Annotated in this window: 42 protein-coding genes and 1 pseudogene (1 of these 43 only partly in view); 28 read left to right on the top strand and 15 right to left on the bottom strand. The window is 63.6% G+C overall.

The genetic code is table 11. The annotated features are described in order from the left end of the window. Nucleotides 1-184 precede the first annotated feature (184 nt). Nucleotides 185-370, top strand: a complete 186-nt coding sequence (locus IT350_08095; GenBank protein ID MCC6158000.1) for a hypothetical protein — start codon at nt 185-187, stop codon at nt 368-370. A 24-nt stretch (nt 371-394) separates the two neighbouring features. Here the strand turns inward: IT350_08095 and IT350_08090 are convergent, their stop codons facing one another. After that, nucleotides 395-604: a hypothetical protein gene (locus IT350_08090; GenBank protein MCC6157999.1), complete on the bottom strand. Its 210-nt coding sequence runs from the start codon at nt 602-604 to the stop codon at nt 395-397. Nucleotides 605-671: 67 nt separating this feature from the next. After that, a complete protein-coding gene (locus IT350_08085) occupies nt 672-2,126 on the bottom strand; it encodes a hypothetical protein (protein MCC6157998.1) in 1,455 nt (484 codons plus the stop codon). A gap of 326 nt (nt 2,127-2,452) precedes the next feature. Here IT350_08085 and IT350_08080 point away from each other — a divergent pair, with 326 nt between their 5' ends. Together IT350_08080 and ispH are read left to right on the top strand one after the other, a co-directional pair. Beyond that, nucleotides 2,453-3,295 carry a prolipoprotein diacylglyceryl transferase gene (locus IT350_08080; protein ID MCC6157997.1) on the top strand — a complete coding sequence of 281 codons (843 nt, stop codon included), beginning with the start codon at nt 2,453-2,455 and terminating at the stop codon, nt 3,293-3,295. Nucleotides 3,296-3,313: 18 nt separating this feature from the next. Then, nucleotides 3,314-5,059: a 4-hydroxy-3-methylbut-2-enyl diphosphate reductase gene (gene ispH, locus IT350_08075; GenBank protein MCC6157996.1), complete on the top strand. Its 1,746-nt coding sequence runs from the start codon at nt 3,314-3,316 to the stop codon at nt 5,057-5,059. A gap of 12 nt (nt 5,060-5,071) precedes the next feature. Here the strand turns inward: ispH and IT350_08070 are convergent. After that, nucleotides 5,072-5,851 (bottom strand): annotated as a pseudogene (locus IT350_08070) (MBL fold metallo-hydrolase). Nucleotides 5,852-6,123: 272 nt separating this feature from the next. Here IT350_08070 and IT350_08065 point away from each other — a divergent pair. Then, nucleotides 6,124-6,936 carry a flagellin FliC gene (locus IT350_08065; protein MCC6157995.1) on the top strand — a complete coding sequence of 271 codons (813 nt, stop codon included), beginning with the start codon at nt 6,124-6,126 and terminating at the stop codon, nt 6,934-6,936. A gap of 66 nt (nt 6,937-7,002) precedes the next feature. Here the strand turns inward: IT350_08065 and IT350_08060 are convergent, their stop codons facing one another. The 5 genes from IT350_08060 to IT350_08040 form a co-directional block, all read right to left on the bottom strand. Then, complete coding sequence (locus IT350_08060) at nt 7,003-8,310, bottom strand: CCA tRNA nucleotidyltransferase (protein MCC6157994.1); 1,308 nt, start codon at nt 8,308-8,310, stop codon at nt 7,003-7,005. A gap of 2 nt (nt 8,311-8,312) precedes the next feature. Continuing rightward, entirely contained in the window at nt 8,313-9,209 is an 897-nt protein-coding gene (xerD, locus tag IT350_08055; GenBank protein ID MCC6157993.1) for a site-specific tyrosine recombinase XerD, read from the bottom strand. Then, a complete protein-coding gene (locus IT350_08050; GenBank protein ID MCC6157992.1) occupies nt 9,206-10,960 on the bottom strand; it encodes an N-acetylmuramoyl-L-alanine amidase in 1,755 nt (584 codons plus the stop codon). Before IT350_08050 ends, xerD begins: the two co-directional genes overlap by 4 nt. Next, complete coding sequence (gene mutS / locus IT350_08045) at nt 10,957-13,590, bottom strand: DNA mismatch repair protein MutS (GenBank protein MCC6157991.1); 2,634 nt, start codon at nt 13,588-13,590, stop codon at nt 10,957-10,959. The genes IT350_08050 and mutS overlap by 4 nt, the downstream gene beginning before the upstream one ends. Before the next feature lie 102 nt (nt 13,591-13,692). Then, nucleotides 13,693-14,958 (bottom strand): ribonuclease H-like domain-containing protein, encoded by a 1,266-nt coding sequence (locus IT350_08040; protein ID MCC6157990.1) that lies wholly within the window; start codon nt 14,956-14,958, stop codon nt 13,693-13,695. Between the two features lie 128 nt (nt 14,959-15,086). Between IT350_08040 and IT350_08035 the strand changes: the two genes are divergently transcribed. Genes IT350_08035 through IT350_08020 form a run of 4 tightly spaced genes read left to right on the top strand, consistent with a single transcriptional unit; the run spans nt 15,087 to nt 19,351 of the window. Then, the gene (locus IT350_08035) at nt 15,087-16,394 is read left to right on the top strand and encodes a thymidine phosphorylase (GenBank protein MCC6157989.1); all 1,308 of its coding nucleotides are present in this window, start codon (nt 15,087-15,089) and stop codon (nt 16,392-16,394) included. After that, nucleotides 16,387-17,334: a bifunctional riboflavin kinase/FAD synthetase gene (locus IT350_08030; protein ID MCC6157988.1), complete on the top strand. Its 948-nt coding sequence runs from the start codon at nt 16,387-16,389 to the stop codon at nt 17,332-17,334. Before IT350_08035 ends, IT350_08030 begins: the two co-directional genes overlap by 8 nt. Beyond that, nucleotides 17,331-18,350: a flippase-like domain-containing protein gene (locus tag IT350_08025; GenBank protein MCC6157987.1), complete on the top strand. Its 1,020-nt coding sequence runs from the start codon at nt 17,331-17,333 to the stop codon at nt 18,348-18,350. Before IT350_08030 ends, IT350_08025 begins: the two co-directional genes overlap by 4 nt. Continuing rightward, complete coding sequence (locus IT350_08020) at nt 18,350-19,351, top strand: hypothetical protein (GenBank protein ID MCC6157986.1); 1,002 nt, start codon at nt 18,350-18,352, stop codon at nt 19,349-19,351. Before IT350_08025 ends, IT350_08020 begins: the two co-directional genes overlap by 1 nt. Here the strand turns inward: IT350_08020 and lptG are convergent. Both lptG and lptF read right to left on the bottom strand, forming a co-directional pair. Further along, nucleotides 19,335-20,420, bottom strand: a complete 1,086-nt coding sequence (gene lptG, locus IT350_08015) for an LPS export ABC transporter permease LptG (protein ID MCC6157985.1) — start codon at nt 20,418-20,420, stop codon at nt 19,335-19,337. The genes IT350_08020 and lptG overlap by 17 nt on opposite strands. Beyond that, nucleotides 20,417-21,664, bottom strand: a complete 1,248-nt coding sequence (lptF, locus tag IT350_08010) for an LPS export ABC transporter permease LptF (protein ID MCC6157984.1) — start codon at nt 21,662-21,664, stop codon at nt 20,417-20,419. Before lptF ends, lptG begins: the two co-directional genes overlap by 4 nt. 151 nt (nt 21,665-21,815) lie before the next feature. Between lptF and msrP the strand changes: the two genes are divergently transcribed. Continuing rightward, nucleotides 21,816-22,769 carry a protein-methionine-sulfoxide reductase catalytic subunit MsrP gene (gene msrP, locus IT350_08005; protein MCC6157983.1) on the top strand — a complete coding sequence of 318 codons (954 nt, stop codon included), beginning with the start codon at nt 21,816-21,818 and terminating at the stop codon, nt 22,767-22,769. Nucleotides 22,770-22,796: 27 nt separating this feature from the next. Here msrP and IT350_08000 read toward each other — a convergent pair whose 3' ends face one another. Continuing rightward, nucleotides 22,797-23,282 (bottom strand): hypothetical protein, encoded by a 486-nt coding sequence (locus IT350_08000; protein ID MCC6157982.1) that lies wholly within the window; start codon nt 23,280-23,282, stop codon nt 22,797-22,799. Between the two features lie 204 nt (nt 23,283-23,486). Between IT350_08000 and IT350_07995 the strand changes: the two genes are divergently transcribed. The 15 genes from IT350_07995 (at nt 23,487) to IT350_07925 (ending at nt 46,662) form a co-directional block, all read left to right on the top strand. Next, the gene (locus IT350_07995; GenBank protein MCC6157981.1) at nt 23,487-25,613 is read left to right on the top strand and encodes a DUF4091 domain-containing protein; all 2,127 of its coding nucleotides are present in this window, start codon (nt 23,487-23,489) and stop codon (nt 25,611-25,613) included. Between the two features lie 2 nt (nt 25,614-25,615). Continuing rightward, the gene (locus tag IT350_07990; GenBank protein MCC6157980.1) at nt 25,616-26,953 is read left to right on the top strand and encodes a hypothetical protein; all 1,338 of its coding nucleotides are present in this window, start codon (nt 25,616-25,618) and stop codon (nt 26,951-26,953) included. Nucleotides 26,954-26,981: 28 nt separating this feature from the next. Continuing rightward, entirely contained in the window at nt 26,982-27,740 is a 759-nt protein-coding gene (locus tag IT350_07985; protein MCC6157979.1) for a hypothetical protein, read from the top strand. Nucleotides 27,741-27,746: 6 nt separating this feature from the next. Continuing rightward, entirely contained in the window at nt 27,747-29,798 is a 2,052-nt protein-coding gene (locus tag IT350_07980; GenBank protein MCC6157978.1) for a hypothetical protein, read from the top strand. Nucleotides 29,799-29,981: 183 nt separating this feature from the next. Continuing rightward, on the top strand, nt 29,982-30,899 hold the full coding sequence (locus IT350_07975; GenBank protein MCC6157977.1) for a phosphatase PAP2 family protein: 918 nt from the start codon (nt 29,982-29,984) through the stop codon (nt 30,897-30,899). Nucleotides 30,900-31,154: 255 nt separating this feature from the next. Then, nucleotides 31,155-31,676, top strand: a complete 522-nt coding sequence (locus IT350_07970) for a hypothetical protein (protein ID MCC6157976.1) — start codon at nt 31,155-31,157, stop codon at nt 31,674-31,676. Next, nucleotides 31,673-33,175 (top strand): hypothetical protein, encoded by a 1,503-nt coding sequence (locus IT350_07965; protein MCC6157975.1) that lies wholly within the window; start codon nt 31,673-31,675, stop codon nt 33,173-33,175. The genes IT350_07970 and IT350_07965 overlap by 4 nt, the downstream gene beginning before the upstream one ends. 23 nt (nt 33,176-33,198) lie before the next feature. Next, a complete protein-coding gene (locus tag IT350_07960) occupies nt 33,199-36,489 on the top strand; it encodes a hypothetical protein (GenBank protein MCC6157974.1) in 3,291 nt (1,096 codons plus the stop codon). Further along, the gene (locus IT350_07955; protein MCC6157973.1) at nt 36,486-37,286 is read left to right on the top strand and encodes a hypothetical protein; all 801 of its coding nucleotides are present in this window, start codon (nt 36,486-36,488) and stop codon (nt 37,284-37,286) included. The genes IT350_07960 and IT350_07955 overlap by 4 nt, the downstream gene beginning before the upstream one ends. Nucleotides 37,287-37,335: 49 nt before the next feature. Then, on the top strand, nt 37,336-38,721 hold the full coding sequence (locus IT350_07950; GenBank protein ID MCC6157972.1) for a hypothetical protein: 1,386 nt from the start codon (nt 37,336-37,338) through the stop codon (nt 38,719-38,721). 12 nt (nt 38,722-38,733) lie between these two features. After that, nucleotides 38,734-39,285 (top strand): hypothetical protein, encoded by a 552-nt coding sequence (locus tag IT350_07945; GenBank protein MCC6157971.1) that lies wholly within the window; start codon nt 38,734-38,736, stop codon nt 39,283-39,285. Nucleotides 39,286-39,301: 16 nt separating this feature from the next. Further along, nucleotides 39,302-40,291 carry a hypothetical protein gene (locus IT350_07940; GenBank protein MCC6157970.1) on the top strand — a complete coding sequence of 330 codons (990 nt, stop codon included), beginning with the start codon at nt 39,302-39,304 and terminating at the stop codon, nt 40,289-40,291. Continuing rightward, complete coding sequence (locus IT350_07935) at nt 40,273-43,614, top strand: hypothetical protein (protein MCC6157969.1); 3,342 nt, start codon at nt 40,273-40,275, stop codon at nt 43,612-43,614. The genes IT350_07940 and IT350_07935 overlap by 19 nt, the downstream gene beginning before the upstream one ends. A gap of 59 nt (nt 43,615-43,673) precedes the next feature. Beyond that, complete coding sequence (locus tag IT350_07930; protein ID MCC6157968.1) at nt 43,674-44,858, top strand: hypothetical protein; 1,185 nt, start codon at nt 43,674-43,676, stop codon at nt 44,856-44,858. Nucleotides 44,859-44,901: 43 nt separating this feature from the next. After that, complete coding sequence (locus IT350_07925) at nt 44,902-46,662, top strand: hypothetical protein (protein MCC6157967.1); 1,761 nt, start codon at nt 44,902-44,904, stop codon at nt 46,660-46,662. Nucleotides 46,663-46,670: 8 nt separating this feature from the next. On the opposite strand, the gene ispG is transcribed toward IT350_07925, so the two are convergent. Both ispG and IT350_07915 read right to left on the bottom strand, forming a co-directional pair. Further along, the gene (ispG, locus tag IT350_07920) at nt 46,671-47,762 is read right to left on the bottom strand and encodes a flavodoxin-dependent (E)-4-hydroxy-3-methylbut-2-enyl-diphosphate synthase (GenBank protein MCC6157966.1); all 1,092 of its coding nucleotides are present in this window, start codon (nt 47,760-47,762) and stop codon (nt 46,671-46,673) included. Between the two features lie 116 nt (nt 47,763-47,878). After that, on the bottom strand, nt 47,879-48,568 hold the full coding sequence (locus IT350_07915; protein ID MCC6157965.1) for a TVP38/TMEM64 family protein: 690 nt from the start codon (nt 48,566-48,568) through the stop codon (nt 47,879-47,881). Nucleotides 48,569-48,789: 221 nt separating this feature from the next. Between IT350_07915 and IT350_07910 the strand changes: the two genes are divergently transcribed. Together IT350_07910 and IT350_07905 are read left to right on the top strand one after the other, a co-directional pair. Beyond that, nucleotides 48,790-51,069: a hypothetical protein gene (locus IT350_07910; GenBank protein ID MCC6157964.1), complete on the top strand. Its 2,280-nt coding sequence runs from the start codon at nt 48,790-48,792 to the stop codon at nt 51,067-51,069. A gap of 191 nt (nt 51,070-51,260) precedes the next feature. After that, nucleotides 51,261-53,657 carry a HEAT repeat domain-containing protein gene (locus IT350_07905; protein MCC6157963.1) on the top strand — a complete coding sequence of 799 codons (2,397 nt, stop codon included), beginning with the start codon at nt 51,261-51,263 and terminating at the stop codon, nt 53,655-53,657. 27 nt (nt 53,658-53,684) lie between these two features. Here the strand turns inward: IT350_07905 and IT350_07900 are convergent, their stop codons facing one another. Then, nucleotides 53,685-55,133 carry an SUMF1/EgtB/PvdO family nonheme iron enzyme gene (locus IT350_07900; GenBank protein MCC6157962.1) on the bottom strand — a complete coding sequence of 483 codons (1,449 nt, stop codon included), beginning with the start codon at nt 55,131-55,133 and terminating at the stop codon, nt 53,685-53,687. Between the two features lie 160 nt (nt 55,134-55,293). On the opposite strand from IT350_07900, the gene IT350_07895 reads away from it, so the two are divergent. After that, entirely contained in the window at nt 55,294-55,707 is a 414-nt protein-coding gene (locus IT350_07895) for a hypothetical protein (GenBank protein MCC6157961.1), read from the top strand. A gap of 37 nt (nt 55,708-55,744) precedes the next feature. Continuing rightward, nucleotides 55,745-57,355: an FHA domain-containing protein gene (locus tag IT350_07890; GenBank protein ID MCC6157960.1), complete on the top strand. Its 1,611-nt coding sequence runs from the start codon at nt 55,745-55,747 to the stop codon at nt 57,353-57,355. Nucleotides 57,356-57,367: 12 nt separating this feature from the next. Here the strand turns inward: IT350_07890 and IT350_07885 are convergent, their stop codons facing one another. Continuing rightward, a protein-coding gene (locus IT350_07885; protein ID MCC6157959.1) for a response regulator crosses the window boundary here: on the bottom strand, nt 57,368-57,671 show its 3' portion. Its footprint extends 86 nt past the window's final position; 304 of the gene's 390 nt are visible here — the last part of the coding sequence; its start codon lies beyond the right edge, outside the window; the stop codon is at nt 57,368-57,370.

The raw sequence follows: 57,671 nt of genomic DNA, 5'->3' as shown, positions 1-57,671 counted from the left end.
AGACCCGGCGGGACGCGCGAAACTGACCGAATTGTGATCTCGGTCACGCCCCATGACGGATTTCCCTTGGCATCTCTCGAAGCTGTGCTATACTACCGATAGTGCGATTATGATGATGAATGCGGCATGTCATACCGGATGTTGACGAGGCGGGGGCCGTAAAAGTCGAGGAAGGAGGCCGAAGATGTCGGCAAGCGACCGTTTGGAACGTGACGCGGCATTGTTGTCCCCGACGCTCACGGAGGAAGAGATCGCCCGGATGGTTCGGCGCAACCTGCGCCGGCATCACCACGAGGTCGATCGCAGGCGCAAGTCGTCCGAACGCAAGGTTCTGGTGAACGCCGAGCAGTCCGACCGCGTCAGCCGTTAGACGCGGGACGAAGACGCCTCGGATTCACCTTCGCGCGAGCCTCAGAAGGCTTTCGTCGGTCAGTCCTTTCGCCGCGAGCGTCACGGCGCAGTCCGCGCGATACGTCTGTTTGTCCTCCACGAAGTCGAGGACCCACCACTGGCATTCGGCCCCCCGGCATCGTTCGCGGATCATCGGGCAGAATTTCAGCTCGGTGTCCATCGACCGGTCGTGCGTTTCGTAGAGCCCGTCCACCGTTGACCTCCGAAAAGAGAAAGGGCGCGATCGCTCGCGCCCTTCCGAGAGTCCGTCAAATTGCCTTTCAGGGGATCACGCCGAGGAAGTTGTCGAACCAGACGTCTCCGCCCAAATCCACGTCGCCCCAGTCGATGACCTGGATGTAGCCGAACGGAGTCCCGTCGCCCCAATACATGCCGATGTCCGTGCAATCCGTGGCGGTTTCATCGATCAGCACCGAGTAGGTGCCTCCGGCGAAATCGTGGTGGACCTTGACGTTGTGCCAGGCGCCGGACAACAGATCGCCGCACTCGACCAGCACCGCCCCCGTGAAGTCCTGGGCACTGAGGGTCTCGTTCTCCACTTCGATCTGAGTTTCGGGTGCGGGGTACCCCAGATAATTCTGGTAGGTCCGGAATCCGAAGTCGGCGTTGGAATCGACGAGCATGACGTCGAAGCTGATGTCGAGGTCATCGGAAACGTCGGTAAATTGGTAGGTAGAGAGGACGTAATCCGCCGGCGTCGTGTCGACTCCGTCGATCTCCAGCACCTTGCCCGCGCCGTCGCCGGCCACGAGGCTGACGATGTCCGCCGTTCCGCCGCCGCCATATGAGGTGAACCACGGCGTGGTCAGCGGTCCGACGCTGTAAGATTCGAAGTCGACCGAGAACAACGTAGCGGGCGTGGTGTCTTCGCCCAAGATGTTGTCAATCTGGAAGTCGCCGACGTATCCCTGGTCGCTCCAGTCGATGAACTGGACGAAGCCCAGCGGCGTGCCGTCGGCGTAAATCATCGCGAAGTCTTCGCAATCGGTCGGCGTACCGTCGATCTCCACCGAGTAGGTGCCGCCCGCGAAGTCGAACACCAGCGCCACGTTGGTCCAGTCCGCCCCTGCCACCGAAGCGGCGCAGTCGGTGGTCGTGAAGGTCGTCGCGTCAAAAGCCTTGACCGCGCCGTCCTCGATGACAAGCTGCGACTCGGTGAGAGCCAAATCTTCGTAATTCTGCAGAACGCGGAAGCCCCAGTCGGCATTGTTGTCGACCGGTTTCACGTCGAACGAGATCGTGCAGTCCTCGTCGATATCGGGAAATTGGTATTCAACGAGCGCGTAGCCGTCGATCTGCTCCGCAACGCCGCCGTCCTGGAACAGCGCTTTACCGGAGCCGTCTTTGACCAGGGCCGCGACTTCATGGGTCGAGGCGCCGCTGACCAACACGTCCCAAGGGGCGCCGAGGTCGCCGACCGCGTAATCCTCGAAGTCGATCAAAAAGACTTCGTCGTCGTCGGTGTCGTCGTCGGTGGTATCGTCGTCGGTCGTGTCGTCGTCGGTGGTGTCGTCGTCGTCGGTGGTGTCGTCGTCGGTGGTGTCGTCATCGGTGGTGTCGTCATCGGTGGTGTCGTCATCGGTGGTGTCGTCGTCCGTCATGGTGTCGTCGTCGTCGCCGCCATCGTCGTCGTCATCGCCGCCGCCGCAAGCGGTCACGGAAAGGCTCGCCGCCAGCATCACGACGAGCGCCAAGGTCCATTGCCAACGAAGCATGATAAAAACCCTCCTGAGGTAGGTGCCGAAACCAGCGCGGATTCTAGTGGTCGAACTCCAGAGTGTCAAATTCTTTTTTCCCGCCCGACACACAGGGATGCAAGATAACTATATGAAAAAACTATGTAAATTCAGTTTTTTTGAGATTTTTTCCGTCGCGAATACCGTCATTTCCTGTGCCGAAATGGCCGTTTGGATGACAAGGCGACAAGGTCGAGATCCGCCCGAATTCCCGGCCATCGCGACGCCTTTGACGGATCGAGGTGATTGCGTTAAGCAGCGTGCGCGCCTTTCACGGGCGCATTTCACCGGGAGCACACAGGCGCATGCACCCCATTCTCCTGACCATCGGCGGAAAAGAGATCCACTTCTACCAAGTCTTCTATCCGCTCTCGCTGCTTCTCGGGATCTTCCTCACGGTCCGGCGGGCAAAAAAGGAGGGATTTTCCGAGGAGATCGCACTCAAGGCGTTCATCTGGACGCTTTTCGGTGTGCTCGTCGGATCGCGCCTGCTGGACGTGATCGTCAACACCGGCTGGTACATCGAGGATCCCAAGCGCATTTTCATCGCCAACACCGGCGTCGTGCTTTACGGCGGTTACCTCGGGGCCGTCGCGGGAAGTTGGGGATACCTCGCCTACAAACGACACCCCATCCTGCCGATGCAGGACATCGCCTCGACCTATTTCGGACTGGGTCTGCTCGTCCACCGGTCGCTGGCATGTTTCATGGCGGGGTGCTGCTACGGCGCGCCGACGGACATGCCTTGGGGTGTGGTCTATCCCGTCGGCGCACGAGCCCATAAAGCTTTCGGCGAGGTGCCGGTCCACCCGACGCAGCTCTACGAGGCGTTTTGGGGGTTGCTGATGTTCGGCGTGATGGTCGCGTATCGCGACCGAAAGAAGAATCGGTTTTACGGTGAGCTCTTCGCGCTGCAACTCATGTTTTACGGGGTCGGTCGGTTCCTGATCGAGCTCGTGCGCGGCGACGCCGCCCGGGGACGATACGGGTTTCTCACCACAAGCCAGTGGATCAGCGTCGCCCTCGTGACCGCCGCTATGATCCTCGCCATAATCGTCCGCCGGAGAAAAGCCCTAGTATCCGCCGGAAAGCTGAAGCGCGCGGACGTATGCGAACCGCCGCCGCTGAAGGCATTTTCGAAGCGCTGACCGCGCGGGAGCGGCGAGATGGAATTCGTTCTGGCCAAAACGGCCGGATTCTGCTGGGGCGTCAGGCGAGCCCTGAATAAGACCCTCGAGGTGGACGTTCCGCCCGGAACGAAGGTCACCACGCTCGGTCCACTCGTCCACAATCCGCAGGTCATCGACCTGCTCAAGCACCGCGATATCGGTGTCGCGAAGACCGTCGAGGAGATCAGCGGCGGTGTCGCCATCATTCGCACGCACGGCGTTTCGCCCCAGGTCCGCGCCGAACTCGAGACCCGCGCCGAGAAGATCTTCGATCAGACTTGCCCCGTGGTGGTGAAGGTCCAGAAGCTCGTCGATGTCTACAAGCGCAAGGGCCACTTCGTCGTGATTTACGGCGAGCCCCACCACCCCGAGGTGCAGGGCCTCATCGGGTTCGCGGGCGAAGGCAACTCGATCATCATCGACAAGGCGGAGGATCTTTACCGCGTGAAAGAAATGGGGCACGAGCGGATCATCCTCGTCACGCAGACGACGACCAACGTCGCCGAGTGGAACCGGACGATGGCGCTCGCCCGTCAGGAGTTTCCCGAGGTCATCGTGAAGGACACGATGTGCGACGCGACGATCGAGCGGCAGGACGACATTCTGGAACTGTGCCGCGAGGTCGAGGCGATGATCGTCATCGGCGGAAAGAACTCGGGCAACACGACGCGCCTCGCGCAGATCGCCGCCGAGGAGTTCCGCCTGCCGACGTGGCACGTCGAGAGCGAGGACGAGCTCATGGGCGTGGACTTCACGCCTTACGCGAAGATCGGCGTCACCGCCGGCGCGTCCACGCCCGCGTGGAGCATCGACCGCGTCATGGCGTACCTCAAGACGCTCGAGGACCGCAGCAAGAATCCGGTACTCTCCAAGATCAAATTCGCGTTGACCACGATGGTCGTCACCAACGTGTTCACGAGCCTTGCGGCGGGCGCGTTGTGTTATGTGGGCGCGGCGCTTCAGGGCGTGCCGTTTTCGTCGCCGTTCTTCTGGTTGGCGTTCTTCTACGTGCTGTCGATGCACGTGCTCAACCGGTTCACGGAACGCAATCTCGACCAGTTCCGCGACGACCCGGCCCGCGTTCGGTTCTACGAAAAGCACGGCAAGCTGATGCGGGTGATCGGCGTCGGTTCGGGTGCGATCGCCCTCGCCATCAGCGTGTGGATGGGCGTGTTGCCGTTCCTGCTGATTCTCGGCGCGAGCGTGATCGGCGTGCTCTACTCCGTAAAAATCGTTCCCAAACGATTCATGAAAACCGTTGGCTTCCGCCGGCTCAAGGACATCGCCGCCAGCAAAAACTTCTTCGTCGCCTCGGCCTGGGCGATGGTGTCCATTTTTCCGATCTTCTTCCTCTCCGCAGATCCCGATTTCGTGCGAACGATTCTCGCGTTCGTATTCCTCTTCGTCGTCACCGCGATGCGTTCGGTGGTCGTGGATCTGACCGATATGAACGCGGACCGGCTCGTCGGTCGTGAGACGCTGCCGCTCGTGCTCGGCGAGAAAAAAACGGCCCGGTACCTGCTACACGCGGCCGGGGGACTCGGCGTCGGACTCATGGGCTTTGCGGCGGTGGGGTTGTTCCCGCTATCCGCGTGGGCGCTCGGGGCCTGGGCGCTCGGGGAACTCGTCTACCTGATCTCCCATCCGCCGACCTTTGAGCGGGGGGTCGTCATGCGCGATCTCGTCGTCGATTCGCACTTTCTCGCCGCCGCACTGCTGATGTTCCTGCTCGGCGGAATCTGACCGCGATCCGGACTAACATTCGACGGCCGTTCGCTGCGCGTGCGGCAGCCAAAGCAATCGGTCGGCGAGCCCCGCGACCGCGAAGGCTCGTTCCACGTCCTTTCGACCCTCGGAAAAATGCGTGAATCCATCGAAGTGGACCGGCACGATGCGCGCGGCGCCGATGGCGTGCGTCGCCTGAATCGCGTCGCGGGTGTTCATCGTGTAGCGGATCGGACCCGTGGAAGAAAACGCCGCCCGGCCGAGGTGCAAAATGGCGGTTCCGACCCTTCGCCTGACGAAAAACGACGCCAGCGCGCCGTACCACACCGTGTCCCCGGAGATCCACAACCCGCCGTCCCGCTGCCCGTCCCATTCGAGAAAAAATCCAATCACCGGTCCGACGAACGGCAGGGAAAACGGCGGTCCATGCCGGGCCGGCGCGGCGGTGACGCGGACCCGAAAGCCGTCGGAACCCGTGACGAAGATTTGTTGCCCAGCCTGCAATCACTGTGCGTTCCCCCGTAGCCGGGCGGCCCCTGAGTGCGTCGTCAGGACGGTGCGGGCGCCGGGCAGCAGGGTGCGCCCGGCGTCGTCGAGATTGTCGGCATGGTGATCGTGGGAGAGCAGTACCGCGTCAATCGGGCCGATTTCATTCGGCTTTATTGGCGGATTCGTCAGTTTTCGCGAACGGGTCCCGAAACCGAAGTGGGACTCGGTTCCGACCGGATCGAACACCGGGTCGGTCACCAGACGCACGGACCCAATCTCGACAATCATCGTCGCGGCATCGAGTCGCGTGACGTGGAGCATGGCGGTTGGACCCCCAACGACGACATCATGGAGGCGCCGGCGAACGGCTGCAAGACCGCGAAATCCCAAAAAAAGAACTTAAGCCCGGGTGCGGCGGGGCCGATAAAAAGACTGCGAACACGGAATTGGGGGGTCGGCCAGGTCAACACCGCCAAAATCAACGCCTTGACCGGGCGCAAAGTTGGGGATCCACGAAGGACACCCAACTCTAAAAATCGAAATGGATAACAAAGGATTGTTACCCACACGGACGCGAATCAAGGAGGATTCTCATGGGTCTCGTTATCACCAATAACGTCTCGTCTCTGAACGCTCAGCGCAACATCAACAAGTCGCAGGGCGGCTTGTCGAAAAGCCTCGAGCGCCTGTCTTCCGGTCTCCGCATCAACCGCGCCGGCGACGACGCCGCGGGTCTCGCGATTTCCGAGAAATTGCGTTCCAACGTCCGCGCCCTCAGCCAGGCCGGCCGCAACGCCTCGGACGCGATTTCGTTGATCCAGACCGCTGAAGGATCGATGAACGAAATCAGCAGCTCGCTGATCCGCATGAAGGAACTGGCCGAGCAGGCCGCGACCGGCACGGTCGGCACGCAGGAGCGAGGGTTCCTGAATCAGGAATTCCAGGCGCTGCGCACGGAAATCACGCGAATCGCGGACAACACGCGGTTCAACGACACCTCGCTGCTCGACGGCTCCCTCGACACGACGATCCAGATCGGCGTCACCTCGACCGAGACGATCAGCATTTCGGTTTCGGACGTCGACTCCGCCGCCCTGACCCTGACCACCTCGATCAGCACCGTCACGAACGCGCAGAGCGCTCTGTCGTCGGTCACGACGGCCATCGGCACCGTGTCGAGCCGCCGTTCCGCCCTCGGCGCCTTGCAGAACCGGTTCGAGTCGATCGTGGCGAACATCGAAAACCAGGTGGAAAACCTGACGGGCGCCGAATCCCGTATCCGCGACGTCGATATCGCGGCCGAGACGGCGAACCTGACCAAGTTCAGCATCCTGCAGCAGGCCGGTGTGTCGGTTCTGTCCCAGGCGAACCAGTCGCCGACCGTCGCCCTCTCGCTGCTCGGCTAAACCGAGTTTCCATCGACGACATGAACGACCGGGGGTCCGCCCCCGGTCGTTCTTTCCGGATCGGCATCAACGCTGGGATAGTTTTTTCAAGCTCTCTTCCATCCAGCGGTGTTGCGTCTCGCGATCAGCGCCCGCATCGCCGCGCCAGACCGCCCGTCGCAGCTCCGCCAACGCCCGTCCGATCCCCGGCCCGGGCCGAATTCCCATCGCCTGCAGGTCGTCGCCGGTCAATTGGACTTTCTTCAGGGGTCGAATCTCCCAATACCGCGCCACGCAATGGCGAACGACTTCGTTCGACAAGAACGCCACGACCGCGAGCGCCTCGTCGCGCATACCGTCGAAAGCCAACAACCGCTCGTCTCTTCGCTGTCGCGGAAATGCGAGCAGCTCGCGCACGACCTCAGGAGCGCGAGCGGCATCGGCCGCAAGTCGTTGCGCCGCGGAGGACGGAACGCCGAGCGCGATGAGCCATTCGACGGCAGCCGCCTCCGGCCAGTCCCAGGCCAGCGCGACCGCGCGCATCGTTACGAAGTCGAGAAGCGGTGCGTGATCCAAGCGCCTCACAAAGGCGTCCGTGCAGGCCAATCGACGCAGCGGCTTCGTATCACGGTCCAGATTCGGGAAAACGAAACGCTCGGCGCGAAACTGCTGCACGAGCCATAGCGCCGGAACGGGGTGCGCCTCCGAGAGGATCAGCCGCATCTCGCGGGCCAGCCGCGCCGCGCTCACGCTTGCCGGAGCGAAGGCCGCGACGGCCGAGAGAATCCGTCGGGCCGTTTTCGTCTCGACGCGAAAATTCAATCGACCGGCGAATCGGGCCGCGCGGTAGATGCGCGTGGGATCGTCGAGAAACGACGCCCGGTGCAGCATCCGAACCCATCGTCGTGCGAGATCGGACCGACCGTCAAAGGGATCGAGCAGGCGCTCGAATCCATCGCCGCGAACGACGAGGGCCATCGCGTTGATCGTAAAATCGCGTCGCCGCAGGTCGTCGTCGAGCGATGCCGGCTCGACGTCGGGCAGTGCGCCGGGCTGCGCGTAGGTCTCCGTGCGGGTACGCGCGAGGTCGATCTTCGAACCGTCTTCGAAGAGCAGCGTCGCCGTCTCGAACGCGTCGTAATAGCGAGCTTCGCAGCCCCACTCGCGTTCGGCGCGACGGACGAGGGCGCGAACGTCCGTCTCGACGGCGAGGTCGATGTCGATGTTCGGCGCACCCAACAGCAGATCGCGCACGGGTCCGCCCACCAGGGCGCAGCGCGCTGCGTCTTCGCGCGTCCACGTCGCGATCGCGCGCACGCGGCGCAGGATTGCGGCCGGGACGGACGTCCGAAATCTCGCGGCGAGGTCTTCCAGCGTGTCGTCGGAAGTTTTCACGATCACCCCCTCGGATGCGCCGATTTGTGCACGCGCTTGAGTCGCTCGCGTTCGACGTGCGTGTAGATCGAGGTCGTCGAAATGTCCGAGTGACCGAGCAAAGTCTGCACGACGCGCAGGTCCGCGCCGTGCTCCAGCAAGTGTGTCGCGAAGCTGTGGCGCAGCGTGTGCGGGTGGATCTTTTTTCGGATTCCCGCCCTCGACGCGAGCTTGCCGACCAGCGTCCAGAAGTTCTGCCGCGTCATCGGGCCGCCTCGATTCGTCACGAAAAGCGCCTCGCTCATTCGGCCCTTGAGCAGCGCGCCGCGTCCCAGTTCGAGGTAGTCGCGCAACGCGCGCTCGGCCCCGTCGCCGAAAGGCACCAGTCTCTCCTTCGCGCCCTTGCCGAAGGTGCGTACGAACCCAGCATCGAAGTGGACCTGCGTCGTCGCCAGGCCGATCAACTCCGAGACGCGAAGGCCGGTCGCGTACAACAGTTCCAGCATGGCCGCATCGCGCAGTCCGGCGGGCGTCTTTCGGTCGGGCGCGGCGATGAGCGCGTCGACTTCGTCCACGGTGAGCACGTCGGGCAGGTCGGTGCGCGCGCGCGGCAGGGCGACGAGTTCGGACGGATCGGTCTTCACGCCGCCCTCGATTTCCAGAAAACGCAGAAATCCGCGCACGGCGATCAGGTTTCGCGCGGCCGTTCGCGCGCTGCGCCCCGCCTCGCGGCGCTCGCCGGTGAACTGCATCAGGTGGGCGCGGTCGACGCGGTCCGGCCGGTCGATGCCCTCGCGCTCGCAGTAGTCGACGAAGAGGGCGAGGTCGCGGGCGTAGGCGTCGAGCGTGTTGTCCGCGAGCCCCTTCTCGGCCCGAAGGTACACGAAGTAGCGGTCGATCCATCCGTCCAGTTCGCTCATTGATAGCCCGACAGGTATTCGCGGATGCCGTCCGCGATGCCCTTCGCCAGCGCGTCCTGATAGGCGTCGCTCTTGAGCCGCGCGAGTTCGGTCTTGTTCGTGATGAACCCGCACTCCACCAGAATCGCCGGCATCTTCGCGCCCAGCAGAACATAAAACGGCGCGCTGCGCACGGGCCTGGAGACGACATTGGAGTGCATTCGCCGCGTGTGCGTCAGCATGTTCTTCTGCACCAGCGCGGCGAGGTGGTTGCTTTCGACCTTTTTGTACGACAGCGACAGCGCGGCGAGCACGGCGTTCATCTGCTCCACGCGCTCCTCGGCCGTGGCGTTTTCCGCGGCGACGAGCGCCCAGTCCTCTCGGTTCGCCTTGGGCGAGAAGTGGAACGTCTCGATGCCGGATGCGCCGACGTTGCGCGCGGCGTTGATGTGCACCGAGACGAACAGGTCGGCGTTCGCCTTGTTCGCGATCGCGGGCCGCTGCGGCAGCGTGATGAAGTGATCCGTCGGGCGCGAGAGCAGCGTGCGGATGTGGGCATCTTTTTTCAGTTCTTTTTCCACGCGTTTCACGATGGAAAGCGTGAGAAGCGATTCGCGGTCGCCGCCTCGGCTCATCGCGCCGGTGTCTTTGCCGCCGTGCCCCGCGTCGAGCACGACGAGAAACGTCTTTTTCGGCTTGGGCTGGTCCGGCGGCGGCGTGGGCGTCGCGGCGGTCTTGGTTCGCCCCTGTACGTCGATGACGATGCGAAACGGTTCGAGCATCGGGAAGATCTGATAGTTTTCGATGCTCTCGATGTCGAGCACGACGCGCGCGGTTTTTTCGTCGAATTGCCCGACGCGGACGCGCTGCAACAGGCCGTCGGCGAGCGGCATCTCCTTGGCCACCGCGGACGCGATGCCGCAGTCGCGAAAGTCGATGTACAGACGGCGCGGCAGGTTCTGGCCGGGCTGCTGTTCCAGCAGGTTCGTGGTGTACGGCGTTTCGTCGGAGAGTTCGATGACGATGCGCGTGTAGTCGGGGTTCGTCCAGTTCTGCACGCCCACGATCGTCGGCGCGGTGAAGATCTCGAGCGGGATTGTGTCCCCGTCGGCGAACGCTTCCGCGACCGGTGTCGCGGCCGCCGGCTCGCCCGGCTGCGCCACGGGGCTGTCAGGCGCGGGCGTGCCGACCGGTCCGGGAGACGGCGACGGCGACGGCGCCGCGGCGGGCGGCTTCGTCTCCGCGATGTTCGTCGGCGGCGGTTTCGCCGCGTGCTTGGCCAGGCGCTTTGCGCCCTCGCGGGCCTTCAAGGTCAGGTCGCCTTTGGGATAACTCTTCACGCATCGCGCGTAATGCTCTTGCGCCTCGGCGGGGCGATTCAGCTTTTCGAGCGCCGCGCCGCTTTTCACCAGCGCGTCGTCGGCGAAGGGGCTCTTGGGATAGCCCTTCAACAGTTGATCGTAGATCGTCACGGCCTGCTTCGCGTCGGCCGCTTGGCCGCTCCACGCGTGGAGTTCCAGATACGCGCTCGCCGCCAGAAACAAGGCGTCGTCGGCGTACGCGGCTTTGGGCGCGGCCTTGTGCAAGCGCCGGAACTGATCGATGTGACGCACCCAGTTGTGACGATAGACCTTCTTGCCGTCCTCCTTGAGGAAGGCGAGGTAGGCGGCCTTGGCCTTGGCGAACTGCGTTTGGCCGTCCGCCGCTGCGGCGACGCTCCCTGCTGCCGCGAGAGCCACCAGAACCAGCGCGGCCGCGAGGAGGCGTTTCATGCGCGCTCGATCCGGGCCTTGAGTTCGCAGAGGAATTGCAGGGCCTGCAGCGGGGTCAGCCCGTTCGTGTCGAGCGCGCGAAGCTCGTCCTCCATCGGCGATCGCGCCGGCGTCGCCGCGAAGAGCTGGAGCTGCCCCCGGCGGCCGTTGCCGTCCTCCGCGGCGTGGTGGGCGAGCCTAGCGCGGCCGATCTCGTCGAGCTCGCCCTTCTCCAGATTCGCGAGAATCTCTTTCGCGCGGGAGACGACGGGATCGGGCAGGCCGGCGAGCCGCGCGACCTGGATGCCGTAGCTGCGGTTCGTGCCGCCGGGCAGGATGCGGTGAAGGAAAATCAGCCGGTCATCGCGCTCGATGATGCCGATGTTGTAGTTGCGAACGCGCTTGCGCTCGCGGCCGATATCGACGAGCTCGTGGAAGTGCGTGGCGAACAGCGTCTTCGCGCGGCGCTCGGGCACGTCGTGCAGGTACTCCGTCACGGCCCAAGCGATGGACAGGCCGTCGAAGGTGCTGGTGCCGCGACCGATCTCATCGAGGATGACGAGGCTCTTCGCCGTCGCCTCGCGCAGGATGTGCGCCGTTTCCATCATCTCGACCATGAACGTGGACTGGCCGCGCGCGAGGTTGTCGGACGCGCCGACGCGCGTGAAGATGCGATCGACGACGCCGATGCGCGCCTCGCGGGCCGGCACGAACGAGCCGATCTGCGCCATCAGCACGACGAGCGCGACCTGGCGGATGTATGTCGATTTGCCCGCCATGTTGGGCCCGGTGATGACGAGGATCTGGTCGCCCTCGGGATCGAGGATTGTGTCGTTGGGGACGAAACGCTCGCCCGGGTTCGTGCGCTCGACGACCGGGTGTCGCCCCTCGGAGATGTCGATGCGGTCCGACTCGTCGATCGCGGGCTTGACGTACGCGTTCGCCTCGGCGAGCTCGGCAAAGGTCGCGAGCACGTCGAGCGTCGCGAGCCGCGCGGCGGTCGCCTGGATGCGCGTGACCTCGGCCGCGACGCGCTCGCGCACCGCGCCGAACAGCGTGTACTCGAGATCAACGATCCGGTCGCGCGCCGTGAGGACCTTTTCCTCGTAAATCTTGAGTTCCTCGGTGATGTAACGTTCGGCGTTCACGAGCGTCTGCTTGCGCGTGTAGTCGATGGGGATGCGGTCTTTGTGCGCGTTGCTGATTTCGATGTAGTAGCCGAAGACCGAATTGTAACGGATCTTCAGGCTCCCGATGCCCGAGCGTTCGCGCTCGCGCGCCTCCATCTCCGACAGGTACGATTTGCCGTCGCGTTCGATCGCGCGCAGGTCGTCCAGCTCGGCGTTCCAGCCCGCTTTGATGAGACCGCCGTCGCGCAGCGTGATCGGCGGTTCGTCGTCGATCGCCGCGTCCACCAGTTCGCGCACGTCGTGCAGGTCGTCGAGCTGCCGCGCCATCTCGGTGAGTAGCGGCGCGTCGAAATCGGCGAGTCGACCGCGCACTTGCGGCAGCATCTCCAGACTCGTGCGAAGCGAAACGAGGTCGCGCGCGTTGCACGCGGCAAGACTGATGCGCCCGGCGAGGCGCTCGAGGTCGGCGATGCGCGAGAGCAGTTCGCGCAGGGCGCGGCGCGACACCGGCGCGCGAAAAAGGCTCTCGACCGCGTCGTGGCGCCGAGCGATCTCCTTCACGGAGAGCAGCGGATAGAGAATCCACTGGCGCAACAGCCGCGCGCCCATGGCCGTCACGGTTTCGTCGAGCAGGCCGAGCAGGCTGCCGCGCCGCCCGCCTTCGCGCATGCTCGACACGAGTTCCAGATTGCGCTTGGTCGTCTCGTCGACGACCATGAACTGCTCGTCGGTAAAGACGCGCAGCCGGTTGATGTGCCCCAGTTCGCGAAGCTGCGTCTCGAGCAGATACGAGAGCACGCCGCCGGCTGTGCGCAGGGCGGGGCCGAGTTTGTCCGCGTCCATGTCGCGGATCTTGTCTTCGGGAAATTGCACGTCGAGCGAGGCGAGGGCGGTTTCGAGCGCGAACGCGTCGTCGCGAAGCCACGACACCATGCCCACGCCCGCGGCTTTGATGACGGCGGTGAGCGCCGCGTCTTCACGCAGCGACTCGGGCGCGACGATCTCGGCGGGCTCGCGACGCACGATCTCGGCGACGAGTTTTTGATCGTCCACGAAGTGGCCCATCAGGAATTCGCCGGTGGTCAGTTCCGCGATGGTGAAGCCCCACCGGTCGCGGTCGCGCACGATCCCCATCAGGTAGTTGTTCGCGCGCTCGTCGAGGGTCTCGGATTCGAGCGCCACGCCGGGCGTGACGACGCGCGTCACTTCGCGCTTGATGAGGCCCTTGGCGGCCTTCGGGTCCTCGACCTGCTCGCAGATCGCGACCTTCACGCCGGCGCGCACGAGCTTGGAAAGGTAGCCGTTCAGCGCGTGAAAGGGCACGCCCGCGAGGGGGATCGGCTGATCGGCTTCCTTGGCGCGCGAGGTGAGGGCGATATCGAGCAGCTTCGAGGCGCGCTCGGCGTCCTCGTAAAAGGTCTCGTAGAAATCGCCCATGCGAAACAGCACGAGGTGGTCGGGGTAACGCTGCTTCACCTCGTACCACTGGCGCATCGCGGGCGTCAGTTGCATTTTGCTCATCGGAGCGGCGGTCCTGATGGTCGTGACGGACGCGCGACACATTAATGGACCGAACCGGTCAAATCAACGTCGATTCGACCGATTCGGTCCGGGGCGACGCCGTTACTGGCGGATGGTCCGCTTGCCCGCGAGCCGCCACCGAAGCCGCATGGTGCGCTTCGCCAGATCCTCGCGCCAGTGCTTTTTTTCCGTGGGGCAGCGCGACTCGGCGCGCGCCGCCACGTCGAGTGCCGCCTGATACTGCCCTTCCCAATGCTCCCGATACTTCGCCAGCTCGATGTAGGGATGAGGGTCGAACTCGCCCTCCGCCTCCTGCCGGTCGATCATGCCCTGCCAAAGCGCCACGGCCTCGTCCATACGGCGCGTGGTCTTATAGATCTTCACGAGATCCTCGGCGGCGCGCCGACCGATCTTTCCGCGCGCGTTGCGTCCATGATCCAGAAATACGGTGGCCGCGTCGATTTCGCCGCGCGCGAGTCGGTCGCGCCCAATCGCAGCCGATTCCGCGGGGGAAAGGTCCTCGGCGTCCGGGCTCGACGCCGCCGCGCAGCGCGCCATTCGAAGCGCCAGCGCTGGCATGGCGGCGACATCCCATATGTTGTGGTCGAAAACCGCGCGGATGCGCCGCACATCCTTGTGCGTCAGATAGTCTTCGTAGATCGACGGAATGAGGACGCCGGGAACGTCGCCGACGCGGGCATGTCCGACGACTTCGTGCTCCAGCGTCGCGAGGCGGCAGTTGTCGAATGCGCCGCGCCACAGCCGCCGCGAGTACGGCAGCAGATCGAGGTGCGGCCGGTCCATCACCGTGGGATCGAGACGCATGCGGCGCATGCGACCGGCGAGCACCGGCACATCGAAACCGATCCCATTGAAGCTCACGAGCGCCGCGTATTTCGCGACGATCTCCGCGACGGCGTGCATGCACGCGGCTTCGTCGTCCGGGTCCTCGGCGAAGACCTGCCGCACCACGAAGGCGCGGTCCTCGAAGCCGCCGAGTCCCGTGAGAAAGGCGAACATTGCCGGGTTTCCCGGTGCGCCCGCCGTTTCGATATCGAAGAAGAGCAGGTCGCGGGCACGAAGGTCCGCGAGCCAGTGTTGGCCCGACCAACGGGCGAGATCGCCGAGCGGCGCGTCGACGAAATCCGACAAACGACACAGGCCGAAAATGTCGCCCGGTTCGAAGCGGGTTTCGGTAACGAACGCCGACCCGTGCGGCGTCACCGCGTTCGATCCGGCAAACCACACCCGCGCACCCTCAGGCTCCACGCAGGGCGTGTCGGGCGGAATTTCCTCACGCCCGATGATCGCCTTCGTCCGCTCGCGCAGCTCGCGCAGGACGCGGTCTTTTTCGGACTCGCCATTCATCGCCGCGCACCATAACGCACGGCCCGGCGCGGGGCCAGTCGCGCAGCGCGCCGTCGCGCCGCGTCGATTGACAAAGCGCGGCGCGGCGGGATTGATATAGGCGCTTTTTTTGGGCTTCGGGGCGATTCTTGCGCATTGTGGATCTCATTCGGGCCAAGCGCGGCGGCGAACCGCTGTCGGCGGAGGACATTCGTGCGTTCGCGCTTGGCGCGGCGCGCGGCGAGATTCCCGACTACCAGGTCACGGCGTTCCTGATGGCGGTGTTTTTTCGCGGGATGAGCGCGGCGGAAACCTCGGCCATGACCCTCGCGATGCGCGATTCGGGCGACCGCGTCGTTTTCGATTCAGCGACCCCCACCGTCGACAAGCACAGCACCGGCGGCGTGGGCGACAAGGTCTCCATCTCGCTCGCGCCGATCGTCGCGGCATGTGGCGGATATGTGCCGATGATCGCGGGACGCGGCCTCGGGCACACGGGCGGCACGATCGACAAGCTGGAGGCGATTCCCGGTTTTCGCACGGCCCTCGACCTCGACGAATTTCGGCGGATCGTCACCACGGTCGGCTGCGCGATCGGCGGCCAGACCGAGCGCCTGTGCCCGGCGGACCGGCGGCTCTACGCGCTTCGCGATGTGACCGCGACGGTGGAGTGCGTGCCCTTGATCGTCAGTTCGATTCTGTCGAAAAAATCCGCCGAGGGCGCCCGCGCGCTGGTGATGGACGTGAAGTGCGGCGGCGGTGCTTTCATGGAGAGCGAGGCCGAGGCCACGGTTCTCTCGCGCGCGCTGTGCGACACGGGGCGCGAGATGGGTCTCGCCGTGCGCGCTCTCGTCACCGACATGAGTCGGCCGCTCGGGCGCACCGTGGGCAACGCGCTCGAAACCGCCGAGGCGATCCGCTATCTGCAGGGCGATGTCGATCCCATGTACGAGGAGATCAACCTGCTGCTCGCCGCGCACATGCTGGAGCTTGCGGGCGTTCATCCGTCGCTCGAATCGGCGCGCCGGGAGGCGACGGAGGCCGTGTCGAGCGGTCGTGCGCTCGCGAAAATTCGCGACATGATCGCGGCGCAGGGCGGCGACGCGCGCGTGGCGGACGACGCCTCGCTCCTGCCCCGGGCGACGCACGTGAAGCCCTTGCTGGCAGAAGACAACGGATTCATCGTCGGGATCGAAACGCGCGAGGTCGGCGTCGCGGCAATGGAACTCGGCGCGGGGCGACGCACGGCGGAGGATGTCATCGACCCCGCCGTCGGATTCGTGCTGAAAAAGTCCGTCGGCGACGCCGTGACGCGCGGCGAGACGATCCTCGAGATTCATGTCAACGACGAATCGCGCCTGCCGGCGGTCGAATCGCGCCTTCGGGCGGCATTTCGAATCGGGCCGGAACGGGTCTCGCCGCCGGCGCTCGTGAAGGGGATCATCGCGAATGAATGATCGCCTTCGCGTCATCGGCGCGGCGCCGTCGCCGGGCCGCGCGTGCACCGTGTGCGTCGGCAATTTCGACGGCCTGCACCTCGGCCATCGGTCGATCCTCGCCCGCGCGCGCGAACTGGCCGGTAACCACGGCGAGGCGTGCGTGGCCCTGACGTTCGAGCCGCACCCCTTGCGGGTCCTGCGTCCGGAGAAGGTTTTCGCGATGATTTATCCGCACGCCGAGCGTTATCGGCAGCTCGCCGCGGCGGGCATGGACGCGGTGGCGGTGGAGGAGTTCACCCGAGATACGGCCGACACCGAGCCCGAGGCGTGGATCGAGGGCATCCTGCTCGGCGCGCTCGGCGCCGCGCACGTGGTGGTCGGCTACGACTTTCGCTTCGGGCACATGGCGCGGGGCGACGCGGCGATGCTGCAGGAATACGCGGCGACGCGGGGCGTGCAGGTCGAGGTGATGGAGCCGGTGGCGTCGGACGGACTCAAGGTGTCGAGTTCCCGCATCCGCCGCGCGATCGGCGCGGGGGATGTCGAGACCGCCGCGCGGTTGCTCGACCGGCCGTTTCACGTGCGCGGGTTCGTGGCCGTCGGCGCGAAACGCGGGCGCACGCTCGGCTTCCCCACTGCGAATCTTCAGACGGACTGGGAACTGATTCCGGCGAACGGCGTTTACGCGGGAATCGCCGTGGTGGACGGCACGCGCGTGGCGACCGGAATCAGCGTGGGCACGAACCCGACGTTCGGCGACGACGGACGGCGCATCGAGGCGCACCTGATCGACTGGAGCGGCGACATCTATGGGTGCGAGATCTCCGTGCACTTCCTCGCGCGGCTGCGCGACGAAATCCGTTTTCCGAACGTGGAAGCGCTCGTCGCGCAAATGCGCGCCGACATCGACACGGCGCGGACGATTGCCGCGCGCCATGACGGCGGGCTCGATCCATGAAATCCTGGAAGACCTGGCTCGGCGTCGCGCTCTCCATCGCGTTCCTGTCCATGGCGCTCGGCAATATCGACTGGGCGCTTTTCAAGTCGTCGATGGCGACGATCTCGCTGCCGCTGTTCGTCTTCGTCATGCTGATCGTCGTGTTCACGCTCGCGATTCGCGGCTTGCGCTGGCATTACCTGCTCAAACCGGTGACGCCGGTTTCGCCCGTCACGCTTTTCTGGTCCACGACCATCGGTTTCGCGGTCAACAACGTGCTGCCCGCGCGTCTCGGCGAGGTCGCCCGGGCGTATTCGGCGCATCGGCGCGGGGGCGCGCCCTTCGGCGCGGCGTTCGGGACCATCGTTGTCGAGCGGCTCTACGACACATTTTCCGCGCTGTTTCTGTTCGTCGCGGCAATTCTCGTCTTCGATTTCGGCGACATGGAATCGGTGTTCGGCGTCGGCCCCGAGAAGGTCGCGGCGACGCTCGGCGCGGGCGGCGCGGTGCTGCTCGCGGGTATCGTCGTCCTGAAATGGAAGACCGACTTCGCCATGTCGATCTTTCGCACCGTGGCGCGGCCGCTGCCCGATGCGTGGACCGCGAAAATCGAGCGGGGATTCCGGTCCTTCGTCGGCGGATTCACGCAGTCCACCAAGCCCTTCGACATCGCGGTAATCCTGGCGATCTCCGTCATCATCTGGATCATTTCGGCATTTCAGATCCGCTGGTCGGTGGCGACCTTCGGCCTGTACCTGAACCGCGAGGCCACGGTGATTCTCGTGATGGCGATCGTTGTCGCGGTGGCCGTGCCCGCCGCGCCGGGCTACGTGGGCGTCTATCACTACCTTGCACAGCAGGCGCTCATCCGCTATGCGGGGGTCGAGCCATCGATGGCTCTGTCCATGGCCGTCGTTGTGCACGCCTCGAATTACATTCCGCAGACGGCGGTTGGCCTCGCGCGATTCGCGTATGAGGGCCTGCGCATTTCGGACCTGCGCTCGGTCAGAGGCGGCGGCGCGTCGGAGGACGCATGATGTCCCGATTCATTCTGAAGCTCGTGACCGCGATATTTTCGTGGCCGAGTTGGGAAGCCGCGGACCGTTTCGGGTTTGCGCTCGGTCGGCTCGCGTTTCGACTCGGCATTCGGCGCGAACTGGTGCTCGACAACCTCACGCGGGTTTTCGCTTCGCCGACCACGCCGCCCGAGCGCCGACGCACCCCCGACCAGATTCGCGAAATTGCGATCAAGGCGTACGAAAACGCGTTCGCCACGTTCGTCATGTTCGCGCGCGCCCAGCGCATGGATGCGAAGTTTTTCGAGGATCGATTCGAGGCGGATGCGGCGTCGCTGGAGACCCTGCGCCGAGCACATGCAGCCGGGCGCGGCGTGATTGCCATCGGCGGGCACGTGGGCATCTGGGACGTCGCGCTCATGAAGGTGGGGCGGCTCGGCTATCCCAACTCGATCATCGGCAAGAACATCAAGAACCCCGTGTTCGACGAGTGGACGAAGCGCGTGCGCATGGACCATGGGGAAAGCACGATTCCGCCCAAGGACTCGCGACCGGTCGTCGTGGCGGAACTGCGCGCCGGACGGCTCGTGACGCAGGCCGTCGATCAGAACATGACGGCCCGCCTCGGAACTTTTGTCGATGTCATGGGCCGCGCGGCGTCCACGGTGCGTTCGACTCCGGGAATCGTGCGCGAAACGGGGTGCGTGGTGATCAGCGGGTATGCGCGCCGCGTCGCCCCGGGCCGCTACAAGCTGTGCGTCGATCCCGAGGTCCCGTGGATTGCGCATCCCGACGAAGCGCGCGAGAACCTGCTCAACGCGCAGCACTACTCGCGCGTTTTCGAGCGCGTGATATTGGAGAAGCCCGAGGACTGGCTGTGGCTGCATCGCCGCTGGAAGCGCCGCCCCGACGACGAGGAACAGACGGCGGCGTTTCTCGCGGAACTGAACGCCGAACTCGATGCGATCCTCGCGCGAATGAATGAGAAGGGCGCACCTGACGCACCTATTGCCGCACCTTGACGAGGCCGACGAGCCCGCCGATCCCGAAGACCGCGTGCGCGCTCCACGCGGCCATGATCGGACCGATTGCGCCCGACTTGCCCACGGCGAGCGCGAGACCGTGCACGATCCAGTACACGACGCCGATGACGATGGCGATGCCGACTCCCGCCGCGACGCCGCCCGACCGCCCGACGCGCACGGCGAAGGGCACACCGATGATCGCCATGATGATCGGCACGAGCGGAAACGCGAGTTTGCCGTGCAGCTCGACCTCGTAGTTGGTGACGTCGTACCCCTGCCGTCGTAGATCGCCGACGTAGGACCGCAGTTCGCGCCAGCTCATCTCCTCGGGATCGCGCTGGTAGATCTTCAGGTCGTCGGGCGATTCCATCAGCTCGATCGGCAGCACGGAAAACGCGGCGGTGTCCACGAGCCGGTGCCCCTCGAACATCCACCGATAGCCGTCCACGAGCATCCAGTGGCCGTTCTGGTACTGCGCCGACGCGGCCACCGCGCGCTCGGCGATGCGGAAGCGGTCGTCGAGCCGGTACATGCGCACGTCGCTGATCTTATTCTGCTCTGGCACGAAGAGGCCGAACGAATAGATCGCGCTGCCCGAGCGGTAGAACACGTTTTCCTTGCGATACTTCGCTCGCCAGACCTGCTTTTTGATGTCGACCTTGTAGATGTATTCGCGTTTTTGCGTCGCCGCGGGAACGACGTATTCATTGAGGAGAAATCCCAGCGTGCTGATGAGCGCGGCCATCGCGATGATCGGCGCCGAGGCGCGCAGGATCGGCACGCCGCCCGCCTTGATCGCCGTGAGTTCCGAATTGCGCGCCAGGATCAGGAGCGACAGGAGCGAACCGAGCAGGCAGGCGACAGGGATCATCTGAAACACGATCAGCGGCAGCTTGTAGGCGAAGTAGAGGGCGATGGCGATGGGCGCGGGATCGGACTTGAAGATCTGGCTCGAGCGCTCGATGAAATCCACGAGGATGTAGAGCGCCGTGAAGCCGCCGAGGCACGTGGCGAACATCTTGAGAAACCCGCCGCCGATGTAGCGGTCGAGGATGCGCGGCTTCATGACGCACTCTCCCCGGGGCCGTGCCCCGCCACTCGGCGGCGCGCGATTTCCACGACGCGCGTCGAGACCGCGCCGAGCTTCTCGATCACCCACACGGGGCGCTCGCGCGTCTTACTCCAGACGAGGTATGCGCCCGCGACGAGGTAGAGCAGGTTGGGTGCCCACATCGCGAAGAAGGGATGAACGACGCCCTTCCAACCGAGGTTTTCGCCGACTCGAAAGAGCAGGTAGTACGCGCACAGGACGACGATGGCCATCGTGAAACCCTGGCCGCGTCCCGAGCGCGGCGCGACCACCCCGAGCGGCAGCCCGAGAATCCCGAAGACGACGCACGCGAACGGGAACGAGAACTTGCGGTGGTACTCGACCCACGCGCGGCGCATCTCGCGCGTCTTGTCTTTCATCGCGCCGTCGTCGAGGCCGCCCGCGCGCAGGTCGACGCGCAGGCTTTCGATGTACGTCGACAACTCGGGCAGCGTCATCTCCAGGTACGACTTCTTCCCGGCTTCGCCGGCGAGCCCCTTGCGGATGTCGTACACGATTTCGTTGCGCTCGAAGTGCGCGGCGTCGTAGATCGACGCGTCGGCGAGCGTGCGGTGGATCGCGCCGTCCTCGAGCTGAAACGCGACCTTCCCGCCCGTCGGCGAATGCGTGATCTTTCCGCGTGCGGCGGTGATGACGATCGGCAGGTCGGGCTGGCTCTCGTCCGAGATGAAGATCCCCGAGAGGTCCTTCGTCGCGGGGTCGATTTCCTCGATATAGATGACGAGGTTGCTGATGTCGGTGTTGAAGACCTTTTCCTTGAGCAGCGCCCCGGCGAACTGCGTGCCGACCCGCTCCAGCATCAGTTTCGATTGCAGCTTGCCCCACGGATCGGCATAGAGCGACAGCGCCGAGGAGAACACGTAAGCCGCCGCCGCGAGAACCATGACCGGCGGCAGAAGCTGCACGAGGCTCACACCGGACGCCTTCATCGCGACGATCTCGGAGTCCGAGGACAGCCGCCCCACCGCGAGCATGACGCCCAGCAGGAACGCCATGGGGATCGTGAACACGGTGAAGGGTGGGAGCAGATACATGAAGACGCGCAGCACGTCGGCAAGGCGCAGGCCGTAGTTGACCATCAGGTCGGTGACCTTGAGAATCTGAAACATCATGATGACGAACGTGAGGATGAAGAGCCCGAGGCCGAAAGGCACAAGGATCTCGCGGGCCACGTATCGTCGGATGAGCCGAAGCGCCATGGCGCGCAGTCTAGGGATTTTGATCCGGGGTGCAAAGTTCGGGGCGTTTCGCCGGAATCGACTGACGGCGGTCATGGCGGCGTGCGCGGCGAGCGGCGACGCTGCGGGGACGGAGTGAGACGTGTTTCATCGAAATTCGAAAATCCCCGCGATGCGCGAGTCGCTGGTGACGCCCCAGGGCGATCACGACAACCGGCGCGAGATCCTGCGCAAGCTGGGGTTCGGCGCGGTGTCCGCCGTCGGCCTTGCCGCGTCGAGGTTCGGCCTTCGCGGCCCTTCCGCGGCCACCGCGTCGCCCATCGTTCCCGCCGATATTGCCGAGCGATACCCCGCGCCGACCAATCCGCATTGGGCCGCGGATGAGACCGGCCGAATTGTCACGCCCGAATCGCGCGGGACGGGATACAACAACTTCTACGAGTTCACGGCGTCGAAGAAAAAAGTGAAGGACCTCGCGGCGAGGCTCGTCACGCGCCCTTGGAGCCTCGAGATCGGCGGGCTGGTCGAGCGGCCGATGGTGTTGGACGTCGACGACCTGACGCGTCGGTTTGACCTGGAAGAGCGCGTGTATCGCATGCGGTGCGTCGAGGCGTGGTCGATGGTGCTGCCGTGGACGGGGTTCCCGATGCGCGCGCTGATGGACCTCGCGCGTCCGCTCGCCGCCGCGCGGTATGTGCGCTTCTGGACCTTCCTCGATCCCGGCGTCGCGCCCGGGCAAAAAAACGACTACTGGTACCCGTGGCCGTATTACGAGGCGCTGCGCATCGACGAGGCCGCGCACGACCTGACGATGCTGGCGACGGGCATTTACGGCAAGCCGCTGCCGCCGCAAAACGGCGCGCCGATCCGCCTCGTTGTTCCGTGGAAGTACGGCTACAAGAGCATCAAGTCGATCGTCGCCATCGAGTTCGTGCGAGACCGACCGCGAACCTTCTGGAACGACCTCGCTCCCGCGGAGTACGACTTCGACGCCAATGTGGACCCGGCCGTGCCGCACCCACGCTGGTCGCAGGCCCGCGAGGTGGATCTCGGCACGAAGACGAAGATCGCCACGCTCCCCTTCAACGGGTACGGCGAACTCGTGGCGTCGCTCTATCGGAAATAGCGCCGAAGCGCTCGTGGGAACGGGGCGTCAGGCCGCGTCGTCGTCGGTATCGTCGTCCGCGTCGTCGTCGTCGGCGAAGTAGTTCTCTTCGTCGCGCGGCTCCGGATTGACGTAGAGGAAGACGGGGATTTCGTTGCTCAGATTCCCCGCGTCGTCGGCGATGGCCACGAAGTAGGTGCCCTCGTCGCCGTCACGCACCACGATCTCGAATTCCACGGTGCCCGCCGTTTCGCCCTCGATGTCGAACGACGCGATCTCGACGACCTTCGATCCGCCGTCCTCTTCCTCGAAACGAACGATCAGCGTCGGATTGTCCATGTCGCCGTCGAAATCCTCGAACCCGAAGTAGAAGAGGGCCTTTTCGTAAAGCCACGCGGGATTGGGATACACGCGGATGCTTTCGGCGAACAGTTCCGGCGCCAGATCGCGATCGTCCTCGCCGCCCTTGCTGCAAGCGAGGGCGAGCGCCGAAACGGACGCGATCAGAACGAGAACGAAAACCAGTCGGCGCATGCAATTCCCCGCGTGGTGCGAACCTGCGCGCATTCTAGGGGCGAAGTACGAAAAATCAAGGCGAAGTCGGGTTGGTTCCCCCGTGCGGATCGACATCCGACGTGATCCCCCGATCGATGGCGGGGACGGAATTTCGTTGGACGGCGAAATGGTGAAAGTGTTAAAGTCCTGTCGCTTTTCGAATCCGCCATTTGGGGTCGGGACATGCGTCGATATCCGTGGGTTGCGTTGCTCATCGCCGCGATCGGGGCGATTCCTTCCATCTCCGCCGCCGAATACACCGTGGCGCTCACGCACGGCACCGCCAAGCAGCGGCCGGAGGTTGGATTCGACGCGTCGAGCGCGTTTCATTTGAAGGCGGCGCGAAACGAGTGGGAACCGTTTCAGGTGCTGATTCGCGACGACGACGGCACGACGAACGTCGATGTGACGGTGACCGATTTCGCGGGTCCGGGGAGTCCAATCGGGCCGGTGGAACTCTATCGCATCCACTACGTCCCCGTGCCCGCCGATCGCATCAGCAGCTTCCCGCCGGACCCGTCCAAGGCGGGCGACTGGCCGGACGGGCTTGTTCCCTTCGAAGATCACTTCGTCGGCGAGAACCGGGGCGGCGCGCCCTTCGATCTGCCCGCGGGCTACACGATGGCCGTCTTCGGCGACATCTTCATCCCGGCGGGTCAGACGCCGGGGACTTACACCGCCACGGTCACCGTGACGGCGGACGGACGCACGACGTGGCAGGGCGAACTGACGCTGACCGTGTGGAACTTCGAGATCCCGAGCGAGATGTCGCTCGCCGGCGCGTATGGTTTCAGTGCCGGGACGATGTGCGGTTGGCACGGCGCGCGCGGTGGAATCACGGATTGCACCACGCTGACCGAACGGTACTTCGAGGAGTTCGCGCGGCATCGCATCGGTCTCGACACCTGGCAGCAGAACTCGCCGGAATACGCATGGAATGACGCCGAGCAGACCTTCGATTGGGACTGGTCGGACTTCGACAATTTCCACGCGCCGTTTCTCGACGGAACATTTTACAGCGACGGGTTCCGGTTCAACACGATGACCCTGCCCGGCGCGCCCGGAGGGCGGCCCGGCGACGTGGACGCCACGGTCTGGGAGCGCGAGTACTGGCGCGGTTGGGCCGAGCACTTCCGCGAAAGCGGTTGGAACGACGTGCTATTTTACTACCTGCCCGACGAGCCGCGCCCCGAGCAGTACGCCGACCTGCGCGACCTCGCCGCGCGGTTGCACGCCGCGGACGAAGACCTGCAACCGCTCGTGACGGAGCAGTTCGAGGCGGGACTCGCCGGCGACATCGACATCTGGTGCCCGGACGAACCGCTGTTTTCCGACTCGCTCCCCACTCCGCCGTTTCCCGAGGTTTACGAGGAACGGCGCGCGCTGGGCGAAAAGACGTGGTGGTACAACTGCATCAGCGCCGTCGTGTGGTTCGACTTCGCCAACCACTTCGTCGATTTCGAGTCGTCCTACCAGCGCATCTGGACGTGGCTGACGCGGCGATACGACTTTCAGGGTCTTCTCTTCTGGCACACGGTCTATCTGCCCGGCCTCGGCCTCGATCCGTGGGACTCGCAGTACGCACCGCCCTTTGCGCAGGGCGACGGAAATCTGATCTACCCGGGCACCATCGATCGGATCGGCGGCACGACGGATATCCCGGTCGCGTCGCTGCGCATGAAGTACATCCGCGAATCGATGGAAGACTACGAATACTTCCACCTGCTCGACGAGCGCGGTGACGGCGACTGGGTGGACGGCGTCGTCCGCACCGTCTCGCCCAAGACCTATCAGTGGGAGCACGATTGGCAGGCGCTGCTCGACTGGCGCGAGAAGGTGGCGGGCAAGATTCTGGGTACGCTCGATGAAATCGCACCCGATGCCCCGACGGGCATGGCCGCCATCGGCGAGCAGGAGTCGATTCACGTGACGTGGACCGCACCGGACGATGCCGATCTCGCCGGATTCGACGTGTGGTACGGCATTTACGAGCACGACGAGTACTTCGGCGGTGCGGTGGATGCCGATGCAGACGGCGCAACCATCACGGGGCTCACCGCAGGCCGCGAGCACCGCGTGTGGGTCCACGCGTTCGACGACGCGGGGAACCGGTCGGATTCGAGCGAGGTCGTCACCGCGACGCCGCTCGCAGGAATCGACGCGGTCGGGCAAGCGCCCGGCGACGCAGCCGAGAGCGACGACGGTGACGACGACGCGGGAGACGATGACGTCCACAACCCGAATGGAGTTGAGGTCGAGTCGGTAGAGGACGCGGACCACACCGGCGCCTGCGCTTGCGGGAGGGCCTGACGATGACGACGCAACTCCAGCGCTTCGTATTCGTGATTTTGCTCGTGTTGCTCAATTTCGTCGTCGCGGGCTGCGGATGCGGCGACGACGATGATGACGATTCGCCGGAAGCGGATTCCGACGACGACACGGATGACGACGCGGACGACGATACGGGCGACGACGATACCGGCGATGACGATACGTGGCCGCCGCTGCCGGATGACGATGCCGACGACGACGCGGACGACGACACGGGCGACGACGACACGACGCCGGTCTGCGACTGGTCCACGTACGACCCGCTGGTCGAGGACGGCATCGACGCCCTCGGAATCCGCGATGTCGACGCGGCGATGGACGCCTTCGAGGACGCGATCGACGTATGCCCGGAATTTGGCGACGCCAAGCTCGGGCTACTCCTCGCCGGCGTTCAGGATCTCTTCGCCGAACTGCCGGTCGTGCTCGCGATGGCAGGTGGATTTCCGGACATCGATTGGACGGCTCTCCAGCAGACGATTCGCGATCAACTCTTGCCGATGAATGCGGATCTGATCTCGCTGGCCGCCGAGATCGTCGCGCAACACGAAGACGTGCGCCTTTTCGTGAGCCCGATGCCGCTGTGGGTGGACGGCGAGACGGTGGTGATCGACGCCGGCGGTGAGTGGGACATCGCCGACGTGCACAACCTGTCGGCGATCGTGAACGCCGCGGACGCCGTGGAGCACTTCCTCGTGTCGATCGACCTGGAAGCGGATTGGGAAGCGCTGACGGTATGGCCCGGCGGGTACGATCCGGTCGAGATCGCGCACTACTTCGCGGGAATTCTGCTCGACATGCTCGCCGATCCGAACTACCCCGACTTCCTGAAGTTCGTGTCCGGCGGCGAGCAGGATTTCGAGGGCGGCGCGGTGTCGCTCGGCTTCGCGTGTCTCGACGTGACGGCGGGTTTTGCGGCGGTGCGCGCGGAAACGGACCCGCAGGAAGACGACGTGACGGCGTACGTCGATGAAAACGAAAACGGCGCGTGGGACGAGGGCGAGCCCTACCGTCTGCCGTACATGGGCGTATTCGCGCCGCATCAGAACAACGTGCTCGTCGATGCTCTGATCCTGACGCAGGATCTCGGTCCCGCGTTGCTCGATTCCGGGCCCGAGGATCTTCATCCGCTGCTTCCGGATTGGCTGCCGCTGGACGACCTGAACTTCGTGCTCGAACTCATCGCGTCTTACGTCCCGGGACTGACGCTGCCCGCGATCCCCGTTCCGGTCGGGTATTGGTTCTACAATCCTTCGCCGGACGGCCTCAAACCGGTGGCTCAGCTCCTGGTCCAGGCGCTTTACGATCTGACGCTTCCCTGACCTTCGATGTCGGGAGAGGAGGACGCACATGTCGTTCGCGAAAAGATGGCTTTTGTTCGGACTGGTCGTTGCGCTGATCGCGTGCGCCCCGGCCTGCGGCGATGATGACGATGACGACTCGTCGGGCGATGACGACGATGATGACGACGACGAAAACGCTTACGAGGTTTGTGACGAAACGTCGACGATTATGGGTGGGTCGGACGCGGTCAGCGCTCTGGTCGGCGTGTCGGCGGACGACGTGCTGGACGTCACCGGCGGCGGTTTTACCGTAACCGCGACGTGGAGCGACGACACCTCGTTGTTGACGCAGTCGCCGCTGGGCGGCGAGACGCAGCTCACCGTCACCTTCGATCATGAAGGCGGCGAAGTCCGCGAGGTCGAATCGGTTCCGAACGACGACGGGGGTGGACCGGAGATCGCCATGGATTGCCTGCACCGATTGGAGATTGACATCGCTCTCGGCGTCGAGACGGACGACGGAGCGTTCGCGGAGAGCATTCCGGCAACGCTGGTGCAATCCCTGGCTTCGGGCGGCTCTGGACTCGCCACGCCGTCAGTCGCGACCGATTTCGATCCATACGCACTCGCGGGCGACTTCGAGATCGTTTCCGTCGAAGGGGCCGTCCCCGACGCGGTGACGGCGATGTTCCAATCCACCGCAGCGGACCCGATCGCGGGAGACGTGCAGATCTTCGTCCAGCAGACGAGCGGCAGCGGCGACGACGGTACGGTCAGCCAGTCGAGCCACATCGCGCTCGAATGGGGCATCGGCGATTCGGATTGATCCTTCGTGAAATCGTTGATCGACAAGGCGAGACGAATCTTCGCGATTCCGACACGCGAGCCCGGTAGCCGGCGTCCTGTCGCGGACACCGAATCCGTCGGAATTCGCGAGCTGTTTTTCGGCGGACTCGATGTACGCACCCGCTGGGCGCGATGGCTGCCCGCGACGTTGATCGTGTGCGCCCTTTCGTCGTTCGTCTCGTGGGGACGCGAGTACGTGGTCGGCGGGCTCTGGCTGGCGGGTTCCATCGCGCTGGCGATCGGTTTCGCGTTGCTGCCGCCCCTGGCGATTGCGGCGATCGGACGGTGGATCCTTCGCCGGATACGCCGACATCCCTTGCGCGCCGACGATCCCGATCGAGTCCTCGCGTGGTTCGGCTGGCTGGCGCGATCGTTGGCGTGGGGCGTGTTCGCATGCTTCCTCCTGACCGTCCTGCTCTCCGGACCGACGGTGCGTGCGTGCTTGGTATGCGTGCTCGTGGGGCGGGAGGCCCGGCGAGGTGGAATGGGCGCGGCGAAAGCAATTTTCGTCCTGATCGTCGTCGCGCTCCTGATCCGAGTGGGCTTCTCCGAGCCCGGAAATCCCTCGACGTTCGGCGATGCCGCAACTTGGGTCGGGATCGCGACGCTGCTCGGGGTGGTCCTGATCGACGACTTCCGCCCATGGTTCGAGTTGGGATTGCGCGTGTTGACTGCCGCCTCCATCTTCTTCACGATCTTGGCACTGCTCATTTTCGCGCCGGCCATGTGGTCGGCGTCGGCGGTCGCGGCTGTGGCGCTCGTTGTCTGGCGCCTTGGCGGCGGCGCATCGGGTGCGCTGATCGCCGGTGCGACCGCGACGATCATCGCGGTGATCGGACACCCCGCGCAAAACCGCATGGTCGTGTCCGATCCCAGTGTCCTGATCCATTGGCTGGCCGTTTCGACCCTGCTGGGGGTGCTCCTCCTCACGAACCGGCTTGTGGGCCGATATCTTGCGGGGAGTAACGTCATAATTCGCAAAGCGGTCGCGGTCGCGGTCGTCTTCTCGATCTTCGGCCTTGCGCAGGATTGGGGCCGAACGCCGACCAACTACCGGAGCACACCGCCAGTCCCCTGCACCTCGTTCTTTCCAATCGCATCGCTGCCGGAGGGGGAGCGATCGGGTCCACACAAGATCTACGACATCAAGTTGATGGCGGACGGGCGGACGTTGTTGTTTTGCGACAAATTCGGCCGGCGCATCGGACGGCTCGATCTGGAAACGGGGACGATCCAGTGGTCGGAACGACTCGACATGCTTCCCGAGCGCCTGCTCGTGGACGAGTCCGCTGGCCGTGTGATCGCTTTTTTAAAGGAGCCGCTGCCGATTCGGCCCGCGGCGACGGCCGAATTCGACCTGGAATCCCTGTCGAGAATCCGTGCATGTCCGATGGGGCGCTGGGTCGATATTGCCCCGTCAGGGCGGACGGGGCGTTTCGTCGCGATTCAGGAAATGGTCGGCAAGATTTACGAGATGGATATGGAGTCCTGCGGCATCCACGATGTCGGAATCGGCACGATGTTGCCTTATGACCTCACCATGTCCGACGCGAACCAGCACTATTTCGTGTCCGGCTGGTTCTATTCGTCGATTTTGTCGAGGGTGGATCGGTATCCTCACGGAGCAATCGGCGAGGCGCGCGCCGCATGGCTCGGTCCGTTTTCATTGGGCATGGCGAGCGACGACCCGCAACGATCCCTGTTCGTCGCGAGGCCGACGGCGTGGGCGATCGACGTGATGGACATGGACACCCTGACTCGTCGACGCCGCCTCCCGGCGCTGCCGTGGATTCGAGCCGTAGCCTCCGCGCCGGAGGTCGGACTTCTGTTCACGGCCAACTTTTTCTCGGGCCAGGTGATCGCACTCGATTCCAGGTCCGGTGATCTCGTCGCCACTTGGCAGGGACCCGAAAAGGAAGCCCGCACCATGGTCTGGGACGCGGGGCATCGACGGCTTTATGTGACAGGGCGCAGCGAAATCGTCCGGTGCGAACTCGATCCGGTAATCGCGCAGCGCGGGTCGGGTCCGGGCAGCTAAGTCCCCGCTCCGGTCGCGAAGTTTCGTGCTAGAATTGACACGACCTTGCCGCGTCGCGTACACAAGGCGCGGAACCCGAAACGACTTTCCGGCCGGTGCGGTCGAACCGCCGAACAAACCGGTTGTCGTATGGCTTGAAGGACCGGCAATTCGCGCGCGCCGGGGCGCGCCAAGGAGCAGCGCATGTCGATACTGGACCGATTTGCGCAGTCGAACGGACAATTGACGATTTCCTTGAGGGACAATCCCGTTCGTTCCGCCGTCCTGACTTACATGATCGTTCTGTGCCCGCACATGCTGGTCCTGCTGGCGCTCGATCAAGTTTTCCACGTCCATTTGACGTCGCTCAACTGGATTCTGCTCGGCACGGCGTGGCCGGCGGTCGCCGTGTTGTTGTGGACCGCGTGGCGACTGCGTCGCGCGGGGTATCGCCCGTCCGTTTCGTTCGCGCCGTACGGGCAGGGTGTCGTGACGCTCCTGATGTTCGGCGTTTGGGCGGCCGGCTACTTCGTCATCAAAAAGTTCCTCAATTACAATGAGTTGCACTCGTTCGACTTCGCGCTGGAGAGGCGGATTCCCTTCGCCGTCAACTGGACCTTTGTGTACCTCGGCCTTTATCCGATGTACTTCATCCCGCTGGTCCTGATTCGAGACGACATGGCGTACAAAAAGGCGGTGGTCGCCTATCTGGCCGTCATGGGGATCTGCTGGCCGATCTTCCTTCTCTATCCCGTCACCATCGCGAGGCCCGAATTCGCCGTTACCGATTTCGCGACATGGGTGCTCGACGTCATCTACCGGGCCGATACGCCGCCCGTGAACTGCCTGCCTTCGATGCACGTCGCCATGGTGCTCATGTGCGGTCTCGTGATCTGGGAAGTCCACCGGGGATGGGGCGCTCTCGCGATCGCTTATGCATTGTCCATCGCGGCGTCGACCGTGCTCACCAAACAGCATTACGTGGTGGACAGCGTTGCCTCCATGGCCACGGTCACCGTGGTCTATCTGGCCGTCTATCGGTACGCCGCGTTCGAACGCACGGCGAACTACGGCCGCGAGTGGTGGGAACGCTACGCGAGCCGCATCGCGAATTTGCGATAGAGAACATCACAAGCCCCGAAAGATCTTTCAAGCCTCTTCGCGCCTCCGGGAAGAGACGCCGCGAAGTCTTGATATGTTATGTCGAAATAACTTCGCTCAGCTTGTGAGCTATCGCAATTCATAAATATATTATTAGGTGATCGACTAGATTATGGCAATCCTAATTCATCGCGTTGTGGAAAAAATTTTATGTTGACAGGTTCCGCGTTGAGGGTTAAGTAAAAAAAGACAGGCAAATCTTCACGAGGTCTTTTGATGTTTCGAAAATCGACGGTATTTGTCGTTGGATTTTTCTGTCTTTTGCTGGCGATCTTCGCATCCGGAGTGGAACGATGGTTTCCTTCCCTTGCGCCGCCCATCGACGAGAACGTATGCAACTCCGCGGGCGCCAGGTCGCCGGTGCTGCTGGGCTCGCTGGTCTTTGTCTGCGCGGGTCTGGCGGTGGCGCTGGCGTTCGTCTTCGCAAAACGAATGCGCCCCTATCGTTTCGGAGAGAACGATCTTGCGTCGGACAAGGACGATCTCTGGCGGCACTTCACTCCGATGCTTTGGATGTGGAATGCCTTCGCGGTGGCCGTCAGTTTTTGGCGCCTGATCGAATTTTCGGGCTGTAAAGCGACAAGCATGCCGGATTTTGCCCGCTGGATGATGTTCAACAACATGCCAGGGACAATCCTGCTCCTCCCCCTTCTGTTGGGCGGGTTCGCGATTTACGCGGTTTACTGGATTCTGGGTCTCTTGGGTCGGGGAATCTCCTCCATCGGAGAAGAAAAATGAGTTGTTATTTTTTTGCCGTGGGCGGCACCGGTCAGACCGTCCTGCTGAATTACCTGCGCCTCGCGTTCATCGCCGGGTTCAAGCCGGCGCCGTTCTACGTCATCGACGCCGATGTTTCGGGGCCGCTCACAGAGTCGATCGCGCTGTACGCGAATCTGACCGGCCGCGAGCGGGGCGAAGGAACTCCGCACATCGTGCCGTTTCCGCATCTCGCGCGGCAGGATTCATCCAACGCGCGCGTTTTGGCGGATGGCGGCGCCGAGGAAATCGACCTGGTTCTTCGCGCATTCTACTCGGCAGATGAGTTGAACGGCGACCCGCATCACGGATTTTTCGGTCTTCCTGCCATCGCCAGCGCGATCGCCGCGAAAAAGATCCATCTGGTCGAGAACGCCGCGGACTTCGGCGGTGACGTCGAATTCAAAAACGTGTCGGAGGCTCTCAAACGCCAGGAGACGAAATCGGTGGCGTTCGTCGGCTCGAACTACGGCGGAACGGGCGCCGGCGTCATGCCGACGTTCGCCCGATACTTCAAACGACTGGCGCCCACGCACAACCGCGTGTCCGTGCTGTGCCTGATGCCCTGGTTCCAACTTCGAGTTTCGGAGCATCCCGCTCAACAGGGCGAACCGACGATCCGACACGAGCAGTTGATCCGCAACTCCGAGGGCGGCCTCGCGTACTACGGCGACGAGTTTAGGCGAGGGATCGACGAATTTGTGTTTTTGGGCCGATCGGACTTCGAGGAGCGGGTCTATTCACGCGCCTATCGGGATCAGCCCGAGCATCAGCATCCCATCAATCTGCTGGCCGCTCTGATGGCGCACGAGAGCCTGTCGGCGGATTCCGCGCCGACCGTGCGAGACGCACTGGGGACCGGGAATTTCATGTCGTACTGGAAAAAAGAGAACGGCGCGGATCTGCTCGACTATCCGGTTCGCAAGGGACTGGGAAACGACGCGCCCGCAATTGCGTTCGGCAAGGCCATCACCGTGTTCATCGGCCGCGAAAGCATGATGCGCAGTTTTCGAGAGTTCCTGTCTCCGTTGCCCTCCACGACCCTCGATTTTTTCCCCAACCGCGTCGTGCCCGCGCGACTCCGGCTCGCGGTGGAACGGATTGCACGGGAAACCGGCACTAGCAAAGACGCGGTCATCGGGCGTCTTCGCGGCGTCGTCGAGGCGCGACTCAAGCACTACAAAAGCGTCATGGACTGGCTTTTCGGCGGTCCGCGTGCCCCGCAGGGCGAGTCTCGCGAGGGGATCCAGCGAGAGCGGTTTCTCGAATTCACGCGCGACGATCTGCGACCGCGCGGATCGAAGTTCGAGGATTATCAGCGATTTCCGACCACGTTTTTCCACGATGCGTTCCGGGGTGACGGCGGCCTGAAGATCGGCGACGCCCGCACGCCCCAGATCCGCAACGTGGAAGCGCTGGCGAATCAGATCGAATCGGTATTTCAAACGGCGCTGGAAGGCATCGTTCGCGCAGGCGCCTGAATTCCTGAAACCGGAGATCCGCCATGAACGGACATGCGAGTGCGATCCGCCCCGTCCTGCCCGATCCCGATCGGGAGTGGCCGGTATTCAACGATCCTGGACGCAATCGGATCGACCCGCAGAACATCGAATCGATTCTGATGCCGCACGATGGGCTTGACCCCACTGGCATTCCGGCGATTTACGCGCGCCAGTTCATGTTTCAGTGGGCTCTTCGGCTCCCCGTGACCAAGCCGGAGCATATAGCCGCTCGCACGCAGCTCGAAACGCTCGTGCGCGCCGCGTTTCTCGGCGTGCTCGACGTGACGGAGATTCCGATCGGGCGGCTCGGCGTATTCGGCGAACTGATCGGGCAGGATCCGAGGCGAAGGGGGAAGACCCACCTCGTGCTCTACTCGTGGGATCGCCGTGTCGTCGCCGTCGCCGACGATCCCACATTTCTGTTTCCAACCCCGAATCTCGAAGCCCGCGACATCGCCGACATCGACGCCGCGGTCGTGAAGCTCCTGGACGACTACAAACATCGAACGGACGCGCACGAGCACCAAAATCTGGAAACCCGGGCGGCGTGGATCTTCGATGAGTGGGCGAGGGCGATGGCGCAGAGCGTGCTCGTCGAGGACGTCAACGCGCTCCGGATCGTGTCCGAACTGGCGCGAAATTGGGTCGAGTCGCGCACCATCATCCCGCCGGCCAATCCGGATCTGCTGCGCTCCACGCCGCCGGGATCGCGGATTCCGCAGTTCATTGGGCACATCTTTTACTGCCCGAAATGCGTGAAGAACCTGTTGGATATCCAGCACACGGAAGCCCCGGTCATCCATGGCGCGGCGCCGAGCGTGCCGTGCGTGTGCGGGAGTCGTCACGCATGGGAGTCTGTGCTGCCCGGAGGACTCGCGTTACTCGAACGCAATGGACGCAAGGAATTCCTGATCTGGAACGATCCCGACTGGCGACCGCCGCACTTCGTACGTGTGGCCCCCGATCCCGGTCAACAGCAGGTGGCATATCACATCGGCAAGTTCGTGGTCATCGTTCGGGGAAGAATTCTCAAACCGGAAGACACTCTAGTTCCCCATGTCGTACGCCTTGGCCCGCCGGGCAGAACTCGTCTCCCGGACCTGCCATTTTATCGCGAATACCTTCCGATCGTCGAATCCAGCGAATGCACGCAGCCGACCGGCTCGACAGCCGCCTATCGGTTCCGCTTGAAGGGGATGACGGGCGACAAGCGCGTGACACTGCCGGTCAAAGGGGATGATGGATACAACGTACGCCTCACACTCTGGCCGAGGTTCCGAGTCGAGGGTTGGAACCTCCATTACGCCCTATTCACGCAGACTGCGCTGCACGAAAACCACCCGCGCATCTGGCTCGTGGGCGAGGATCGCGCAACCACCACATTCGTTTCCGATTTGCCGACGGACGAAAGAACCACCGGCCAAATGCACAGCGCCCCCGCGCGAAGGATGGGGTTCATACCCAGCTACTTCGGAATGGAGTGGCGACCGGATCGAAACGACGTTCAAGATGCCGAAACCGGGTACTTTCGGATTCCGGATTCGTATGTTCCCGAGATCAAGAAAATCCCTGGGGCCCTGCGTCGAATCGCGGTCGATTTCGGCACATCGAACACGTACGTGGCGGTGGATTCGACCAAGGAAACGACTCCCGGTTATCTTGAACTCAGTTACGACGCCTTTACCGGTGAATCGCTCGACGCGGACGAAACGGCGCGCGCCGTGGTCGAAAGTACGCGGCGATGGCTTTGTCTCACCCGTTTTCGCCCGGCGCCCCAAACCTTCCCGTCCGAACTCGTGTTCCATCGTCCCACGATCCAACTTCCCGATTTGGACCGACCGCTCGACGCTTTCACGATCCGAAACCCGAGGATCGCGTACTTGTTGCCGCAACAGGACGCGGGCGACGAGTCGTTCACGGCGACCGAGGCGGACAAGGCGGTTCGCCGACGCTACGTCACCAACTTCAAGTGGACGATGGAGAACGAATTGTTCGGGTGGGACAGTGCCCGCGCCCGATTCATCGTCCAATACCTGACGGGAATTCTGGAACTGGTGGTCGCGAGTCTGGTGGCCAGAGACCACTGCGAATCGGTGTCCGCGGTCGTGACGTTCCCATTGGCTTTCGACGAGTCCATGCGCGCCGAATACGTGAAGGCGTGGGACGACATCCAGAAAGAGATCAGCGACGTCACGGGGATCTCCCTCACGCGCGCGGACATGATCGACGAGTCCCGGGCGGGAGCGTTGGGTTCGGCGGGATCCGAAGATGATTCCCGCCACGTCGTGATCGACGTGGGGGGTGGCACCACCGACATCGCGTTCTTTCTCAATCCCGACAAGCTGTTTTTCATCGACAGCCTTCGATTTGGTGGAGATGACCTCGTCGAAATCCTGGCCGACAAACACGCGATGCCCGCGGCGGCGCAGTCGCGATGGAACACCATCAGACGACATCTCGACGGCGTCGTGAAGGACAATGAACACGACGACAACCGCATCGACCAGATGTTGCGAATGGCCCTGACGCGAGAGTGGATTCAGTCGGGCGCTCCCTGGGTAAAAAACCTCCCGGACAAGTCGGCCCGTGACATCCTCGAACAGGCGATTTATCATTTTTTCAACGGCATTCTCGAATACGTGACCTCCCTCATTCGCGCATGGGACACCTTCGACGGCGGTCAACACGCCAAGAAGATTCACGTCCACGCACTCGGCAACGGTTGGCGGATGTGGCGCGGTCTCTCGTCGCTCGACACCATCTACCCCGACATTCAATCGAATCTGAATGCGCGAATGGACGGCGGCCGGACGTACGATATCGAAGTCTCCGGGCCGACGGACCGGACGCTGAACACGAAGGCCACGACCGCCATCGGAGCGCTTCGGGCCCTTCAGACCGGGGCAAACCGACGAATGAACCCCCAGTGGCCCCTGTCGCCGAGGTCGGGCGTATGTTCGGTCATCGGGCTCCCCGTCCGGATCGCGGACCGCGACCTTCACGAAAACGATCGCGTTCCGGCTGTGATCGAGACATCAGCTCCGACGGTTACGGTCGATGCGGCAGTCCTTCGCGAGCGATTCCGAAACTGTGAAGAGTTCCTGCACATCGACGAACGAATGGCGCAGCAGTTCGGAAGCGACATTCCGGTCTTTTTCGACAACTCCGTACACGGCAAGACGACGCTGTTCGAAAGCCCTTTGAAGATTTTTCTCACGCGGTACTACCTGCCTCATCTCAAGTGGCACTACAGCAGTATCGCGAGGGATCGGGCGCTGTCGGGAACGAAATGAACGCCGCGCTTTCGATCCTCATGCTCGCCATCGGCGCAACGGGAGTGCTTGCGTATGCGGTGGTGCTCGTTTGGATTCTGCACGATCTGTATCGACGTTGGCGAATGCCGACCACAGGTGACGGCGACATTGATCGGCGGTTCCAGAGAATCGAACAGAACCTGAACGACGTCATTTCCCGAATTTCCTCGGCGGAACAGGCGGCAGCGAAGAGTGCGAGTTTGTTTAGGGTGAATGACGTCGAGCGGCAGATCCGCGAGTGCGTGACAGCAAATTTCGGAACTGAGACCGCTATCCGAGGTTTGAAGGAACGGCTTCGTTCCCTTGAACAGCGCTCTCCCGGTTCCTTGGCGGCCGGCGCGATGGTTCGGGAATCGGACGTGGCCCACGAGCAGCCACCGATCGATTTCGACGCGTTGTTCGGTGAACTCAGAGTTCGAATGAAAGAAGTCTGGGATTCCCAGCGCGAGCAGTTGAAGAAGGCCGCGGGCGGAGAAGACGCATTCAAGATCTTCAACGATCGCATACGGATGAACCTTGCCTTGTCGGACGTCAGGAAATCGATCGAATCGTGGGCAGCGATCTTCGTGGGTCTCGCCGGAGACCATCGTCAGCGCAGCGTCTGCATTCCACGACCGAGCGGTCACGGCTCCGAAATCGTCGAATGGTACGACCGGCATCCTCCGTCCGGGAATGCGGACATTTACGTCAACGAATTGGTCTCCCTGTCTGAAGTGGAGAGGGGACCGGACGGCAGGTGGAAGGTCACCAACAAGGGCGTCGTGAATGTGCACTGATGTCGCAGTCCCGCGGAAGGTGCTCCCGCGTTTTGCCCGATGTCCGGCGTTGGTCGCTTTCGCGGCCTGTCTCGCCGCCTGCGGCGGTCCGCGGACGCCGCCGCTCCCGAAGACTTTCGACGTCCCCCTTTATGTCGAGAACGCGCAATCTTCGCCGCCCGCGGGCAACGCTCTGATCGTGCTCGATACCTCGCAGAGCATGCGCTCGTATTTTGGGTCCGACCGGCGTCATCGGCGTACGGTGATCCAACTCTACCTCGCCGAGCACCTGCTCAACGACATGAGCGCCTTCGGAGGTGTTCGCGAACCGATGATGTCGTCGATCGGAGGCGAATTCAGCGTCCCAAAACCGATCGCGTCGCTCCGCGAATACGCCCTGCCGGACACCGACTTCGAGCGCAACCGCACGTTCGACGGCGGAAGTACGCGGCTGGCCGATGTGTTCGAGAAGGTCGATCCGGCCGAATACGACCTGCTCGTCCTCGTCACCGACGGCACGCAGTCGGTTACTTTTCGCAACGTCGCCTCGACCGAGGGCGCCGCCGCGAGCTGCGTGCGGGGCAACGACTATGGATGCCTGATCGACGCGGTGGATCGCCGGGTGCTGGGCGAGGGACGCGGCCTTTGGCTCGTGGCGTTCCGCAGCGAGTTGGTCGGTCCGATCCCCTCGGAGCGGCTCGATGTGAACGGTCATCATGTCGTCGTGGACCCGCCTCCCGGCACACGGGTTTTCCGTCCCGCGTACATTTGGGTCGTCGCAAATCATCCCGACGCCGGGCGGCGTTTCGTCAACCAGGTCGTTGTCGATCTCCAAGACTCGGCGAACAGGCTCGCGACCGTGGATCCCGACGTCGAATCCGAGATTCACGCGGTCGAGTTCGCCCCGATGCCCGAATGCCGCTTTCGCGCCACGCGGCATTCCGGATTCAAGCTCGCCGCCGGCGAATGGCCGCTCATCACGAAACAGTTGGAAGCGCCGGAGCCGCGGACGCTGCGACATCGGCTGATCTGCGTCAATCGAAAAGGAGAGAAGTATACGCCGGTCGCCGGAACGTTCGGCTTTAACGGCGAGTCGGCGTTTCCGAACGTGCAGAACCTTTTCCGCGAATTGGAGACCGAATTGGCGTTCGACAAACAGGAGCAGGACGTCGTTGCGCTCGTCGATCGGGAGTCGCGGATCCTGCTGAAGGTGGACTGTTCCCGAGTGCCCGACCGTGGCGGCGGAGCCGATCCGCCGTTCGCGACGAAAGCGATCTTTCACGCGAGACCCTCCGCGTCGCCGGAAGTCTGGTGGCGACAATGGTCCACGGACGACGACACGCGCCCGGAAAACCTCGGTCGAACGCTCTATCTCGACCGAGTGGTCGAGGCTCTGGGCCAAGCCGGACTGAACGCTCGCTGCCCCTCCGTCAATTACGCCCTCGAGGTTGAGTAGGAGACGACGCCCTTGCGCAACGAACGCCGCCGAGATCCCGAGTCGATCGTCATCGCCGTCTGCGGCGCGGCCGCGGTGGCGTTGATTCTCGGAGTCATCGCCATGAACGCGCGATGCGAGTCATCGCCCGAACGGGAACTGACCCGCGTAAGCCGCGAACGGGATCTGCTTCTGCGTTCGCTGTACGTGCGATATCAGCCGACAACGATGTCCGCCGCGATTCGCGACGGGACGATGTCGGTCCTGAGTCGTTGTGAATCGGGGCTCTCACTGCCCCTGTGCGAGTTGCTGCGAGAAACAGCGGTTCACGGCGTCGAGGAGGTCGACCGGCGGATCTTCGCGTGGATGATTCGCGAACATGCCGAAGGTGGAAAGATCCCCCTGCTCACCAATGACATGACGGCGTTTTTCCTGGACGAGCGGCTCGCCCCGTCGATCGTCGATTTCGCCCGGCTCGATCGCCGCGCGGAGCAGCTTCGGGAGACGCTCTATCCGGACACCTCGCCGGAGTGGGGCTGGAACGATGTGCTGCCATTTGTGATCGCGGTGATGAAGGGAAATTGATTAAGGAGGCACGGAAATGTCTAACGAAGAATTTGAAGTGACACAGCCGGTGGACGACGATTTCGAAAGGAAACTTCGACGATTGGAGTCCGCCGCCGGTCGTCTAGATGAATGCGTCGCCAGGATCGACGACGAAATACGCATGTCGTGCAATCAAGTCGTTAAGGATATTCCACGCATCGTCAGAGACGAAATTGGAAGGTACTATCAGAAAAATGTTGGCAGTGAATTAGAAAGGAAAGGTGCTTGGTGGTCCCGTGTCTCTCCTTTCGTGCAGCTATCATTCGTCATCAGCCTTCTGGGGCTTGGTGTTTTCAATTTTTGGATGATTATGCAGGAGAGGTGGAATCCAGGAGTTCAGCCCAGGCAATCTATTGCAGGCTCAGGAGCAGAAGATAGCGATGAAAGAACTTACGATGTCGGACGAAGTGAAGTCTCGCGTGAAAGCAACGCCAAGACTGAGTCTGAAAAGCGGGAAGGCACTTCCACTTTGCTCAGTGAGTCTGACACTCCCGATCTGAAAGGGCAATTTCGGAAATGGCTTTTTGAAAATATAAACGCGGAGACGTTGTCGTACATTATATTTCATCAGGTATATGGCCAAACGAATAGAACTTATTTGTTTGACGGCGATCAACATGACAAATTGAATAATTTGTCAAAGGGTGGTAGTGGGATCGTGGATTTGAAGTCAGATGAACTGAAAATAGAAGATTTCGAAAAACTCATCTATAGTGTAGTTGTTCACGGTTTAGAAAAATCTCTTAACCCCAGTCAAATAAATAAAGATAACTGGTCGGGCCGAATGGGGCATGCGGTTGAATATTTTCGACAACAAATTCAGAAGCGTTGCATCGGTTACGAAAAAGTCCTTCCTGGAACGGCCGACTTTCGTCGGATTATAATCATGTCCCAAATTTCGACTTCTACGGACGACCTCTGGAAGCCGAAGGAAAAGGATCGCAAGCTCACAACCCCTCCGAATCCATGCCCGAAGCCGAACTGATCGACATCTGGAGCTACGACGCTCCGCCGAACGCGCGCGTGCCGGGCTACCAGACGGTGGCCGCGTCCGCCGGTCTAGGCAGTGCGGATGTCCGTGCGCTGGAGCGACGATCGGGCGTGGGAGGCGCTATTCAGGCGCAACCGAACGGGAACGCCTGGGCGTTTCGACGGTTCGACGAGCGCCGATACGTATTTTCCGTTCGTCGCAGTGTCGGCCGTCGTGGCGAGGGGCCGAATCACCGGATCGCTTGCGTCGCGCTGGTCCTGATCGCGGAGACGGCGTCGCGGCTCGGGTTCAACCCCCGACTGCTGCTGGCGCAGGGCGTCGAACTCGCGCCGGTGTCCGAATCGGGAGCGACGGGCCCGCGCATCACCTGCCAGGATCTGCTCACCCGTACGCACGCTCTGGGAGAGGCATCCCGGTTCCTCCTTCACCTGCCGGCGGGAATTACGGACGAGTCCGCCCGTCGCTGGCAGCTCGGGGAATGGTGGAAGTCCGATCCGGTCACGACGGCGATCCTCGCGGAACGAATCGCGCGCGCGGCATCCGCGACGGGGACCGTGTTGCTCTGCGACTTGGACTGCGACGCGATCGTCGCCGCGCACGCCGCTCTGGTCCTTCCCCCAGCCGATCGCGGCCGGCTGGCGTACGACACCTTCGCCTGCGCGGAATTTCCGCTCGAACCGGGCTTCGCGTGGAGCCCGTCGAACTGTGTGAAGGCCGTCGCGAAAACCGCGGGTTCCGCCATCCGGCCTCTCCCCGAACGCGACGACGACCAACCACCGCTCGACGACGACATGCGTGAATGGCTGGCCGAATCGTTCGGCCTCGCGCGATGGCCGCGTGAGGGAGAGGCGGCCGAGCGCGTGAAGCGGCCCGCGCGCCTGTACTCCATCGTGTCCACGGCCGGTGCGACGGTTTCGTTGCTGGCCGACGACGAGCGACGCCGGGCCGCACGAACGCTGATCCGCTGTCACGCGCTGCTCGATGCCGCCGCGACCAAACCCGGGGACATTCCAAAGGTGCGCGAGGCTTTCGCGGTCGCCTGGAACTCCGAGGCGGGTGCTCCGTTCGGCTGGCTCGACGCGGCGTGGCCGAGACTCTCCGAGGCGTTGGTGCTCGGCCATTCCGCAGCCGTTTCGGGGGACGGCGACGTTGGGACGCACGACGAGGTGTCGACGCCGGACTGGGGGCCGATCGTCGGCGGCGATAAAGTCGCGCGGATCGGGGAACACGTCGATTTGCCGCTCCTTCAAATCTGCGTCACTTCGATCGGGACGCGGATTCGCCGGGCCGATGACCGCGAACGCCTTGCGCTTCTCGAGGTCCTCTTCGAACTCGAACCGATCTTGGTGCGTCGCGGAGGGACTTCTTTTTCCGATGGCGCGGTGCCGATTTTCGTCGAAGTTGTCGGACCGGACCGCTTGGCCGAGTGGGGCGAACGACTCGCCGCCACCGATTCCGAGCGACTGCGCCGCGTCGCGGCCATGGCCATCGGCCGACTGGCGGCGGTCGGTCACGAAGCCGCGTTTCGGTACATCGACGCGCTCGGCCAACGGGAGCGCGAGGAACCGGGGTTCCTCGATCGCGTTTTTCCGCACCTGCGTCGCGACACGGGGGACGCCGCGGTTGTGGTCGCCGACGCCCTGCTCCTTAAGGACATCCTGACACCGCTGGACTATTGGACGCGCCGCTTTCGGGACGTCCAGGCGGCTCTCGCTCCGCTCGAAACGCAGATCGACGATCTGGACTCGGCGTTCATCAGCGGCGAATCGGTTGTCGAACTCCTCCGACGACTCCGGCCCGAATCGAAGTGGCTCGGGGACGAGCGCGTGCGAAAGTTCGCGAAGGACGCGGCGAACGGGTTCTTTGGCGACCGCACTACGTATGCGAATCCCGTCGAGGCGGCGCATCTGCTCATTCGCCTCGCCGGGAATTTGCTGGATTTCGATGCGGACGTTGGGACGAAAACGATCCTCGATCTCGCGCGACGTTATTGGACGTGTTCGGTGGAACGATCGCCCGAGATCGAGGACGCACTTCGCGACGCCGTCGGGATGCACCCGCTGTCGTCAACGGTCGTCGAAGACGATGCGCGGACGTGGCTGCAGGGGAGCCATCCGACCGACGATCGCGTGTGTGGCGCGCTCGACCACCTGGAGCGGCTGATCGCGCGACTGACGCCGGAACAGCAGGTCCGATTGCGGAGTGCCGAGGCGTCGTCCGCGCATCTGACAGGGTTCGGCGCTCTGTTCGCCACGCGAATTCTGCGGGGGCCATTCTCCGTCAGCCGCTCCCCCCGGGAGGAGCGGGAGAAGGTGAAAACGCTCGCGCGCCGCCTGAAAGGTCAAGCGTTTTGCGTCTTCGTCGAGGACTGGTTGACCCGTGGGGACCCAGCGATCCTGCCGTGGATCTGCGAGGTGATCGCCGGCAGCGCCGCGCTCGCGGAAAATGACGTCTGGGATGTCGTCAAGCACCGGTGCCGCACGGTCTTCAGACAGGACACCACGGGCTGGAAACACTTCTCACCTTTTCTGATCGCGCGAACCCGTTATTCGCTCTCCGACACCGGAGCGCTTGACGAAGGGCGAGCGGCTTCCCTCGCAGAAGACCTCGCGATGTGGCGATGGAGGCTGTCGTGCGGCGACACGCGGGAAGGGACGATCGCGCTGAAAACCACGCTCGGGGACATCATCGGTCAGCTCGGGAGCGGCGCGCGCGGTCCCTCGTCGGGCATGGCCGCGGGAAACTTTCGGACGCTGCTCGCGCAGTTGCGGCTCGTGGATACGCCGTGCGCGAATACTTTTCGCGTACTCGGCATCGACGTCGCCGCGCGCCGATACCGGGATCGAACCTGGGCGGCGGAAACCTTTGATCTCTTTGTCCGCGACCTGGTCGGCGTCGATCCCCTCGGCGGGAGCTCACCCGGTGTCGGGTCGCCGCGACGACGATCCGAGATTCACGGTGCGATCGACGATCTAATGCGTTCGCCTGAGGTTCTCGGCTGTCAGCCCGCCCTCGGACGCGTCGTCGTTCAGATATTGCAACACGCTCCGTGGCACGCCGTCCGACGAATGTCTTTCCGCTGGGAGGATATCGACCGTTCGTTCATTCGGCATCAAGCGATCGAATCGACCGGGGAGAGAATCTCCAAAGCGTTCGAGGTGGCCGCGAACCGTCCGGTCCGGGAGCACGACCTGGCGGGCGCACCGCGTCTCGACGGAAACGAATTGCGTGTCGAAACGGTGAGCGAGTCGCCGCTGGAGCGCGCGCGGCTCGATCTCATGCGCCGCGATCTCTTCACGACAGGAGGAGCGTCATGACAAGGAAAAAACCCGGGACGCCGGAATCGCCATTCGAATCGGCTCCCGGTGAGTGGGACATGAGAATGGAAACGGACGAGAACGACGGCGACAGCGACGGAGATGGGGAAGACGAAAACGGATCCGACGGCGGCCATGACGGCGACGACGGGAGCGCGGGTGTCGACCACGAATACCGCGCCGGCAGAGCCGCCGATGTCGCGGAGCAGTCGTCAAGGGTCGAGGAATTCGAGGTCCCGGTTTTGCCGGACCCGGTGCCGAGGTCTTCGAGAATCGATCCCCTGCCTCGATGGGCGCCTCCGGTCGAGACCGTTTCGCCCGTGCAGGAAACGCACGAACGGCTGCCGTGGGAAAGGACGATTCCCGAGATCGAGGCCGCCCTCGCCGGCGGCGACGAGTGCTACGGCGTTCTTGGCACGTCGCAGTCGGGCAAGACGACCCTGATGGCGGTGGCCCGTTTGCGTCACGCAAAATTGACCGGAGTTCCGTTCACGGAGGCCGAGCAGGAGCTGATCTACGCAATCCCAAGCATCGACAGCGTGGCGCCCACACAGGCCGACGACGCCAATCTGTTCTCGTTCGGCGGGCGGCACTTCATCGACGTCGCGGGCGAGGCATTCGGGAAACTGATGTTGAACCCGGAGCACGCGAAGGACTCGTACCGATTCTTTCAGCGATGGGCAAAACAATGCCGCGGGTTCGTCATGATGGTGGACCTCGTGGACATTGTCGCGAAAGAGAACATTCAGCAGCAGTTCGACCTGTTCCGCGATGCGGTGTCGTTCATCCGGGCGGCGATTCTCGACCGGATCGAGCTGTCCTCCGCCGGTCTGACCCGAAACAACATCTGGAATATCGCCAAGGAGTGCCCAAGGATTCGAGCGCCGTTCCTGATCCTGTTCTCCAAAGCGGATCGACTGGAGAGCGTCGGGTGGATTCGCGGCACGGACGAACGCAGATACAGCCTGAACCCGAATCCGCCGAACCCGACCGAGTTCGCCATGCGCAACGCCGAGGACATTTACAACCTCATGCGCATGAACGTCCGGCATTTCAAGTTCGACTTCGTGCAGTCCTTTCGCAAGGAGGACCGGCACCTATACCCCGACGACGACATCGGCGTTTTGCCCGCGCTGGACTACATCACCTCCACACGTCCCGGTCGCGCGACCCTGCCGACGGTGGATCTGATGCGTTTTCATCAGTGGTTCCACAAGTCGCACTGGAAGCCGGTGCGTCTCTGACGCGATCGTTACGGCCTTTGCCGAACGACGACACGGATGAGCCATGTCACGAAGCAAACGACTATTCGGTCCGGGCCGATTTCTGCCGCCGGCGACGGCGATTACGCTCGGTTCCCTGCTCGTTTTCGCGGTTCTCTCGTTCGCGGCGTGGTTGTTGATCGTGCCGAAGTACGACGACGCCGAACGACGGAAGATCGAGGCGGACACCATGACGCAGGGCGCGATCGTGGAGTCGGAGGTCTCGGAGACCCGCATGCTCAGGGCCTTCGAGACCGCATCGCTGATCGCCGCCCTCGATCCAGGCTCGCCCACCGCCGAACCCCCGCCGCCGGCGATGATCTGGCAGGAGGGCGTGGCGAGGACGTTTCGCGTGAAGAAGCCGGCCTCGGCTCGCCGTTTCCACGAGGCGAAAAGCGCCTGCGAGACCGGACTTCGAGAGCTGGGCCCGCACGACGGCCGATCCGCAACCGAGTCGTTCAGATCATGCGCCGCGATCCTCGACGGCATCGCCCGAGGTCGCGAGCACGACGATCGTTGGCCGATCTTTTACAATCTCGGTCTTGCGGAACTTCGTGCGGGAAACGTGGAAAGGGCGACGCGCGAACTGAACCGGGCATCCGGGATCCTTCTGGAAACGCCCGAGGATCGGGAATCCCTGAGGGCGCAGGTCGCAACCTTCCACGCCGTCGGGGTGGCCGGACTGGCCGCGCAAAACGGCGCCCTGGCATTCGAGGCATGGAGAAACGCCGCAACGATCGCGGATCGACTCTGCGGCATTTACGGGCGTCGCGCCGCGGCCGACTGCGTCGAGGTCATGCAAATCGGCGAGAGGTTCGATTTCGATCCGGCGTGGATCTGGGCCGGCATCGCCATCACCGCGAAACGGTTTGCGGACATGCGCGAATTGGACGGTGACCGCGCGATCGCCCTGCGGACGCTGGACGACGTCGATCGGCCGATCGCCCGGATGCTGCGGGAACGGTACGCCGATCGTGCAAGCCCGGATGCGGGCGACGATGGGCGCGAATTCTGGGTCCTTTGGGGATACGATCGCGTCATGGCGTTTTCTTCGACCGACATCGGGCTCGCGAACCGGGCTGCGGCGGATCTCGTCGAGCGGGTCAAGAGCGATTCCGCCGGTTCCGGCCGTTCGTCTCCCGTCATGGAGGCGTTGCTCACGAGCAAGCCATTCGTGTCGAGTGATCGGTCGGGGGTCGGCGAATTGGGCGGCATTTTTGCAGCCCTCGGGTGCGTCTCGGCCCTCGAACGGGGGGCCGTGTGTTCGGAATCCGCCCTCGCCGCCGCGGGCGGCGATTTCGCCGAGCGCGCCCGCTGGATCGAGCTGTGCAGGGATCGGCACGGCGAGGTGATTCGCGGTGTTCGGATCGAGGATCGCGGGATGAACGCGATCGGCCAGGGGCGGTTCGCTCATTTCGCCGGAGAGTGGCGGGAAGCCGCATTGCTCGACATCGCCGCGCCCATGGTCCGAGAGGCGGGGAAATATTTGGATCAGGGGCAAACCGACGAGGCGACGGCGTTGCTGGACCGCGCATCCCGGATCGCGGATATTTCCAAGCTCCCCGAATTCGACGATGTCGTGAAACGATTGCCGGCCGATGCGCGGTTGGTTCGGGAGATCGCGTCGTCGGGAGCCGGAACCATCGGACGTTGGGTGCTGTTCGCGGTGGTCGCCATGGGGATCGCGGCAGCGGTTCGTGTCGTCGCCCTCAACCTGCTCGCGGCGTCACGGACCTTCAACAGTCTCTATCGATACGAGAAGTCCATGAAGCGCCGGACCAACTGAGGCGGGCTTTACTGGACTTGTTCGCCCTTTTCGCGGACTTCCCGGAGCTTGCGGTCGAACTCCTCGACCACGAGCGGAATCGTCTCGTCGTAACTCGCGCGGCGCCAGAACTTGCCGTCCTTGAAGAGCTGCATCTCGGCGCGGTGGTGGGCGACGATGCCGATGTCCGCCTCCTGCGACTCGCCCGGGCCGTTCACCGCGCAGCCCATGATCGCGAGGTGGAACGGGTGATCGATGTGCGCGAGCCGCTGCTCGAAGGTGTGGCACATCTCCTCGATGGGGATCTCGAGCCGCCCGCACGTCGGGCACGAGATGATTTCGATCCCCCGGTCGCGAAGTCCCATCGACTTGAGGATCTGCCAGCCGACGCGCACCTCCTCGACCGGATTGCCGGTGAGGCTGACGCGCAGCGTGTCGCCGATGCCCTCGTGGAGCAGCACGGCGAGTCCGGCGGTGCTCTTGATCGTGCCCGACCAGATCGTGCCGGCTTCCGTCACGCCGAGGTGCAGGGGGATGTCCGTGAGCTCGGCGAAGCGCCGGTTCGCCTCGATGAACCGGTCCACGTTGGTCGCCTTCAGGCTGACCTTCACATTGTGAAAGTCGAGCTCCTCGAGAATCCGCACGTGCTCCATGGCGGATTCCACCATGGCTTCGACCGTGGGGCCGCCGTGCTTTTTCAGAAGGTCCTTGTCGATGGAGCCTGAGTTCACGCCGATGCGGATCGGTACGTCGCGCTCCCGGGCGGATTTCACGACCTCCTCGACCTTCCAGCGCGCGCCGATATTGCCCGGATTCAGACGAAGTCCGTCCACGCCCGACTCGAGCGCCTGGAGGGCCTGTTTGTACTGGAAATGGATGTCCGCGATGATCGGAATCGGCGACGCTTTCCTGATCGGACCGAGTGCCTCGGCGGCTTCCATGTCCGTCACCGCGAGACGTACGATGTCGCATCCCGCGGTGGCGATCTCGTGGATCTGCGCGATCGTCGCCGGCACGTCGTGCGTGTCGGTCTTGGTCATGGTCTGAACGGTCACCGGCGCGCTGCCGCCGATCGTGGTCGATCCTAGTCGAAACTGTCGAGTCTGACGTCGGGAACTCATCGACATTCCTCCACCGGGCGGGGAACAAAGAGCCCCGCAAACGGCCGGTATTTCTCCCGCATATTACCGAAAACGCGCGAAAAAGGGATAAGCTGCGTCATAGCGCGAGCCCGCGTTCACCTGACGCGAGTCGCGGTTCGCCGGGCTCGCAGACGCCGCCCAAGCGCCCAGACCGCGGCCGCCGCCACGACGAAACCCACGGAAACCGCCACGATTTGCAGGGTCGTCACGCCGCGCGCGGCGAGGGTGGCGCCGGTGGCGCCGAAGACGAGTTGAAAGAAAACCGTGCGCGGCCAAGTGCCGACGACGCACCCGACCAGATAGGGCGCACCACGAATCGGGGTGATGGCGGCGGCGTAGTTCATGAATCGGTAGGGTGTGCCGGGAAACACGCGCAGGAGAGCGATCTGTCGCCAGTTCGCAACTCGAATTTTCGCCTGAAGCGTGTCGAGTCGGCCCGCAAGCAGACGTTCGATCAGGTCGCGGCCCAGCGACTGGCCGAGGCCCCAGGTGACGAGAACCGCCGCGATTTCCCCGAAGTACACGAGCCAGGCGCTCGCCCATCCGCCGTAAAGAAACGCGCCGGTCAGCTTGACGACGTCGCGCCCCGGCACGGGCGCGACGCTGACGAGGGCGTAGATGGCCACGAACGCGGGGTATTGGACCGCGGGGTCGATGCCCGCGACCAGCGCGCGCAGGTCGTCGAGCGGCAGGTTGAATCGCCACGCCAGTGCGAACAGCGCGGCGACGATCGCCGCGAGTGCGGCGAATTTGGCGACGGAGATCGGCGGAATCCGCGTTTTCACGGCGGCGGACGCTAGACTTATTTTGACTTCGCGGCAAGGCTGGATTTATAATGGCAAATAGGGTGCGGCGGCGCGAAACGTTCCGACCGGGACATCCCCGCGCGCACCGGTTTTGACCGAATGCAGATTCCATGACAGGGGCGAGAACCGGGCGGTTTCGACGCGTCCCGACGACGCGATGGGCGTCGAGGGTTCGCGGCGATCGGGATAGAGGTGTAGACATGCGCAGCGTGCAATGGCGGTTTGGTTTTTTCGCGTGGATGATCGTGGCGGTGTTCGCGCTCGCCGCGTGTTCCAGTGGCGGCAGCGATTCGGGCGAAGAGACCGAGCAACGCGGGACGGGCGATGACGACGACACCGGGCCCTACGTTCCGCCGGACGACGATGGCGACGATGACGGCGGTGGCGATGACGACGATGACGACGATGATGCGGACGATGACAACGACGACGACATCGATGACGACGACACCGGCGGCAACCACCCGGTCCTGATTGTCACGCCCGATCCCGAGGACCCGCTGGTCGATTACTACGAAGGTTCGACCTTCACTTACGTGGTCGGATTCGAGGACGCGCAGGGCAACTACCTCGGCGATTCGGACAACTACGAGATGTCCATTGCGCCGGGAACCGGATTCACGCACGACGACGGCGCCCGAACGATCACGTTCAACCGCGACGGCGAATGGACGATGAAGGCGGAGGTTCTGACCGGCGACGCGGGGTTCACGAACGAGGTAACCGTCACCATCAAGGAACTCCTGCAGGCCGACATCACCTTCACATCGCCGCCGCGCGGGCTCTTCAGCACGCGCGACGACAACCCCGGCGGCACGGTGACCGTGCGCGGCGAATGCACGATGGAAGGCAATCCCTGCGATCACGTCGAGATCAACGGCACCGCACCCGACGATTACGACGATCTCTCGGGTGAATTCGAAACGGTCTTCGGGCTCGATGACGGGCTCAACACGATCGTCGCCGAAGGATTCACCGATCAGGACGAGACGCTCGGCGACGCCAACACGAGCGTGCTCTACGGCGATTACCTGACGAACGACGCCGTCGCCGAGGACGCGATCGGCATGCGCATCACGCAGAACGGACTCGCCACGGTGGAACTGATCGCCGAGACGCTGATTGACGAGCTCGATCTCAACGAGTTCCTGCCGGGTCCCAACAACCCGGAGTGCCCGACCGATCCGTCCCAGTGCCACCTCTACGACAGCTACGACTGCTTCTGGGACATTTGCACCGGCGCGACGGCCGATATCGAGGGCGTGAACATCGGTCCCGCGAACATCGAACTCACCGGTTCCGATCTCGGCCTGATGCTCTACGCCGAGATCCCGAATCTCGACATCGGTGTCCATGTCGAATTTGAGATCCTGGGCATCGGGGGCTCCACGACGGGCAATATCACCGCGGACAGCCTGACGCTGACGGCGCGGGCGGTCATCACCGCCAACCCCGACGGCACGCTGGCCGTTTCCGTCGTCGATGTCGCGCCGACCATCAACGGATTGTCCTTCGACAACTTCGGCCTGCTCGGCGACATCCTGAGCCTGTTCACGGGCGTCGTGGAGCCGATCATCGAGTCAATTCTGCCCGACCTGATCGCGCCCGAGATCAACGAGGCGATCCAGGACGCGCTCTCCGATCTCGACCTGTCCACTGACTTCTCGTTCCTCGACAAGACATTCTTCCTCGCCGCGGATTTCGGAAACGTGGTGACGGATTCGACCGGCCTGCTCATCTGGATGGACGCCCAGATGACGGCGGACTCGATCGACCCGGACGTGCCCGACATGCCCGGTTCGTGGAAGATCGACGGTGCGCTGCCGGCCATGGGGGGCACGATCCCCGGCATGGGGACGCCCTACGCATTCGGGGTCGCGCTCGATGACGACATCGTGAATCAGGTCCTCTACGAAATCTTCCGGTCGGGCGTGCTCAACTTCGAGTTCACCGACGACGCCCTCACAACGCTCATCCTGTCTCCGTTCTTCCCGCAGCTCCTGCTCATTCATCCGAATGCGCCGGTGATTTTGCGGACGGAGCCGATGCTGCAGCCCGTACTGAACATGAACTCTTCGCGCGACGTGAGCCCCACGCTGCAACTGGGCGATTTCCTGCTCAGTCTCCTCGTCGATCATCCGAGCGACGGAGAGGTCCATGCGCTGTCCGCCGCCATGTCGATATCGCTGCCCACCACCGTGGGTGTCGATGCCGACGGGGCGATCACGCTGACGATCGACACCGAGAATTACTTCTTCGAGGTGACGATCATCGACGAAGCCTACGACTTCAACGACGCGCTCCTCGAAGACTTCATGCCGACGGTGGTGGATCTCCTGGTTCCCTATCTCGACGACCTGCTGGGCGCGATCGAAATCCCGTCCTTTGAGGGTTACACGCTTGACATCGACGCACTGATTCCGATCGGCGCTCAGGGGGAATTCATCGGCCTCTACGGCGATCTCGTCGCCGCGCCCTGACGAATTTCGGGGATCGTTCACGCAGGGCCGCCTTCGGGCGGCCTTGTTTTTTTGGAGGAACACGTCACCGACCTCGCCGAAATGCCCCGTCGCCCCTTGAAATCGCCACGGGGCTTTCCTATCATTTCCCCTCATACCGAGAGCATCCGCACGTGTGCGGTCGGCCGTTCCGGCCGGCGGGGAGCTGTATCATGGAGAGTCTGGAGTCGCGCGGCACCATCGTGATCGGCGGCGATCCGTCGCAGCGCCCGCTGACCGCCCAGGAAGAGCAGAAGGTCATGGACATCCTGAACGCGACCATGGCCGCGCTCGGAAAGGTGCAGCAGTACCCGACGCTCAACGAGATCGTGTTCGAGGCGATCGACGAGGCCGGTCGTCAGATCCTGACGTGGCTTCGCACGCACAAGACGCTGACCTTCGAGGCGTTTCACGGCAACCTTCAGGTCAACAAGTCCGTCTTGTCGATGGCGTCCACGAAAAAGGACTTCGCCCAGGCGTTTCTGTTCTACCTGACCGAACGCAACGTGCGCACGCTCGACCTGCGCGTGGGCGCGGACAAAGACGAGATCCAGCGCTTCTTCGAGTATTTCGGCAAACCGGCCAAGGAGATCGTGGCGAAAAAGAACCTGCCGCGTTCGCTCAAGCGCATGGGCATCAAGCACATCAACATCTCCTCGGAGCTGGTGCTCGACAACGTCATCATCAAGACGAAGATCAGCGACGAACTGTCGCGGCAACTCGCCAAGCTCAACGTCGAGGAGCTGCTCGAAAAGGCGAACATCCTCTCGCAGATCGACGTGAACACGCTCTCGAAGGTCGGCGAGATCGCGTCGGTGGTGACGAACCTGAGCTACGCGAAGCAGGACGCCGCCTCGCAACGCATCATCGACCGGCTCGCCGACTCGCTGACGAGCCACGACCGCAACAGCCGCCTGCAGTCGGCGAAGGCGTTTTCGCAGATCGCCGAAAAGGCCGTCGATTACACGCTCTACGGCCTGCATAACAGCGTCGGGTCCGTCATGTCGAAGGGCATCGCCCGCGAGGACGATCCCGAGGTGTATTCGGCGCTGGCGACCGGGCTCGAAAAAGCCGCCGAGGTGCACATCGCCAAGGGCGATTACGAAGCGGCGATGAAGATCATCGCGGGGTTCGACGCCACCGCCGAATCCGCCGCGGCGTCGGCCCCGGTGAAGAAGCGCGCGGAATTCGCGCTCACCAAGATCGCGTCGCCGCAGTCGGTGGCGAAGCTGATTCAAAATCTCGAGGAAGCGCCGCGAGGCGCCGAGGGCGCGCCGATCACCGCTCTTTCCGGCATGGGCGACAAGTCGGTGCCCGCGCTGGTCGATTTCATTTACACGACGGACAGCCCCGTGGCGCTCGAGCGCGCGGTGGCCACGCTCAAGGGCATCGGCGCGGCCGCGTTGCCCGAGCTCTACGCCGAACTCGGCGAAAACATGGACGACCGCTACCGCGTCGCGTTCATCGACGTGATCGGCGAGGTCGGCAACGTCAAGAGCGTCGTCAAGCTCGCGCCGATGGCCTCGCACTACAACCCGGACGTTCGCGCGGCCGCATTTCGCGCCCTGTCGCGCATCGGCGGGCCCGCGGCCGAAAACAAGATGCTCGAGGAAATCGGCAAGGGTTCCGCCGACGCGAAATTTGTCGAGGCGCGGATCAAGGATTTCGGGACGTTTCGCAACAAGGGGCTCGCGCCCGTCCTGATCGAATTGCTCGCCGGCAAGGGTGTGCTGGCGAAATACGCGACCCCCGAGGTCGAGGCCGCGGCCGCGACCGCCCTCGGCGGCATCGGCGGTCCGGAAGCCCTCGCCGCGCTCTCGCAGCTTCTGTCGGGCAAATCGGGCCTGTTCGGCATCTTCGGCGGATCAAAAAGCAAGGACCCCGTGCAGGTCGCCGCTTGCGCGGCGCTCGGCAAAATGGGCGATCCCGCCGCGAAAGACGTGCTGGAAAAAGCGGTGAAGTCGAAGTCGCCCGCCGTGCAGGGAGCGGCGAAACTGGGATTGCAGGCGCTCGCAAAATCCGTGCGCCCGGCCGAAGGAGCGACGCCATCGACCGCGCCGACGCGCGTGACACCCGTGCCCCGAGACGAAACGGTCGCGGAATCGACGCGTTCAGAATTCATCCCGCACCCCGCGGAGGAATCCGTTCCCGCCGTTCCCTCCTCGATCACCGTCGACATGACGGGTTCGGTGGAACCGCCGGCTCCGACGACCGAGTACACCTTCGAGTCCGTCGACGAGGCGGATGCCGGATTTCCGGATTTCGACGCCGAAGCCCCGCCGCCGGCCGAAGCGCCGTCCGACTTCGCGTCAAGCCTCGGCGTCAGTGCGAGCCGCATCAAGCTCATCGTCACGGTCGGTCCGCACGTCGTGCCGAATATCCGAGTTCGGGTCCCATTCGCCGCCCTGGAGTCGCGCACCGACCCGCGAGGGGTCGCGGAATTCGAACTCGCCCCGGGCCGTTACGAAATTCTGCTCGACGATCAAGCATTTTCCGTGAAGAAGAACATCGTCGTGGAAAGCGGCGACACCGAAATTCCGATCGATCTCCAGGATATCTTCAACTTCTGAGTGTTCGGGAACGGGGACGCCGGAGCGTCAGCGCGCGGGCTTGACGCAGCGGAATCCAAAATGCGGCGTCAGTCCGCGTTCGGGGTACGCGAAGCGCGCCTGGCACGTCGCGAATTTCGCCTCGCCGTTGAACGCACCACCCTTGAGCACGCGCGCGTTTTTCCGTTCGTCGAGCCAGGTGGAGGTCCACTCCCAAACATTGCCCGACATGTCCATCACGCCGTAAACGCTGCGACCTTCAGGGAACGCGTGCACCGGTGTCGTTCCGCCGAAGCCCGCCTCGACGGTGTTGCAGCGACCGAGCTCGAACTGCCGCCCCCAGGGGAACGTGAGTCCCTGCGGACCGGCGGCCGCTTTCTCCCACTCCTCCTCGGTCGGTAGGCGCTTGCCCTGAGACTGGGCATACGCCGCTGCCTCGACATACGACATGCGTGTCGCGGGGTGCTCGCCTTCCTCGGCGGCGAAATGGTGGGACGGCTTGAAACGGGCGAACTGCGCGTTGGTCACCGGATAGCGATCGACGTAGCACGCAGGCAGATCGACGGGGACGCTCTCGGGACCGAAGGGAAAGGATCCCGATGCGATCAGGATCATGTTGGAGAGCGCGGCGACGTCCGAAGGCATCGGTTCCTCGGGCGGCTGCTGGCCACGCGGCGGCGGTGGCGGCGCGGGTTCGGCCGTGCGGCGCTTCGCGATCTCCATGACCGACTGAACGTCGCGGATCATCTCCATCAGGTTCTGGTACCGCTTCGCCACGTCGGTCTCGGTCGCTTTCAGGATGATCTTGCGAAACGCGGGTGGAATGTTCGGCTCGCGCAGGTACTGCGGCTTCTGATTCGTCAGCATCTCGAAAAACATCGCGCCGAGCGAATAGATGTCGGTGCGGTGATCGACGTGTTTCGAGTCGCGGAACTGCTCGGGCGATGCGTAGTTCTGCGTGCCCATGACCATGCCGGTCAGCTCGAGCTCCTTGTCGGTCTCCAGCCGTGCGAGGCCGAAGTCGGCCACCTTGGGCACCAGTTTCGGCTTGCGCGGTTCCTTGGAGTTGGGCACCAACTCGATCAGGATGTTGGCCGGCTTGATGTCCCGATGGATGATTTTCATGTCGTGCGCGGTGCGCATGGCGTCGAGCACGGGCAGCAGCAGCTCGCACGCGACCGCGGGCGGCAGCGCGCCCTTGGCGCGCAGCAGCTTGTGCAGATCGGTCCCGTCGATGAACTCCGAGACGATGTAGAGCCCTTCCGCGTCCTTGTTGAAATCGTAGATGGTGACGACGTGGGGATGGCGAAGCTGGGCCGCCGAGCGCGCCTCGGCCATGAACCGCTCGACCAGCGACGCGCGCCCGCGCATGAGCAGCCGCTTGATCGCCACGAATAGCCCCAGCACCGTGTACTCGGCCTTGTAGACGACGCCCATCCCGCCGCGGCCGAGTTCCTGCACAATTCGATAACGATTGTCGAAGTTCAGAACGCTCAATGTCGCCTCGTGTCCATTGTCCTTAGAGGTTTTCCGGCCTCTCGGCAACGAGTCGTTGACGATCGGCGGCGTTTCTCTCTATCTTGAGCGACACCATCGGTCGGCAGTTTTCGCTTCATCGGCGCCGCCGTCGCGCCGCACGAGCCTTGCGAGGGGAGCCATGAGCGCAATCCAGATGGTCAAGTGCTATCTGACCCGCAAATCGGACGAAGAAGGCGACGTGCGGTATGTTCCGCTCGAGATTTTCAAGATGTGGCGGTTCCTGATGGAACGCGTCCACCATCTCGTCGTCGTTTCGGCCGAGGTGTCGAGCTGGATGGACGTGGACGAGTACCGGTCGCGAGGCGGCGAACTCGCCGAGCACAGCCCCGAGCCGGTGATCCAGGTCCGATTCGATTACGTCGAGAGCGGGGGCGTCACGCACCCGGTCGTGCGGTACTTCCCCGAGGACAATTTCGACGTGATCTACGGCTATTTCCGGCACCATTTCTCGGACGAGCACATCATGGAAGACGTGCGTCGCCTGCATGGCCAATATCTCGGCGGCCCCGCCGCGGTCCCCTATATCGGATGAACCGCGTCGCCCCGAAGAGGGGCGCACGGGAGTTTCGATGGCGCGTCTGGTCGGAAAATCCGGCGATCACAAGGGCCAGATCTTCGAGTTGCCCGCCGAACTCCAAACGATCGGCCGCGGCAAGTCCTGCGACATCCAGCTTCGTGATACGAGCGTCTCCCGCACGCACGCTTCGATCCGGCGGGCGGGCGAGCGATTCATCCTGAAGGACGAGGGATCGTCCTACGGCACCTACATCGACGGAAACCCGATCATCGAGTCCGACCTGCGTTCCGGTCAGGAGGTCAAAATCGGGCAGACCGTCTTCGAGTTTCTCGATGGCGGCGGAGCCGACGGGCGCGTGCCGCTGCCCGAATCGCCCGACTCCAGCCTCGAATACACGGTCATGCACGCGATCGGCGATGCGGAGGCGGACGACGAACGCGACGCGACAGGGCCCGCGCGCATCAAACAGCGCCTCGCCATCGCCCTCGAAGTCTCGGGCCTGCTCAATTCCGCGCTCGATCTCGGAGATCTCTTCGGGCGGCTGCTCGACAAGACGATCTCCGTCCTGGGCGCACGCAGTGCCATGATTCTGCTGAAAAACGAAAAAACCGGCGCGCTCGATGTCGCGGCGTCGCGGGGGACATCCACGGGCCCGGAATCCACCTACTCGAGAACGATTGTCGATCGCGTCGTCGCGAGCGGGGAGTCGCTGCTTGTCAGCGATGCGCGTTCCGGCGCGGAGATGGAGATCTCCGACAGCATCTACCGGCTCGGAATCCGATCGGCGATGTGCGTGCCGCTGTGTCACGAGTCCGGGATCGTCGGGGCTCTGAACGTCGAAGCGCCGGGCACCGGCGTTTTCTCGGCAAATGACCTTCGCATGCTCATGATCCTGGGCAACATCGCCGGCACGGCGATCGTCAATTCGCGGCTGCGCGAGGAGAAACTGCGTTCGGAACGCCTCGCGGCGATCGGTCAGTCGATGGCGGGCCTCGCGCACGACATTAAAAACATCCTCTCGGGCATCAAGGCCGGCGCGTATCTGGTGGACGACGCGATTTCGCGCTCCGACGTGACGACGATGGCGGCCGGCTGGGATCTCGTGAAGGTGAGCCAGGACCGTATCCATCAGCTCATGCTCAACATGCTCGACTACAGCAAGGACCGTGAACCGAAGTACGAGACGGTGAACCTCGAGGACCTGATGTCCGAGGTCCGGAATCTCGTGGTGTTGCGCGGCGTGGACTACGGCGTGGGCGTCAAGGTCGAGGTGCATCCCCAAGCGCGCGAGGTCGAGGCCGAGGGCGTGAGCATCCACCGGTGCCTGCTCAATCTCGCGGGCAACGCGGTGGACGCGATGGAAGACCGGCAGGATGGAAAGATCCTGCTGCGCACGCGGCCGGACGCGCACGACGCCCGGCGCCTATACATCGACGTGATCGACAACGGCCCGGGCATTCCGGCCGAGATCCTGCCGACGCTCTTTCAGGCGTTCACGAGCACCAAGGGCGCGAAGGGCACGGGGCTCGGCCTCGCGGTTTCGCACAAGATTGCGCGCGAGCATCGGGGCGACATCACAGTGAAGAGCTCGCCGGGCCAAGGGACGATGTTCACGATCGCGCTGCCGAGAAAGCGGCCGGTCGGACCGGCGGCGACGTCGTAGCGCGAACGCGGGTCAGTCTTCGCCGCGTTCCCTGAATTCGCGAATCACCGACTTCACCTTGCCTTCCAGAATCGGCATGTCGAAGGGCTTGGCGAGGTAGTCGTCCTCGAAACCCGAGCGGTCGTACTGGTCGAGCTCGGGTTCGTTGCGGTCGGCGGTCAGCAGCACCACGGGCGTGGTCTTGCCCTTTTTGCTGCCCTTGATGAAGTCGATCACCTGATAACCGTGCACGTCGGGCATCATCAGGTCGGTGACGACCACGTCGTACGTCCCGACCTTGAACTTCTCGATGCCCTCGCGACCGTCCTTGGCCACG

Source organism: Deltaproteobacteria bacterium (assembly GCA_020845895.1).
Lineage (GTDB): Bacteria > Lernaellota > Lernaellaia > JACKCT01 > JACKCT01 > JADLEX01.
This window is presented reverse-complemented; position numbering and strand designations above follow the sequence as displayed.

Excerpts from the sequence above, each read along its gene's own strand:
- IT350_07890 (MCC6157960.1), top strand. The coding sequence starts at position 55,745 with ATGGCGCGTCTGGTCGGAAAATCCGGCGATCACAAGGGCCAGATCTTC.
- IT350_08095 (MCC6158000.1), top strand. The coding sequence starts at position 185 with ATGTCGGCAAGCGACCGTTTGGAACGTGACGCGGCATTGTTGTCCCCG.
- lptG (MCC6157985.1), bottom strand. The coding sequence starts at position 20,420 with ATGAAGCCGCGCATCCTCGACCGCTACATCGGCGGCGGGTTTCTCAAG.
- IT350_08080 (MCC6157997.1), top strand. The coding sequence starts at position 2,453 with ATGCACCCCATTCTCCTGACCATCGGCGGAAAAGAGATCCACTTCTAC.
- ispG (MCC6157966.1), bottom strand. The coding sequence starts at position 47,762 with ATGAGTTCCCGACGTCAGACTCGACAGTTTCGACTAGGATCGACCACG.
- IT350_07965 (MCC6157975.1), top strand. The coding sequence starts at position 31,673 with ATGAGTTGTTATTTTTTTGCCGTGGGCGGCACCGGTCAGACCGTCCTG.
- IT350_07895 (MCC6157961.1), top strand. The coding sequence starts at position 55,294 with ATGAGCGCAATCCAGATGGTCAAGTGCTATCTGACCCGCAAATCGGAC.
- IT350_07935 (MCC6157969.1), top strand. The coding sequence starts at position 40,273 with ATGCCCGAAGCCGAACTGATCGACATCTGGAGCTACGACGCTCCGCCG.
- IT350_08025 (MCC6157987.1), top strand. The coding sequence starts at position 17,331 with ATGAAATCCTGGAAGACCTGGCTCGGCGTCGCGCTCTCCATCGCGTTC.
- msrP (MCC6157983.1), top strand. The coding sequence starts at position 21,816 with ATGCGCGAGTCGCTGGTGACGCCCCAGGGCGATCACGACAACCGGCGC.
- IT350_07975 (MCC6157977.1), top strand. The coding sequence starts at position 29,982 with ATGTCGATACTGGACCGATTTGCGCAGTCGAACGGACAATTGACGATT.
- IT350_08030 (MCC6157988.1), top strand. The coding sequence starts at position 16,387 with ATGAATGATCGCCTTCGCGTCATCGGCGCGGCGCCGTCGCCGGGCCGC.
- IT350_07940 (MCC6157970.1), top strand. The coding sequence starts at position 39,302 with ATGTCTAACGAAGAATTTGAAGTGACACAGCCGGTGGACGACGATTTC.
- IT350_08040 (MCC6157990.1), bottom strand. The coding sequence starts at position 14,958 with ATGAATGGCGAGTCCGAAAAAGACCGCGTCCTGCGCGAGCTGCGCGAG.
- IT350_07960 (MCC6157974.1), top strand. The coding sequence starts at position 33,199 with ATGAACGGACATGCGAGTGCGATCCGCCCCGTCCTGCCCGATCCCGAT.
- IT350_08000 (MCC6157982.1), bottom strand. The coding sequence starts at position 23,282 with ATGCGCCGACTGGTTTTCGTTCTCGTTCTGATCGCGTCCGTTTCGGCG.
- IT350_07910 (MCC6157964.1), top strand. The coding sequence starts at position 48,790 with ATGCGCAGCGTGCAATGGCGGTTTGGTTTTTTCGCGTGGATGATCGTG.
- IT350_08065 (MCC6157995.1), top strand. The coding sequence starts at position 6,124 with ATGGGTCTCGTTATCACCAATAACGTCTCGTCTCTGAACGCTCAGCGC.
- lptF (MCC6157984.1), bottom strand. The coding sequence starts at position 21,664 with ATGGCGCTTCGGCTCATCCGACGATACGTGGCCCGCGAGATCCTTGTG.
- ispH (MCC6157996.1), top strand. The coding sequence starts at position 3,314 with ATGGAATTCGTTCTGGCCAAAACGGCCGGATTCTGCTGGGGCGTCAGG.
- xerD (MCC6157993.1), bottom strand. The coding sequence starts at position 9,209 with ATGAGCGAACTGGACGGATGGATCGACCGCTACTTCGTGTACCTTCGG.
- IT350_08020 (MCC6157986.1), top strand. The coding sequence starts at position 18,350 with ATGTCCCGATTCATTCTGAAGCTCGTGACCGCGATATTTTCGTGGCCG.
- IT350_07995 (MCC6157981.1), top strand. The coding sequence starts at position 23,487 with ATGCGTCGATATCCGTGGGTTGCGTTGCTCATCGCCGCGATCGGGGCG.
- IT350_07925 (MCC6157967.1), top strand. The coding sequence starts at position 44,902 with ATGTCACGAAGCAAACGACTATTCGGTCCGGGCCGATTTCTGCCGCCG.
- IT350_08050 (MCC6157992.1), bottom strand. The coding sequence starts at position 10,960 with ATGAAACGCCTCCTCGCGGCCGCGCTGGTTCTGGTGGCTCTCGCGGCA.
- IT350_07905 (MCC6157963.1), top strand. The coding sequence starts at position 51,261 with ATGGAGAGTCTGGAGTCGCGCGGCACCATCGTGATCGGCGGCGATCCG.
- mutS (MCC6157991.1), bottom strand. The coding sequence starts at position 13,590 with ATGAGCAAAATGCAACTGACGCCCGCGATGCGCCAGTGGTACGAGGTG.
- IT350_07985 (MCC6157979.1), top strand. The coding sequence starts at position 26,982 with ATGTCGTTCGCGAAAAGATGGCTTTTGTTCGGACTGGTCGTTGCGCTG.
- IT350_07990 (MCC6157980.1), top strand. The coding sequence starts at position 25,616 with ATGACGACGCAACTCCAGCGCTTCGTATTCGTGATTTTGCTCGTGTTG.
- IT350_07955 (MCC6157973.1), top strand. The coding sequence starts at position 36,486 with ATGAACGCCGCGCTTTCGATCCTCATGCTCGCCATCGGCGCAACGGGA.
- IT350_07970 (MCC6157976.1), top strand. The coding sequence starts at position 31,155 with ATGTTTCGAAAATCGACGGTATTTGTCGTTGGATTTTTCTGTCTTTTG.
- IT350_08085 (MCC6157998.1), bottom strand. The coding sequence starts at position 2,126 with ATGCTTCGTTGGCAATGGACCTTGGCGCTCGTCGTGATGCTGGCGGCG.
- IT350_07930 (MCC6157968.1), top strand. The coding sequence starts at position 43,674 with ATGAGAATGGAAACGGACGAGAACGACGGCGACAGCGACGGAGATGGG.